This is a genomic window from Bacteroidota bacterium, assembly GCA_016715945.1.
In the GTDB taxonomy this organism is placed as follows: Bacteria; Bacteroidota; Bacteroidia; order Bacteroidales; family F082; genus JALNZU01.
In genome coordinates, this window is the sequence record JADJXJ010000001.1 from 2,537,156 (window position 1) to 2,594,826 (window position 57,671).

Genomic DNA, 57,671 nt, shown 5'->3' on the forward strand with positions numbered 1-57,671 from the left:
AGCAAAAACACCCTGCTCAGGGAATTTTGCCTGTATATGAAACCTTTAAGCCATTCAACTTTTTGAGGTATTTAACATAAATTATTGATTTTCAGAATAATTTTTTTATCAACAGCAAGATGTGGGCTATTGTTAACAATCTGTGTCGGCCTTGTTAACACATCTAAGCACACTGGCCGAAAAAGGGTGGTTTATGAACACTGTGTTCAAAAGGCGGCATTTTTTGAGTCTTTTTCCAACAGGCTGCCATGACCTTTAAGCACACTTTTTACCAACATCCGACCCATTGACAATTCACAGGCGAAAAAGTTTAGATTTGTAATTCAATCAAATAGACCCGAAGCGCTGTTAAATGACTGTTGAAAAAATCTCAAAACTCAAAAATGCAAGAAATCGGCCCGGATTTTTTCAACGAAATCAACATCACCCATCAACAACAACATATTTTTTAAAAAATCTATTGTTAAATGAGCGCTAAACAAGCCATGGATGTCCGGGGGGGCAATTGTGGTATTTTTGCACAAAACTGTTGGCAAACCTCAAAATTGCTGAAAAATGAAGCTGGTCGAAGAAATAAACCGTTTAAGGAAAGAAAAAAACGCCATAATTCTGGCACATTATTACCAGGTGCCTGAAATTCAGGATATTGCAGATTATGTGGGAGATAGTCTTGGCCTGGCACAAAAGGCGGCGCAGGCCAATGCCGACATGATTGTGTTTGCAGGTGTACATTTCATGGCCGAAACTGCGAAGATTCTCAATCCGGAAAAGCTGGTCGTGCTGCCCGACCTGGAAGCCGGGTGTTCGTTGGCCGACAGCTGCCCTCCAAACGACTTTGCCCGATTTCTGGAAAATTATCCCGGACATACCGTCATTTCCTACATCAACTGTTCGGCCGAGGTCAAAGCCATGTCCGACCTCATTGTCACTTCGGGCAATGCTGTGCAACTGGTCGAATCGTTTCCCAAAGATCATCCTATCGTTTTTGCTCCCGACAAAAACCTTGGCGGATACATCAACCGCTTTACCGGCCGGAACATGGTTTTGTGGGATGGCACCTGCCAGGTGCACGACATCCTGACGGCAGAAGCCATTGTGCAGATGAAAATGGAAAACCCTGATGCTGAAATCATTGCCCACCCCGAATGCCAGGCGCCCGTGCTGGAGCTTGCGGGCTTTGTAGGGTCAACCACAGCTTTGTTGGCCTACACAAAAATGAGCGCCTCCAAAAAGTTCATTGTGGCCACAGAAACGGGTATCCTGCATCAGATGCAACAGGCTTCGCCCGACAAGACTTTCCTTGTGGTGCCCTCCGACGAAACATGCAATTGCAACGATTGTCCCTTCATGAAACTCAACACGCTCGAAAAACTGTATCTTGCAATGAAAAATGAGCGGCCTGCCATTCATATGGAAACACAACTCATGGACAAAGCACGCCGTCCTATTGAGCGTATGTTGGAGCTTTCGCTCAGCCTCGGTCTGATAAAATAATTGATTATGAGGACGATTGTTGTAGTATCATTTGCGTTGGCACTGCTTTTGGCCAGCAGCTGTGCATCCAGAAATTCGCTTTACCTCAACCAGCAGCTGCGCGACAGACTAAATTCGTACAACATCAGTCCGGAACAGGTGCAGTATTACAACGACCGGAAATTCACCCTGCAACGCAGCATTACCCGCGACGAGGCAAGGATATTGGGCGGAAAAGTGAAGTTCATAAACGGGCAGTATGTGGAACGTGTGGTAATTAAAAAGATGACACCCGGCGTTTGCGAAAATTATGGCCCTGATTTTTTGGATGTTTCCTTCGAAAATGGCGAAAACAGAAACCTGAGGTTTGTGGTCAACTACAGAGGGCAATACCAGGTTTCGGCCATTGAATGGAGAAAAGGTTTTGGCAAGGTAGCATACGATACCACGTTTTACTACATCCTACCCGGAGGCGAGCGTACACGGTTGAAAGTAAAAAAGCAGGATGTGTTTATCCTCAAGAAAGACGAGCGTGTTGCTCCTGGACGCACGGTGACCAACTGAACAACAACGTATGAAAAAGTTGATTCTGTTACTTTTTGCTCTTTTCCCACTTCTGGTGAACGCCATGCAGCCCGATAGCGTCTATACTGTATTGCGTTTCCCCTCGGGTGCGGTTTCGAGCGAAGGTTGGCTGGTAAACGGCAAGCCGGAAGGCTATTGGAAAAACTATTACGAAAACGGGAACCTCAGATCGGAAGGTAACCGTAAAAACTTTCAACTCGACGGATTGTGGAAGTTTTACGACGAACAAGGTACGCTCACACTCGAGATCAACTATCAGGATGGCAAACGACAGGGAGACCGGGTCGTGTGGCTGGCCGATGTGGTGATCAGGGAAAATTTTGAAAACGATGTGCGCCAGGGGCTTACACGTCATTTCGACCGGTCAGGCAGGCTTTTGAAAACCATTCCCTATGTGAACGGACTCGAAGACGGAACAGCTTTCAGCTACGACACCACCGGCACCATTATTGAAATCACACAATACAGGCGGGGTTTTATCACTGCACGCGAACGCATCAACCGCCGCGACCCCGAAGGCAGGCCAAATGGTTTGTGGAAGTGGTTTTACGACGACGGCACACTGAAAGCGGAAGGTACTTTCCGAAACGGATTACGTAATGGATTCTTCAAGACCTACGACCGGCAAGGCAACTTGCTGACCATTGAAAAATATACCGACGACGTGCTCGAAGAAAGTGCGCAGGAGGTTGCCCGGCTTGAATACCGACGCGATTTCTGGCCTGATGGAAAAATAAAGACCGAGGCTACTTATCGTCAGGGGGTACCCGAAGGCATACGGCGCGAATTCGACCGCGAAGGCAACATCACCACATCCTACATCTTTAAGCAGGGCATCCTCCAGGCCGAAGGCATCCTCGATGCATCCGGCCTGCGTCAGGGATTCTGGAAAGAGTTCTACCCCAACGGGACCATCAAATCGCAGGGCAACTATACCAATAACCTGCGCACCGGACCATGGGAGTTTTACTATCCGGATGGCGCCATCGAACAAAAAGGCAGCTACAACAACGAAGGTCAGCCCGACGGACGATGGGTGTGGTTCTACAACAACGGGGAACTGTGGCGCGAAGAAAATTACAGACAAGGAAAGCGCGACGGACTGATGACAGAGTATAGTCCTGAAGGAGAGGTGATTGCACAAGGCGAATACCTCGACGACCTGCGCGAAGGATTCTGGCGAATCAAAACAGGCCGCTTTACCGAAGAAGGTAACTTCAGCGAAGGCACGCGCTCAGGCACGTGGAAATACTTTTATGACGACGGAAGCCTTGCTTTCGAAGGTGGCTTTCGTGAAGATTTGCCCCATGGCAACCACATCAGTTATCACCCCAACGGCCGCAAAGCCGAAGAAGGCAACTGGCTCATGGGTCGCCGCAACGGGGAATGGAAAATATGGAATCCCGATGGTACCCTGGTGTTAAGCATACAATACCTCAACGGAGTTGAACGTGCCTACGACGGCATCCGCCTCGCCGACGACGAAATAGTTGTTCCAGAAGACTGAAACAAACCAGTTTTGTCCTAAGCCAGCACGCACGTGCTGATTCACCTTATTGCTTCTCAGCTATTTGGTTCAATTTTATTAAACAAAGGAAGCATTTGAATATTGAAATTACTTAAATTTGCAGACGATGTATTACCAAAATCAATTGATAATGAAGAAATTATTTTTCTTAATGCTGCTGCCTTTTGTTGTTGCAGCATGTGGCGGGCAAAAATCGGACAAAGCCCAGCAAACCACCGAAGAAATTGTTGAGGTTACCGTTGGCGACTTCAAAACCATGGCACCTGAACTGGTAGGCAAAACTGTAGTTATTCGTGGCACTGCCGACCACATTTGCAAGCACGATGGTAAGAAACTTTTCCTTGTGGACGTGAACAGCGAAGGTCGTGTTAAGGTGGTTACGGGTGAGGATATGGCTGCCTTTAATGCCGAAAACGAAGGTCTCGACTTTGTTGTAACCGGTGTCGTAGCCGAGACCATTGTTGACGAAGCTTATCTGAAGGAATGGGAAGAGGAGCTCAAAAACGAAGAAGTTGAAAACAAACACCTGGATGGCGGCCAGGCAGTACAAGGTGAACAGGAAGATCACCACAGCAATGAAGAAGCTTACAATCAAATTGCCAGCTATCGTCAGCAGATGGCCGAAAAAGGTGTGGATAAGTTGTCGTTCTACCACATTGTAGCTAAGAGCTACGAAATTGTGAAAGAAGAATAACTGTAATGCATACATTTGTAAACCAGGTCGGTTTGGCCTGGTTTTTTTTTAAAACTAACTGTCGTCAAATGAGTTGGAGAAAATGGAACAGGGCCATCCATCGCGATTTCGGCTACCTGTTTTTTGGGATGACCATCGTTTACGCCTTATCAGGCATAGCACTCAACCATCGCAACGAATGGAACCCGAATTTTGTAGTTATTGAAAAAGCCATCAATGAGCCGCCTTTTGAGGTGCGACCTGACAAAGAAATAGTGCTGGAAATACTTGAAAAGTATGGTGTGGACGATGAGTATCGTAAGCATTATTTCCCCTCCGAAAACCGGCTGAAAGTGTTTCTAAAGGGTGGAACAGCTGAAATCAACCTGAAGACAGGCAGCGGACAAATATCCATAACGCGGAAACGGCTGGTGTTTCGTGAAGTCAACTATCTGCATTACAATCCTGTACGCACCTGGACCATAGTTTCCGATATTTACGCGGGTGCGCTGATCCTGCTGGCCCTCACAGGCCTGTTGATCCCGCGTGGAGGCGATGGCCTCGCAGGTCGTGGATGGTGGATGACACTGATCGGAATACTCGTACCGCTTTGGTTTATAATCTATTATCTCTATTGAGCATGGAAGCAGTTTATTTCGGCATACTTTTCCTCGTGTGGTATTTGGTATCATACTACATATCAGAGAATTACAGTAAAAAAGGTATCCTGGGAAAGCAGGTTCTGTTTGCGATTTCAATGTTGTTGAGTCCGGTTTCGGCCATTTTGGTTGTATATTTATACCGACACAAAAACCATTAGCTATGCGGACTTTTTTTGCACCCGCTGAGCGCGACAGTCAGGACAAAGTGGTTAAAGACTATGGAATGTTTCGCACATTCGAGAATCTGAGTGATATCGTTAACGGACTGCCATACATTGCCCTGATACTGAATAAGCACAGGCAATTGGTGTTCACCAACAACTACTTAGTTGAGTTGCTTGGAGCCAAAGATGTAAAAGAGTTGTTGGGTTTGCGGCCAGGCGAACTGATCAACTGTGTGCACGCTACCGAAAATGAGGGCGGATGCGGCACCTCGGAAAGCTGCAGATACTGTGGTGCGGTCAATGCAATCATGGAATGTCTGCGGACGGGTCAGCGTGCTCAGGGCGAATGCCGCATTACTGCACGTCAGCCGGATAGTACGGAGATCTCGCACGATTTTTTTGTTTCAGCATCTCCGTTCAGCTATAAGGGTGAGGATTATGTCATCCTTTCGTTCAACGACATAAGCAACGAAAAGCGCCGGAAACTGCTTGAGAAGATTTTCTTTCACGACATCCTGAACACAGCCGGGGGCCTCAGGGGATTTCTTGAATTTCTGAAAACATTTCCTGACAGCGACGACCGCGACGAGCTCCTTCAGATTGCCATGAAGCTGAGCAATCAGATGATTGATGAAATAACTGCCCAGCGTGAGCTTTTGGCTGCCGAACAGGGCGAGCTTGTTCCTCATGTCGAAACGTTGAATTGCCACGAAATCCTGAATGAGACACACAGGCAAATTGCACACCACCCGGTGGCCTCCGACAAAAATATCCGGATAGATACCACAGACCTGCAGCTCAAAATAATTACCGATCCTTTGCTGCTCAGGCGTGTGCTGCTGAATATGGTCAAGAATGCATTGGAAGCTTCAAATGAAGGTCAAACGGTCACACTCTCCTATACGCCTGATTTTGAGCAAAAAACTATCACTTTTTGCGTGCACAACGTGGGCGAAATGTCGCCTGAGGTCAAAGCGCAGATTTTTCAGCGCAGTTTTAGCACCAAAAGCAGCTCGCGGGGTGTGGGCACCTACAGCATCAAGCTGCTTGGCGAAAAATATCTGAAAGGAAAAGTCTCGTTCACTTCGACAGCTGCCGAAGGTACCACCTTCCGGATTGCACTTCCAATGGCGCCTTAGGGCTGGAGCATCACCAGCTTTTCAATATGCGATACCCCGTTGCGGTTTAGCCTGACAAAGTAAACTCCGGGACGCAGGCCTGCAATTTCATAGGTTGTGTCCGAAGGTAAGAGGCGCGTTGCGAATATCTTTTTCCCGCTGTTGTCAAAAACTGTCAACTCCGCATACTTGTTGCCCGAAACAGGCAGATAAACGCGTGTTGTACCCTGTGCAGGATTGGGTCCAAGACTAAAAAAAGCCTCATTGTAACGCTCCGGATTTCCAACGGTGATGCCCGTCACCTGCTCGAATGTCCAGTTGTCCGGATCTACGGTAATTGAGCTGACTTGCTTACTGACAGGAATACTGAACTGCATCACATTGTTTTCCTGGAAAAGCCTGATCATTTCCGAGCTGCCGTCGGTAAAATTGATCCTGTACGACATGGTCATTTTGAACAGTGGCGTGCTCGAGGAAGTAGTCTGAGTAACGTTCATCCTGAGGTTGTTACCCTCCATCCACCAGGCAATGGCATAGCGGGGATAGCCTTCACCGTAATACCATTGATCAAAAAACTGAACCAGATTCATGCCTGTCACTGCTTCGGCTACCATCCTGAAATCGTCACCGGTGGCCGTGCTGTCTTTGAACTGTGTTTGAAAAGTTTGAAGCACCGCAAAAAACAAGCTGTCGTTGTTGATTTCGTGCCTGAGCACATGAATGATGGCAGCCCCTTTGTCGTAGCTGAGCCGGCCGTTGAAAATTCGCCAGATGTTGTTGGGATTCACTTCCGACGGAGGCACATACACGCTGCCTCCCGGTTGCGACATCACATTGTTTTGGGTATTGACCATGAATGAGTTGCCCGACTGCGGGCCATTAATGTAATACTGCGCCAGATAATTGCTGTAGGTGGCAAAACCTTCGTTGATCCAGATGTCGCTCCAGGTGGCACAGGTCACATTGTCGCCAAACCACATGTGACCCAGCTCGTGGGCTACAAGGTTAAACGAAAAGCTTCCCATGGTCGACATGGTTTGGTGCTCCATGCCTCCACCAAGCTGCGTGATGGCATGGCCATATTTTTCCTGATGAAAAGGATAAAGCGTGAACAAGTCAGAATATAGCTCGATCATCGGCACAACCTTGTCGATGTTGCTTTTCTGTTGGGGTAAGTAATTTGGATGGTTGTAGATGTAGTTCTGAACCAGGATTGAATCACCGGCCAAAGCCTGGGGTTTGGCGTAGATACTGTAGTCCTGATAGTCCGATACGGCGAAAGAAATCAGATAATAGGCTATCGGGTAGCGCGATTTCCATTCGTGTCGGACCCTCCCGTCGGGCAAACTGACCACGTTGGTGAGTAAACCCTGCGATCCGGCTTTGGTTCCCGCTGGCGAGGTGATAAACACCCAAACCGAGTCGGCCTTGTCGTTCAGGTCTTGTTTCACCGGAAACCAGTCCTTGGCGGCAAATGGTTCGGATAAGGTCCACGTAACCGATTTCTGGTATTGGCTGTTGTAGGCATTCGACACGCCGGAGAAAAATCCGCCTGTGGGAGGTGTGCCCTGATAAGTGATGGAAGCCACGAAATTCTGACCCTGCATCAGCGGATTCACCGGCACAAGCACATTGTCCCCTACCCTGCTGTAATTGCTGGCGGTAACGCCATTGAAAACAATTTGCGAAATATTTTGGACGGTAATCAGTTCGAAAGCGAAAGTGTCGAGCACTGGAGCCACAACCCTGCCATGAATATGAACCGTTCCTCCCACTGCAACCGAAGTGTGCGAAACATTGATATCCAGATGATAAAACGTGACATCGTATTTGTGTACCAACGGGCTTTGCCAGTCGTTGCGCCAGGCAAATTTGGGAACAAAAACTTCCTCCGGATAGTGTCGGCAATAACGGTCATGATGCTCATGCGTTTCGGCAGGAAGCGACTGAGCTGATGCAATAGAAATCTGAAAAATGCTTAAAAGCGCCGTGAAAATCAGGCTTTGGGCTGAATGAAACAACGAAGACATTGCTTTAGTGTATTTTTGCGGGTTACGAAAGTACAAACATTTGTATACTAAGGTTGTTTTTGATTGGAGCAGATTTGACCATGATCTCAACAAGTCCGTATAACGAACTGATAACTAAGCTGGAATCATTTATCAGGCTTTACCTCCGCAATAAATTGTTGCGGGGTTTTGCACTTTCGGTGGGCCTGATAGTCAGCTATTTGCTCCTCGTGAACCTGATTGAATATTTCGCCTACTTCCCTGGCAATGTGCGACTTGTGCTACTTGCCGGTTTTATCCTGCTGCTCATCCTGACCCTGGTGTTTCAGGTAGTGCTCCCGGCATACAGGTTATTCTTTTTCCGAAAATTTCTCTCGCACACCGAAGCTGCACGTATCATAGGTGAGCGCCTGCCGGAAGTGTCCGACAAGCTCATCAACCTGCTCCAGCTTGGCGAGCAGATGCAGATAACCGATAAAGAAAATACACTGCTAAGCGAAGCCATCCGTCAGAAGTCGCTCACGCTCCATCCGGTGCAGTTTGTAAAAGCTATCGACCTGCAAACCACAAAAAAAATTGCCAAATGGACCGCCTTGCCGGTTGGTATCACGCTGCTAGTACTATTGCTCTATCCTTCATCCATTGTAAGTCCTTCGAGCCGCATCCTTAACTACCAAACAGAATTTGAACGCCCCCTGCCCTACCGGGTTAAAATTACCAACCAAAACCTCGAAGCGGTGCACAACGAAGATTTCGAGCTGAAGATAGAAGTAAGTGGAGAACAGATTCCTGAACAGTTTTTCCTGCTTAGCGACGGAATGAAGATCGAAATGAACCGCATTTCGACGGTCGAATTCAGTCACATATTCAGAAAAGTAACGCGCGACATCAACTTCCGCATCATAGGGGGCAATTACAGAAGTGCGGAACTCACCCTGCTGGTGCGCTCGCGTCCGCGATTGGTAGGATACACCGTTGATCTGAATTTTCCTGCTTATCTCAGGAGGGAAAATGTGAGCGAACAAAATGCTTCTAACCTATCGGTTCCTGCGGGCACAAAATTGAGGTGGAAATTCAACACCTGGAATACCGATGCATTGTTTGTCAAAAACGATAGTTTAGAGCTAGTGCCTGAGCGCTCCGGAAACGGATGGATATTGGAAATGCTTGCTGAGAATACTTCCAATATTGAGCTTTTCGGAACGAACAATTACCTGCAACGCGAACCTCTGCTCACGGTTAGACTTGATGTAATCCGGGATGAATATCCCACTATAGCAGCCAACGATTTACAGGAAGAGGCCTTATCGAGGAAAAGATTTTTTAACGGCTTCATCACCGACGATTACGGATTCACCGAACTTTCGGCCATCATCACCCTGAAGCTAAGCGATGATTTGGATAAAACTGACCAAAAGTTGACCAGGCTTTTTCTTTTGCCATCGCAGTTGAGGCAGAACTTTTTCTTTACCCTTGACTTCGATACCCTCGGACTGCAACCTGGTCAGCAGCTCAACGTGCAGTTCAGGGTGAGCGACAACGATATGTTCAAAGGGCCGAAATCAGCACTGACAAATGTATTTACCTACCAGGTGCCATCGGTCGAAATGCTTGATTCAATCAGAAAGAAGCAGGAGCGCGACATAGAGCAGCAGCTTCAGGAAATGCAGAAAAATGCTGCGGCCATGCGCAAAGAAGTGCAGAATGTGTACAGGAGGTTGTTGTCGAAATCGGAGCCGGACCAAAACGACAGAGCGCTTATTAATCAGCTTGCAAAACAGCAACTATCGCTTCAGCAGCAAATGGAACAACTGAAGCAGCAACGAAAAAGCCTGGATAGGTTTAACAAGGAAAACGACCTGCTTAACGAACGACTGCTCGAAAAACAGGCCATGATCGACCGCCTGATCGAGGAGGTAATTCCCGAAGACCTGCGGAAAATGATGGAAGAGCTCGAAAAGATGCTCGAAAAGATAAACAAGGAACAGTTGTCGGACCTGTTGAAAAAGATGGAAATGAACAGCGACCAGATGGAGAAAATGCTCGATCGCAACCTTACCATGCTGAAACAACTGCAGTTCGAAAAGGAGATGAACGCCCTGATTGAACGTCTTGACAAACTCTCGGAAGAACTAAAGCAGAATGCAGAAAAAACTGCAGCTGCGCAAAAGAATCAGATGGATGATTTGAAAAATAAGTTGGAAGACATTGAGAACAAATTTAACAGGGAACGCCAGACACTGGATAGCCTGAGAAAGGAAAACAGTGGACTTGAACAGCCTTTCAGGTTAGACGATACCTCCGGTGACGAAAACCAGATATCGCAGGATATTGAAAAAGCAGGGCAGATGATGGAACAGAACAAGAAAGGCGAATCATCGGCCAGGCAACAAAAGGCGTCCGAACAAATGAAAAAGCTGAAAGATCAGCTCATGACCATGATGCAACAGAGCGAGGAAGAACAGATGGCCGAAGATTCCCAACTAATACGCTATCTTCTTGAAAACGTCCTTCGCATTTCGTTTAGTCAGGAAGAACTGTTGAACCAGCTCAGCAGGATGAAACGCGACGATCCTGCTTATTCTGCCGTTTCACGCCGTCAGGCGATGCTTTCCGAATCGTTCAGGGTTGTTGAAGATTCACTTGCAGCCCTGGCACGAAGGCAGCCTATGGTCGGAAATTTTGTGCTCGATGAAGTTTCACTCATCAAAGCACGAATGACCGAGGCTCAGGACAAAATGAAAGACCGGCTGACAGGCGAAGCCACATCGGCACAGCAATTTGCCATGATGTCGCTGAACAATCTGGCGCTAATGCTTGCCGAATCGCTGAAAAACATAGAGGAAAGTATGGGAAACCCCTCGTCTGGTAAAGGAAAGGGGAAATCGAAACGCCCCATGCCAGGCAACAGCATGCAAAGGATGAGAGAGCTGCAGGAAGCGTTGGGAAAGCAGTTGCAGGAAATGATGCAGGGCAAACAAACAGGGCAGGGGAACAGGGGAATGAGTGAAGAAATAGCACGTATGGCTGCCCAGCAGGAAGCTTTGAGGCAACAACTGCGCAGCCTGATGGATCAGCTGAAATCGGAGGGCGTAGCTGGTGATCAGGGTTTGAATAAGATACTCGACGACATGGAAAAGCTCGAAGAACGCCTTGTTAATAAGTATCTCGATGAACAAACAATGCGCTTGCAGCGCAACATAGAGGTCAGAATGCTTGAATCTGAAAAAGCACTTAAAGAGCGTGAGCAGGAAGAAAGACGGGAATCATTCGAGTTCAAGGGCGAAAATATTGGTAACCAAATCGATTTATCGGAGTATAATAACCTGATAAAGATGCAACAGGATATGTTGCGCACAAGTCCGTTGAATCTGCAACCCTTTTTGAAAGACAGGGCCAGAAATTATTTTATTCGTTTCAATGAAACCAGAAACAATGAAACTTACGCTAAACCTTAATTGCACCCAATCCGACAGCTACCGTAAACTGGAGGAGTGGATCGAAAATATCGCTGATAAGTATAACCTGAGTAGTACTTACCATAGCAGTGTGCTCATTCTGCTTGATGAAATATTCAGGCTTGGGCAGGAACGACATCAAAGCCTCATCATTCATGCCTCCACTGGTGAAGAAGGGATGAGCTTCGAAGTCGTCGCTACAGATGAAACGAATGTTGAGACAACTGCTCAGTTTAGAGATGACGAATATCTGATGCAGCTTCTCAGCGACCTGTGCAGCAGACACGGATTTCAGGACAATAATCTCTTTTTCGGCCTAGCTTCCGAAGCTTTTCCCATAAACAAATCCCTGCAGCGCCAAGTGCAGCTTAAAAACTATTTTAAAGGCAATATCGAAATCGAGGTTGGACATGATACGATTTCAGAGCATTGACCTCACTTTACCTGCCTGGTTCGATACGCATAAATTGGTTTCGTGGATAGAGCATATTGTATCCGGTGAAGGTAAGAGGGTAGGGGAGCTGGTTTTTTATTTGGTAAGTAATAGCAAGATTCTGGAAATCAATAAGCAATACTTACAGCACGATTATTTTACGGATATAATCACCTTCGATTTGTCACAAAGCCCTCAAATACTTCGGGGAGAAATATTTATCAGCCTTGAAATGGTAGAGGAGAACGCCTTGCTTTATAATAAAAGTGTTGAAAATGAGCTAAATAGGGTCATTATTCATGGTGTTTTACACCTTTTGGGCTACGACGATCACACAGAGAAGGACAGGTCTGAAATGCGTGCCAAAGAAGACGTTTGCTTATCTTTGCTAGCTTAATTACGATAAATCAGATACTTACGAAAAGGTTTCACGTGAAACAAACTAAAAATGCTATTTGATACTTATGATGTAGTTGTGGTAGGTGCAGGGCATGCAGGCTCAGAGGCTGCTGCTGCCGCTGCTAATATGGGCAGCAAGGTGCTGCTCATCACCATGAACATGCAAACTATTGCGCAAATGTCGTGCAATCCTGCCATGGGCGGAATCGCAAAAGGGCAGATCGTGAGGGAAATTGATGCATTGGGTGGTTACTCCGGACTGGTTACCGACCGCACCATGATTCAATTCAGGATGCTAAATAAATCTAAAGGACCGGCCATGTGGAGTCCGCGCGCCCAAAGCGACCGCATGCTTTTTGCTGCAGAATGGAGGCGTATGCTCGAACAAACGCCAAATGTCCATTTTTGGCAGGATACTGTTTCGGGTATTCTGGTCAAGGACGGTAGGGTAGTGGGTGTGCGCACATCCATGGGCCAGGAAATACCGGCCAGAGCCGTTGTGCTCACCAACGGCACTTTTCTGAACGGTATCATACATATCGGTGAGAAATCGTTTGGCGGAGGAAGAATGGGGGAGAAGGCAAGCCGTGGAATTACGGAGCAGCTCGTAGAACTTGGTTTTCGTGCCAGCAGGATGAAAACAGGCACTCCGGTGCGAATAGACGGCAGAAGCATCGATTTCAGCCGACTGGTAGAGCAAAAGGGCGATGAGGATGTGAGAGGATTCAGTTTCCTCGAAAAGCAGGAATTACCCCGGCAGATGAGCTGCTGGATTGCCCACACCTCGAAAAAAGTGCACGATACGCTTCGGCTTGGTTTCCACCTCAGTCCGATGTTCACCGGCCGGATCGAAGGAATTGGTCCGCGTTATTGTCCAAGCATTGAAGATAAAATTGACCGTTTCTCTGGCAAGGATTCCCACCAGTTGTTTGCTGAACCCGAGGGATGGAATACCATCGAATATTACCTCAACGGATTCAGCTCGTCCTTGCCCGATTATATTCAGCTCAAAGCCCTCCGTTTGATTGAGGGATTTGAGAATGCCAGGATTTTCCGGCCAGGATATGCCATCGAATATGATTATTTCCCACCTGAACAGCTAAAACATACGCTCGAAACAAAACTTATCGAAAACCTCTTTTTTGCTGGTCAGATTAATGGGACTACCGGTTATGAAGAAGCTGCCGCGCAAGGAATCATTGCCGGAATCAATGCACATCGGAAAGTGAACGAACTCGACGAATTTAAGCTTGGGCGCGATGAAGCCTACATCGGGGTATTGATTGACGATTTGATTACAAAAGGCGTGGACGAACCATACCGGATGTTTACCAGCAGGGCAGAGCACCGCATTCTGCTGAGGCAGGACAATGCTGATGCCCGTCTCACTGAAAAAGGATATAAAATAGGCCTGGCCAGCGAGGAACGTTATCAGAAGTTTTTAGAAAAGCAAGGGCATATCAACGCACTGATCAACCTGCTTTCGGACATTTCTGTGACCCCCGAGGACATTAACGGAATTCTGGAAGCACGTGGAACGAGTCCGCTACAAACCCGCCAGAAGCTTTCTGCCTTATTGCTCCGGCCGCAACTGGGCATATTTGATTTACTTCCTTTCTTCAGGTCACACTGGCAGATTCCCGATACCCACGAACGTTTCACGGAGATGTTGGAATCGGCCGAAATCGAGGTAAAATACGCTGGCTATATTGAGAAAGAAAGGGAAATGGCAGAAAAACTGAAGCGACTCGAACACATCCGCATGAATCCCGACTTCGACTATCATGCGCTGCAATCTTTGTCATTCGAAGCTCGCGAAAAACTCTCGAAGATCCGGCCACAAACCCTCGGACAGGCTTCGAGGATTAGCGGTATTTCGCCATCTGATATTTCCGTATTGGCCATATTTTTAGGACGTTAGAAATCTGTTTCACGTGGAACATAACGCGGTAGCTGAAAACAAAGGCTCAGAAGTTTGCCCCCTTTGTGGGGATGATAAAGCAAATGTGTTTCATGAAACAAAAGATTATTTCCTTACAAAAGAGGAATTCTCTGTCCTTGAATGCCCGACTTGCCGGCATTTATATACCTATCCATGGCCCGAGCGCCACAATCTTTCGAAATATTACCAATCTGAAAATTATTTGAGCCACAAAGAGAAGCCCGAGTCTATGTTTGAAATACTGTATGACCGGGTGCGTTGGTTCAACCTCAGGGTAAAATTCAGCCAATCTGCAAAGGGTCTTCAAAAAGGAAAACTTCTCGACTATGGTTGCGGACGAGGCGATTTTGCAGGCCTGGCTTCAAAACGTGGTTGGGAGTGTTACGGCCTCGAACAGGATGATGAGGCAAGAACTTTTGCAAAACAGCGCCATAAAATAACTGTTTTCGCTCCGGGGGAAACCGATGGTATTCAAGCCGGGTCTTTCCGATTGATTACTATGTTTCATGTGTTGGAACATCTACCGGATGTCGATACCACCTTCAAAAACATACACAATTGGTTGGAACCAACTGGCAGATTGATTATAGCATTGCCAAACCCGGATTCCTATGATGCCTGCCATTATGAAAAGTATTGGGCTGCCTGGGATGTTCCCCGTCACCTGCATCATTTCCGAAGCGAAGTCATAATCCGTGTTGCTGAAAAGCACGGATTGATTTTCGAGAAAACCTATCCCATGTACTGGGATGCTTTCTTTGTTGCGGCCTTAAGCGAACAATATAAGGGAAGTCGCAACAAATGGATCAGAGCTGCATCACTTGGCCTGAAATCAAATATCCGTGCATTGTTTTCCGGACAATTCTCCAGCCTGATCTATCAGTTCAGGAAAAGTTTATGAATCTGCTTTGACAGGATATGCTTACCTTGCAAACAGATTATCCTGATATCGAGAACTTCTCATGAAACGTGCAAAGTTTTCACCTGTCGCCCTCCTGATGATGGCAATGGCTGCAGTGCTGATCTGTTTTCTGTTCACCGTTGCACAACCGGAGGAAAAGGACTTGAAATGGCATGCGGAAGAACTCCGGATGCTTATAAATCAACGGAAGGAACAACTGGCAGGTTTTACGTCGGCTGCCGCTTCAAACCTATCGAGGATAATCAAAAACGATGCGACAAGTCAGCTTTGGAAAGATGACTACTTTGTTTCTACTTTGGATGCACCGTTTTCGCTTTTGATTTTATATGGCGACAGTGCGCTGTTCTGGAACAAATCGCTTTCTTCAGATTATTCTGTTTTAAACTTACAAGATAGCATTGGCATATCTCCCAGCGATGCCGGACTTTTAATATACTCCTCAGCCTTAATCAATGGCTACAGGATCATCGCATCAGAATACGTTTACCGTTCCCATCCGATTGAGAATCCATATTTAGAGCAGGGCTTTACCGAATATTTTCATAGTTTATCGGGTAAAATTAAGATAATCAATACCTTATATTCTGAATCTGAGAGTCTGACAATTCCGCTGAACAACGTTGCAGTTCACATTTCATATGCGGACAAGGATCAACAGACGGATTCAAACAGAAATCCATTCAATGCCGACTTATTTATTTTTCTCTTTTTGTTTTTCGGGGTGCTGCTTCACCGTGAGCTAACCGTAAGAAAAGGAAAAGGGCAAATAAATTTTAATAACCGGCTGAATATTGCTTACTGGCTAGGCCAAGTGTTTATCGCCGTTTTCATGGCAATAGTTCAGATGAATTCCGACCAAAGCTTTCTGTCGGAACCCGGAGGACTGCTAACCGAACTTTTAAAAAATTGGACACTCACTTCTGGCTTTGTTTATTTGATGTTATGGTTTGGGCTCACCCAATGGTTGGCTAACGATGCAATGCCCAGCCTAAGGATACAACGGAAGTTTCTGGCCGCACTCTTAACCCTCTTGTTTGTTCCGCTGACAACGGATATTATTAGCCATAAAATCATTGAAAATATTGATATACAAATAGATGGTGTTTATATATCTGGCCTGAACAATTTCAGCTTCTCATATTTTGCGGCCTTGAGCATCGTGGCAATAGCCGGGATTCATGCCATCGCAGTTGCATCGGTGCGGATATTCATGTGGAGAGATAAGCTATTTCCTCAACTACTTTTGATTGTTTTTATCCTGCTGTTTCATCTATCAACTTGGTATTTCGAAAGTGAATTTTTCACTGGCTCGTTGCTTGCAGGACTCATGCTGATTTCTTCCTTTCTTCCCTTGAGTAAAACTCTCGCCTACCTCAGGAAATTTTCCTACCTGCTGGCCTGGTTTGCGGTATCAACCGGCCTGGCCTTTATGCTAACGCATCAGGGAGGTAAACTTGCCGACAATGAGCAGCTTTTAACTGCAAAGAAGCTAAGTGCCGATAAAGATCCGATGCTTGAATTTCTCTTTCCTGATTTAGCTGCAGCATGGGCCAACGACAGTACACTCAATCGGATGGTATTCCGGAAAGAAACAGAAGATCAGGAGATTAACAGCTATATCCGGAATACATACCTCTCGGGATATCTCTCAAAATATGAAACCGAATTAACAACTTGCCTCACCACACAAAACCTACTCATCCAGCCCGAAAACAGGATGATGAATTGCATAGAATATTTTCGGTCTCTGGCGGCACTGCGCGGCGACAGCCTGAAACCGAACGGATTATTCCTGCTCGAAAACAATCTGCTTGGCGTGCATTATGTCGGTTATCTGATATTGACGAATCGATCTGGTCAGCAAACGGACAGCCTGCACCTTTTTGTCGAGTTCTATTTCAAGTACATCCCTGAGGGAACGGGCTACCCTGACCTGCTGATCGATTCGCGTAAAGGCATCGGACCTGACCTGAATAAATACAGCTTTGCAAGTTATCGCAACGGAGTATTGTATTACAAGTTCGGGGGTTACTTCTATCCACTTCGTTTAGATCAGATAACTACTGCCGATGATGGTTTTTTCTGCCGGGAAGGTTTCAGGCATGCGATTCTCAAATATGACGATAAAACGCTGATTATCAGTAGAAAAGAGCAATCATGGGCCGAAACCCTTGCGCCCTTTTCTTTCTTTTTGCTCATCAATGGGTTGCTGCTGACATTGATGGTATGGGTAGCTAATGGTTTCCCCGATTTCAGAAAAACATTTGTCACTTTCCGGACGCGTCTGCAGCTCATTATCTCTGTTTCGCTTATCGCATCGTTCACCGTAATTGGCATCATCAGTGCAATTTACCTTGCCGACATCTACAGGAAAAAGAACGATGACTTTCTGGCCGAAAAAACCCAGTCGCTGATTGTGGAGCTCGAGCACAAGCTGAAAGATCTTCCTCTTGAGGCTGGTAGCATGCGCGACTACCTCAACCAGATCCTCCTGAAATTTTCAATGGTCTTCTTCACCGACATCAACCTGTATGGCGTGGACGGAAAACTGCTGGCCACCTCCAGGCCTGAGATTTTTGCCATGGGGCTCACTGGCGACCTCATGCATCCCGGGGCTTTTCGTGCCATGCGCCTTCAAAACCGATTGTATCTCCGCCAGTATGAGGAAATAGGCAAGGCGCGTTTCATCTCGTCCTATGCTCCTTTCAAGAATACCGATGGCGAAATTATAGCCTTTGTAAACCTGCCGTATTTTGTGCGCGAAAGCGAGATGCAGCGCGAAATCAGCTCCATCCTGCTGTCTTACCTCAATATTTTCCTGTTGCTTTCATCAGTTTCTTTGCTTTTTGCGCTTTTTGTCTCGCGCCGGCTCACGCAACCCTTGCAAATGATCCAGCAAAAGATGAGCAAGCTGCAGCTGGGGCATACCAACGAAAAGATTCAATACCAACGGTTTGACGAGATCGGCGAACTTGTCAACCAATACAATACCCTGCTCGATCAGCTTGCCGCCAGCGCCGAACTGCTTGCCCGTTCCGAACGCGAAAGCGCCTGGCGTGAAATGGCCCGTCAGGTAGCCCACGAAATTAAAAACCCCCTGACGCCCATGCGTTTAAGTGTCCAATACCTCATCAGGGCCTTGGACAACAATGATCCCGATATTGACCAAAAAATCAGAAATATCTCCCAAACACTTATCAGCCAGATAGATACGCTTTCATCTATCGCATCTTCCTTCTCCGATTTTGCAGTGATGCCGCAACCTAAGCCCGTAAAACTGGATTTGTCCGAAGTCCTGCAAAAAATCGTGAACCTCTTCGACCATCAGGAAAACATCACTTTCGGGCTGCAGATCAGTGCCAGCACCCCGGCATGGATCGAAGCTGACCCGGAAAACCTGAACCGGATCTTTATCAATTTGATTAAGAATAGCATACAGGCCATCGGCAACAAGCCGCAAGCCCGGATCACAGTGAGATTAAGCGAAAGCACTACGGCTTATCTGGTTGAGGTAGAAGATACAGGCAAAGGAATGACCGAAGAAGAGGCCAGAAAGGTTTTCTCTCCCAACTTTACTACCAAATCCAGTGGCATGGGCATGGGTTTGTCCATCGTACACAGCCTTGTGCAGCAGGCCGGCGGAAAAATTGACTTCAACACCCGGCCCGGACAGGGAACCACTTTCCAAATCGAACTGCCCCGGGCTGCCAGCCCCGCATGAAACCTTGCGTGCCAATGCGACTTTAGCCGGCAAGCAAACCGATTTCATACTTTTGCCATCCGTATGAGCCAGAACAATCCCATCAAAGCGCTTGCCGGTCAGACTCTGGTGTATGGGCTGGGTACGTTTGTGCCCCGCCTGCTCAACTATTTTCTTGTCCCCTTCTACACCCGTATCTTCGACGAACCGGCTTACGGTCAGATCACCGAACTCTATGCCTACATCGCTTTTCTGATGGTTGTGCTGACTTATGGTATGGAAACCGCATTTTTCCGCTTTGCGCAAAAGCGACCGGGTAAGGAGGTTTTCAATACCGCGTTCAGTCTGATATTGTTTACCACGGGTATTTTTTTGGCGCTCGTGTTCATCGCTTCGCCCGGACTTGCAGCGCTGATTGGATATTCCGGAATGGTGCCCATGGTCACACTCACGCTGCTCATTGTGGCCGTAGATGCCCTCAATGCCCTGCCTTTTGCTTTGTTGCGAAAACAACAGCGCCCCGCACGATTCACCCTGATCCGAATTACCAATGTGGTGGTCAATATTGGCCTCAATCTGCTTTTTCTTGTCTGGCTGCGCGAACCCATCAGCGCCCTCACAGCTGAAATTTTCGGGCCTCATGCCAACCTGGCCATCTGGGTGTTTGTGTCTAACCTCATTTCCAGCCTGTTGTCCACATTCATGCTCCTGCCGCTGCTGAAACAGTTCAGATTTCAGTTCAACAGCCTGTTGATCAGGGAGATGCTTGCCTATGCACTTCCTATCCTGATTGTAGGATTGGCTGGAATGGTGAATGAAGTGCTCGACAAAATTTTGCTGAAATATCTTGTGCCCGAAAGCGGGCAACCACTTCGTCAACTGGGTATTTATGGCGCAAACTACAAGCTGGGCATCCTCATGACCCTGTTCGTACAGATGTTTCGCTATGCTTCCGAGCCATTTTTCTTTGCCCGATCAGGCGAGAAAAAGGCCCCCGAACTCTTTGCCAGGGTGATGCACTACTTCAACCTTTCGGGCCTGGCCATTTTCCTCATCGTTGTGCTTTACATGGATCTTTTCCAGCATTTTATCGGTCCGGCTTATCGCGAAGGCTTGTTTATCGTTCCCATCATATTGATTGCCAATTTGTTTTATGGGATTTATTTCAACCTGAGCATTTGGTACAAGCTCACCGACCGCACCGGCGACGGGGCATGGCTTTCGCTCACCGGGGCTGGCATCACCCTGCTGTTCAATTTTTTGCTTGTACCTGCGATGGGATATGCCGGTGCAGCATGGGCTACCTTAATATGCTATGCCTCTATGGCCGCCATCTCTTATCTGTGGGGACAAAAGGTCTATCCTGTGCCTTATAAAACAGCTTCTTTTTTCAGCTTTCTGGCGCTCAGCCTTTCGCTTTACCTGGTTTCCCTCTGGCTTTCGCCCCGGAGTCTGTTGCTGCGGCTTGGTTTGAACACGCTGCTTTTTGCAATCTACCTGCTTTTTGCCTACAGGAGCTACAGAAAAAGCGAAGCACAGGCACGTGGCTCAGAAATTTGACAACAGATTGGCAAGCAAAAAGCCCAGATAGTTCCCCACGGCATATCCAATGATTCCAATGGTGATCCCGGGAACAATCACCTCCTTGTTTTTGATGGCTCCGGCAACCACCGGCACGAAAGGCGGACTGCATATCATGGCAGTGGAGGTGATAATGACAGTGTCGGTGTCGATTTTGAACAGTTTTGCAAACAACACATGAAGCAACAGTGACCCGAACACTGCCCAGGTGATGTAGCCAAAAAGCCCGGGAGTGATACCAGCAAAGTTGCGCACATCGGCCATGGATGCCACCACAATGCTGAAAATCAGAATCAGGTACATGCCCGACTCGAAGGTTTTCTCAATGCGGTTGATAGAAGGAATGAGCGATGCCAGCAAGCCAAGCGTGGTAATGCTGAGGATGACTACCACCATCAGCATGTTTTCGGGTACCAGCATGCTAAGTCCTCCTCCGATGGCCACAATGAGCAAAGTGAGCCCGTAAGCTTTGAGCAGGGGCAAAAAAACCGGCTTCCGGAAAATACCCCAGAATGGGTCTTTACCGTCCAGATCACGGATCTTGACGTCTTCGAGGCTAACAGGGTAGGGGGGGAGGAAGAAGCCAAATAATCTCTGAGCCAGTGTCATCAGAAATGCCAGATAAACCACCCCGATGATCAGGTCGTAGGTATGGGCCAGAATGTACACATTGGCATCCACGTCGAGCATCATTTTGAGCGCTGCCAGATTGGGTGTCCCACCGGTATAAACGCCCACCAGCATGCCCGAGAGCTTCCAGAGGTCGGGCATACCTTTGCCTTTGAAGATAAAATAACCAACCACCACAACGATGACCACCGAAGCAAACCCGGTGAGCATTGACAACAGGCTTTTGCCTGCCATATTGCGCCACTGTTTCACATTGGCCGAAAACAACACAAGGGGAATGGCCAGCAGGATGGTCAGACTCATCAGCAGGTCGCGCAGCTTGTAGATCTTAAAAGCCAGCACATCGTTGTGGCTGATCAGGCCCTGTTCGAAAAGCGCCTGCACCCCAGCGGCATCCGTTTTCGGATTCAGCAGCAGGTACTCGTTGAGGTAAGCGCCCATCGAAGGCAGGATGCCCACATTGCCTATCAGCAGCCCGATGGCATAGGCAATGATCACCGAGCCGAGTTTGTTTACGAAAGGTATGGTGTGGCACAGGTGAAGGATGATGATTGGCGTCAGAATATAGAACAACGCCAGCGCAATGATGGTGATATCCATAGCTTTAACAAAAGCAGCAAATGTAATGCAGAAATAATGGAAATCAAAACGTCTCATCCGGTGGCCACGGCTGCCGCTGCCACGCTGATGCGGATGCCCTGGATGGGTTCGAGTGCCCTGATGCAACCTTCGATGGTGCTGCCTGTGGTAATCACATCGTCGATCAGGAGCAGGTGCTGGCCTGCAAAGGCCTCGGGCTGGCGCACCGCAAAGATGTCTTTCACATTTTTCCAGCGTTCTTCCCGCGATTTTTTTGTTTGCGTCTGGGTGGCCACGCCCCTGAGCAGGTTGTTGCGCGAAATGGCAATACCGGTGATTTCGTTGATGCCGCGGGCAATCACCTCGCTTTGGTTGTAACCCCTTTTGCGCTCGCGTTTCGGATGCAGGGGCACAGGCACCAGCAGGCTCACATCGCTGTACAGCTCCGACGATCGGATGGCTTTGCCTATTTCTCTGCCCAGAAACAAACCTGCATCACGGTTCGATTTGTACTTCAGTTCATGGATCAGCGGCTGCACACGGCCGTGCTTGGCAAAAAAATAGCAGGCCATGGCTGCATGCAAACGCACCTTGCCGTAAAACAGCCTTGCCACAGGATTGTCGGCAATGCGCTCGTATCCCGTGCGCGGAAGCAGATAATGGCAGGTCAGGCACACCGTTTGTTCGGTTTTGTTGAGCAGTTCGCCACAGCACGGACACACCTCAGGATAGAACAGGGAGAGCAGATCACCGGAAATCTGTCGGATTAACATAACCAATTGGCTGTTGGTGAATAAAAATAAGCACCTTTGTTTGGTTATTGCAAAACTAAATTTTTATCCCATGCTGCATTACGGGCGGCTGACAGCCGGAGCATTATGTTTTTTCCTGATGTGCGCATGCAGCGGAAAATATGAGCCCGACAGGCCCATTGTTGCCGGCAGCCACAAAGGCATGAAAATGCAAGGAGGTCCGGTGGTCATTCATCCCGGCGGGTATTATAATTTCGAAACCATAGCCCTCGATGCCAACCGCGACGGCACGGACGATTACAAATTCTCGCTGGGTTATTGGGGCTCACCGGGCATGGGAATGAAACTACATTCCTCCTTTTCGTCATTGCACGACGGGGCGCTCCTCTTTGGCACCACTACCGAAGATACCCTCTTTGTGCGGACTACCCGGACATTTTCTTTCGATCCGGGCATGAATATGGTTGTGGCCTACACCCTAACCAAACACGACTGCATGAAGCGTAGCGTAGAATATTTTCCTGCAAGCCATGCACCGGCATTTCATCCATTGTGGCTCAACGAAGGCGACCTGATTGGCGGAACGGAAGATAATTTTCGGCCCGTAGCAGTCTCTTTTGTTTATTCGGACAGCTGGCCTCCTTCCACAACCATCATCAACGATACCTTGTGGGTGAACCGGAGCGAAACGCGCAACGATTGCCGGGCCGTGCCTTTGGGCCAGTCGGTTTTTGTGGGTCTTGCCATGATTGAAAACGGAAAGTTCAAAAGGGGATGGATCCGTTTCAGGCTGGATGGTGCCGAAAAAATTACTTTCGAGGAAATGGCTTTTCAGCGCTGATGCGCCCAGGTTCATGCTTTCCTTACATTTGCCCTGCCATGGAAATCAATCCTGCCACTTTGCCTTTGCTTGAGGTGGACAAATTGCGTGTGTCGTTTCGCACCCGGGCCGGCCTGCATCACGCGGTGCAGGATATAGGCTTCAGTGTGATGCCTGGTGAGAGTCTGGCCATAGTAGGCGAATCGGGATCGGGCAAATCGGTGACTGCCTTATCGCTCATGGGATTATTGCCGGCCCGCTCGGCCATTGTGCAGTCGGATGCCTTGCTTTTTGAGGGCCGCCATCTGAATCAGCATGACCCGGCTGCATGGAACGGCCTGCGCGGAAAGCTCATGTCGATGATTTTCCAGGAACCCATGACTTCGCTCAACCCGGTGATGCGCTGTGGCCTGCAGGTGGCCGAGGCCCTGATGGTGCATCGCGGGATAAGTTTAAATGAGGCCCGGCCCATGGTGCTCGAATTGTTTCGTCAGGTCATGCTGCCCCGCGAGGAACAGGTGTTCAAAGCCTGGCCGCACGAGCTTTCGGGCGGTCAGCGGCAGCGTGTGATGATTGCCATGGCCCTGGCCAACCAGCCCCGCTTGCTCATTGCCGACGAACCCACCACAGCCCTCGATGTCACCGTTCAGAAAGAAATCCTGCGTTTGCTGGCGCGCCTCAGGGCTCAATACGGCATGGCGCTCATATTCATTACCCACGACCTGGGCGTGGTGGCAGAAATAGCCGACCGTGTTGCCGTGATGTACAAAGGACAGCTGGTTGACCAAGGCCCTGTAAACCAGGTACTGCTTCATCCAAAACACCCCTACACCATGGGCCTTATGGCCTGCCGACCCCCACTGGATATGCGCTTCAGCCGCCTGCCTGTGGTCAGCGAATTTCTCGAAGGCAAATGGAAAGACAGCCGGCAAATGGCCCAACAACTTGCGCTCCCGGAAAGCCATCGCCACCAACTCCACAGTGCGCTTTATGCCAGGTCGCCTCTTTTGAGTGCCCGGAACCTCTCCGTTCACTTTGCGCTTAAAAAACACGAAGGAAAACGGCAAATCCTGAAAGCCGTCGACAACCTGAGCTTCGACATCTATCCCGGCGAGACCCTGGGGCTGGTAGGAGAATCGGGAAGCGGAAAAACCACCCTCGGTCGTGCAATATTGCAGCTCACCAGGCTGGCCTCTGGCAAGGTCGTTTTCAAAGGCTCGCCCGTCGATCCGGACAACAGGTCGCAGTTCCTCAGGCTGCGGCGCAGCATGCAGATTGTTTTCCAGGACCCCTATTCCTCGCTCAATCCGCGCATCATGGTGGGCGAAGCCATACGCGAACCCATGCTGGTGCATAAGCTCAATGGCAACAGGAAAAAGCAAACCGAAAGGGTGATCTACCTGCTTGAGCGCGTCGGACTGTCGGCAGACCATTACCACCGTTATCCCCACGAGTTTTCCGGAGGTCAGCGCCAGCGCATCGGCATTGCGCGGGCCTTGGCTGTTGAACCTGAGTTTGTGGTGCTCGACGAGCCGGTTTCGGCACTCGATGTATCGGTCCAGGCCCAGGTGCTCAACCTGCTGGCTGAGCTGAAAGCTGAGTTTAATCTCACCTACCTGTTCATCTCACACGACCTTGGGGTGATCCGGTACTTTTCCGACAGAATCATGGTAATGCACCACGGAAGGCTCCTCGAAACCGGCGAAGCCGATGAGCTGTTCAACAATCCCCGGCAGGATTACACCCGCCGCTTGATCGAAGCTTTGCCCGGCCGGGAACTCCGGACTTCTGTCCAATACCACTGAAAAGCAGGTGTTTTCATATTATTTCGCTTAGTGCCCGTGGTTTAGGCTTACCTTTGTGCATTATTTATGCATTTCAGCTCAATGCCAAAAAACAAATCCAAAAGCAACGGAACCAAAGCCATACTCCGGCAAAGCATACTCAGCCTTTTCGGCGCAAATCCATTTAAGCCCCTCAACCACAAACAAATAGGCAAAGCCCTGAGCATCAACGATGCTGCCGGCAAAGACCTGCTATTTCAGATCCTCGACGAACTGCAAAACGAGGGGATGATCGAAGAAAAAAACAGGTTCAAATACGTCCTCACCCAGCATGCCTTGCGCGAGCATGGCAAAAAACAATACGTCACGGGCAGGGTGGATATGAAAAGCACCGGCAAAGCCTATGTGGTGCCCGACGAGGGTGGCGAAGACATCTTTATTGCCCCCAACAACACCTACAAAGCCCTGCACGACGATAAGGTGAAGGTGCTGCTGTTTCCGCGCCGGTCGGGCCACAAACCCGAGGGCGAGATTGTGGAAGTGCTTCAGCGTGCCAAGACCGATTTTGTCGGAGTGATCTCTATCAGCAAAAAATTCGGCTTTCTGGTGCCCGACAGCCCCACCATGCCCGTGGATATCTTTGTGCCTGCCGAAGGCCTGGGTAAGGCCCAGAACGGCGATAAGGTAGTGGTGCGTCTCACCGATTGGCCCGACCACTCGAAAAACCCTTTCGGCGAGGTGATCCACGTGCTGGGCAAACCCGGCGACAACAATGTGGAAATGCTCAGCATCCTGGCCGGCCACAACTATCCCCTGGCTTTTCCGGCAGCTGTCGAAAAAGAAGTGGCGCGCATCGACCATGGCATCACCCCGGCCGAAATTGCCCGCCGCCGCGACTTCCGCCAGGTATTCACCATCACCATCGACCCGGTTGACGCCAAAGACTTCGACGATGCCATCTCGCTCCGCAAACTCGACAACGACAACTGGGAAGTGGGCGTACACATAGCCGATGTGTCGCACTACGTGCCCGAAGGTTCGGCCACCGACGCCGAAGCCCGCGAACGCGGCACCTCGGTTTACCTGGTGGACCGCACCATCCCCATGCTGCCCGAAAAACTCTCGAACCACATCTGCTCACTGCGTCCCGACGAGGATAAACTGTGCTTCGCCACCGTGTTCGAAATGAACGACCAGGCCGAAGTGCTCAGCAAATGGATCGGCCGTACCGTGATCCGGTCCAACCGACGCTATGCCTACGAGGAAGTCCAGGCCATGATCGAAGGCCAGCCAGGCGACAACAGCGAACAAATCCTTGTGCTGCATGGTCTGGCCTCCAAACTGCGCGAAAAACGCATGAAAGAAGGCTCGATCAACTTCCGCACCGAAGAAGTGAAATTTGTGCTCGACGCAAACGGCAAACCCGTGGATACTTACGTGAAAGTGCAACAGGAAAGCCATATGCTCATCGAAGACTTTATGCTGCTGGCCAACCGCACCGTGGCCGAAGAGATCGGCAGGCCTGCCGGAAAGTCGAAACCAAAAACCTTTGTTTACCGCGTTCACGACCAGCCTAACCCCGAAAAACTCAACACCTTCCTGCAGTTTGTGGGCAAGCTGGGCTACAGCATGAACATCAGTTCGCGCAAAAAACTCGTCGAGTCGTACAACCGCCTTTTCGAGGCCGTGGAAGGCAAAGGCGAGAAAAACCTCATCGAAACCATTGCCGTGCGCACCATGGCCAAAGCCGAATACAGCACGCAAAACATCGGCCACTACGGACTGGCCTTCCGCTACTACACCCACTTCACTTCGCCCATCCGCCGCTACCCCGACCTGATGGTGCACCGCCTGCTCGACCGCTACCTCTTTCAGCAGAAACCCTCGGTGAGCGCCGAAACCTACGAACCCATCTGCCAGCACGCCAGCGAAATGGAACGCCGGGCAGCCGAAATGGAACGCGACTCGGTGAAGTTTAAGCAAGCCGAATACCTCGCCGACAAAATTGGCAAAACCTTCGAAGGCCTCATCTCGGGGGTGAGCAAATGGGGCCTTTTCGTGGAACTCAAACAAAGCAAATGCGAAGGCATGGTGCGCTATACCGAAATGCCCGGCGACTATTACTACCTCGACGAAGACAACTACCGCGTGGTAGGGCAGGGGACAGGCCGCGTTTACCGGCTCGGCGATCCGGTGACCATTCGCGTCAAAAAAGTGGATATCATCCGCAAAAAAATGGACTTCGTCCTGCTGGATACCGATGTGCTCAGCTCATTCAAAACAGCTCCGGACCACAAAAGCACAAAAAAATCTAAAAACCGGCGCTGACCCAGCTTTATTTGAACCAAAGACCGCTTTGCCGTGTTTTCTTAAAAAAGTCATAAATGAAAGTAGCCGTTTACCGCAAAGCACATTTCAACGCCGCACATCGCCTCTACAACCCTGCCTGGACCGACCAGCGCAACAACGAGGTCTTCGGCCTGTGCAACAACATCAACTGGCATGGCCACAATTATGACCTGATTGTGAAAGTGGTGGGCGAGGTGGATCCCGAAACCGGTTATGTGATCGATATGAAAATCCTGAAAGACCTCATCCGCAAGGAAGTAGAAGAACGTTTCGACCACAAAAACCTCAACCTCGATTGCCCCGAATTCGATGGCATCATTCCCACGGCCGAAAACATTGCCATCGTCATATACAACCTGCTCAGAGCCAAACTCGACGACAGATACGAGCTGCAGGTGAGGCTCTACGAAACCGAACGCAATTTTGTGGAATATCCGGCATAACCCCCCATCAGGGTAATAGTGCCGGGTACACGCTCACAATTCATCATCCGGCTCAAATCCAGCGCCTGAATATTGAGTTTATTCAACCCTGTCGGGGTTCAGAAATCTGTCAACACCAACTTTTACCAACCTTGAATCTTTGGCTGCTGAGGCTGTGAATTTTCACCCTTACGCAATCAGCGAATTGCGCTGCTGAATTTGAAAAGCCCTTCCCTATATTCTGTAACCGGGTTATGCGACAGCTGTGGTGCGCCGGGAACACGGCTCCAAACCATCAGCTGGGGCGATTTGAATTTGAGCAGATAGCCCTGACATACACGACCCGATTCAAATGCCTGCATCCCGAAACTGCGCTGGTTGTGCCGGTTGAGCAGGATCAGGTCAACCTCCTGCGCCCTTGCCCTCCTGAGCAATTCCTCTCCTTTAAGGTCAGGATCTATTTTCTGCAGCTCGCTCCAGGCCATCAGGCCCTGAATGGACTCAAAGTTATCCAGCTCATCGAAAATGAACTCCATAGGCGCTGCAACCTTGAGCGAATCGCTTCGGCTTCCCGCAAATACTTCCCGCATCTGCGCATTGAGCAGCGGATCATACTTTCGTGCTACAACCTGGCTGTTATAAACCAACGAAACAATCAGCACCATACCTGCCAGTGCCTGACCCCATTTCGGCACGCGATTTTTCGCCATCCCCTCGCTCAGCGCACTGACGATGATCAGACCCCAGAAGGGCAGAACCGGAATGATGTATTTCGTGGTTTTGTGCAAGCCCAACAGCCCGAGGAAAAACATTGCCGCCAGTGTATAGACCAGCAGCAGTTGCTGATCGCGCCAGAGACGCCTGTGCTGCGTAAGCAGCGAAAAAACGATGAGCAGCGTAAAGACAATCTCTTTCGGGCTGTGGAAATAACGCATATGCTCATCCCGAAGGTTGAGAAGGAAGTGCATCCACCAACTCCCGGTACTGCGACCATTGGGAATAAAAGTGAGCTGGTGATACCACAGCGAAAAATCGTCAACGCCCCTGAAATCGGCAAAATACAACAGCGCAGCCACGCTTGCCGCAGTACCAAATGCCAGTGCTCCGGTCCAACGGCGCATGACCAGCAAACTGACAAAACCCGCAGCCACAAAAACGGAACCATTCAGGTGGGCCACCAGCGCCAGTCCGGAAAAAATGCCCGATAAAATGATTGACAGGTATTGATTTCCTTGATCTGCTGCAGCTTTGTGAAGAAATAAAAAGCTCAGCAAAACCAGGCCAGTGAGCAACATCTCGGGTCGGAAAATAAAGCCGAATTCGAAAATAAGCGGATTAGCCAGGAGCAAAATCAACAATAAAACCCTTTGCTGCGGGCTTGTGACCAGTCCTGTCCGTTTGCCCAGATGCAGGCTGAGCATCAGGCTGAGCATCAGGAAGATAAGCGATGTGCCTTTGAGCAAATGCATATTGAATCCTCCCAACCGGATGGCCACTGCCCCGATCCAGGTGTGCAGCTTGTGGTGCAAAACCAGCCTCTCCTCGCTTCCTGCGATGCCGTTCATCAGTTTCGACTTCACCACACCTTCCCTTGCAAGCCAGTAACTGTGCTCTCCGAGCCAGGCATCGTCCACATGAGGCATACGCCAGGGCAGGCTCATGGCAAACATGAGCAATGTGAGCATCAAAATGCCTGCATAAAGGTTATTTCGATTGGCCAATGGTCAGATTTTGGCGTGCAAATGTCCGTAAATAATGCATACGGGCGCAGGCCACATGATGGGTTAGGGCTTGGTTCGGTTGCACTGCCTCCGCCTTTTAGATGGATTTTTTTCGGTGATCGTCCAAAAACCAGCTTTTTGAAATAACTTTGCCCCCAGTTTGCGGTTCTTCGCAGAAGATTAAAAGGGAATCCCGTGCAAGTCGGGAACTATCCCCGTAGCTGTGAGTCCGTGCACAGGCCTCGTCCAACAGTGTCACTGTCTGCCGCTCAGGCAGATGGGAAGGCCGGACGCAGGCCGGACAAGTCAGAAGACCTGCCGCAAACCGTTGTTCGTAGCTTTCGGGCGAAAAGCGAAGGAACAGGCCATACGCCACGGTGTATTGTTTGATTCCCCCTTTCCCGCGAGTTACCATTTGATAACCAAAACATCCATGGTTTATGAATGGTTTGTCGCGTATGCCAATCAAACTCCGCGAGGCTCAAAAGCCTCAGGGATTCCCCCGTGTGCTTACCAACGCAAAGATGTTGCGGTCAACAATAACCACCTGCCGGAATGCTGACCGGCAACATGGTTTGACCTGCAAAAGGGCGATGGCGGGTTCTGCTGCACAAAGCGCGAACATCACAGCTGCTTCCGGAACCCTAAACCCTTATCCTATGTTGCATCATTACACTTCTCAAAAGCCGGTGCGACTGGCTGCCCTCGCTGCCCTCGGCTTATGGCTGACTTTCAGTTCGGCATCCTTTGCCCAGGGACCTTTTCCCCCTGCTGCCGGACAACCGGGCAGCACCGCCATTCACAAAGACGACCCGGCTTTCAAGGCATGGGCAAATGGTTATGAAATTGTCCGCGGATGGGTCAACATCGCCGACACGAGTGTGTATGCCGGTGGCTCCAACAGAGCCAGTTTTGGCCATCCCTCCCAAGCCCTAGGGCCAGCCTCAGGTGTGAGCACCGAAGTGGTGAGCCTGGGCGATGGCGGCCACATCACCCTCAGCTTCAGCCACCCCATCGTCAATGGCCCGGGTTTCGACTTTGCCGTATTCGAAAACAGCTTCAGCGACACCTTTCTCGAACTTGCCTTTGTGGAGGTGAGCTCCGACGGCCAGCGCTTTGTACGCTTCCCCGCCACCTCGCTCACGCCTACCAATGCCCAGGTGGGTAGTTTTGGCACCCTCGATCCGACCAACATCCACAACCTGGCCGGCAAATACCGCGGTGGATACGGTACGCCCTTCGACCTGAGCGACCTGGCCGACAGCACTGGCATCGACCTCAACAACATCCGTTTTGTAAGGATAGTGGACGTGGTGGGCAGCATCGATCCGGCCTTTGCCACCTACGATGCACAGGGCAACATCGTGAACGATCCATTCCCCACTCCCTTCGCCTCCGGGGGCTTCGACCTCGACGGGGTGGGACTCATCAACATCGGCCTTCCATACCGCATCAGCCATTTCGACGATCTGAACCTGGCTCCGGATAGCTACTGGAACGGCTCGGATGGCTCCGGCGGTTTCCTGAGCGGCAGCGCCTTTTTTGTGAATACCTACGACCCCAACTGGTTTTCGTGGAGCGGATGGGCCTATAGCAATATGCGCGATGACACTACCGCAGGATGGAGCAACCAACACAGCGCCATCACTGCCGGAGGAATGGGCGCCGGACCGGATGGGGGCACCAACTACGCCCTGGCCTACGTGTCGAGCGATTTCATGGGCAACAACGACCCCATTCCCGTGCAGGTCAACTTTGCCGGCGACAGCCTCTTTATAGCCAATGGCCTCTATGTGACCAACACCACCATGGCCTACCTCTCGATGCGCGACGGCGATGCCTTTGCCAAAAAATTTGGTGGCCCCGGTGGCAACGACCCCGACTTCTTTGTGCTCAATGCCTTCGGCATCCGTCAGGACGGCAGCCATACCGACACCCTGCAGTTTTATCTGGCCGACTACCGCTTCGACGACAACAGCCTCGACTACATCGTGAACGACTGGCGCTGGTTCGACCTTTCGCAGCTGGGTCCGGTCAAAGGCCTGCGCTTTTTCCTCCTCAGCTCCGATGTGGGCATCTATGGCATCAATACCCCTACCTACCTTGCTGCCGACAACCTCAGCCTGGCCCTGCCGGCCTCGCCTGTTGCCCTGCCCGAACGCCCCTCAGCCCGCTTTGCCGTGTGGCCCAATCCCTTTAGCGATTACATCAACATCTCCGGTCTCGCAGTCCGGCAAGTGCAGCTGTTCGACCTGAGCGGCCGCATGCACCTGGAACTCAACGGGCCGGTAAATGGCACAATAGGAACATCAGCCCTCAAACCCGGTGCATACGTGATGCGCATCGTGCATCAGGCAGGTATCGAAACAATCAGGCTGCTCAAAAAATAAGCCCAATGCGCCGCTCAACGCTGATCATGTTGTTTTTCCACCTCCTGCTGGCAATGGCTGTGGCCAGGGCGCAGCAGCCCGATACGCTTTCGTTGCAGGAGGTGGAGGTCAGCGGCCAACGGATACGGACAACGCAAGGCAGCATCCCTGTGCAACGCCTCGACGCCCTGCAGCTGCAACACCTCTCAGGAAACAGCGTTGCTGATGCGATCCGACATTTTGCAGGCGTCCACGTCAAAGACTATGGCGGCATCGGCGGCCTGAAAACCATACAAGTACGCAGTCTGGGCGCGCAACATACGGGAGTGTTTGTGGATGGCGTGCCCATGACCGATGCCGCCACCGGACAAATCGACCTGGGCAGGCTGCTCATCGACCTGGCCGACGACCTCAGCCTGACCACTGGTGGCAGCGTGGAGCTTTTCCAGCCTGCCCGCTGGTACAGCCAGGCTTCGGCCCTGGCGCTGCAAACCATCAGCCCCGACTTTGCGCACCAACACAGCAAAGCACGTGCTGGCCTGCGGATCGGCTCGTTCGGATTGATCCAGCCTTTTGCCATGGCCGACATCCGGGTGTCGGCACACAGCCGCGCACAGCTGGCCGGGCGATACCTCAAAGCCCATGGCACCTATCCCTTCCTGATCCGAAACGGACAGCAAAACGATGAATGGGCCACACGCAGCAATGCCGACGTTCACAACCCCGGCCTCCAGGCCAAAGTCATCCACCAGAACGGACGCCATACCCTCGACTATGGCGCTATCTTCGACCACAACAACAGAGGGCTGCCCGGCGCCGTCACCTTCTACAACCCTCAGGCCTCGCAACGCCTCGCGAACACCGACCTCAGCCAGCACATCCGCTGGAATGCCCGCACCGGCAGCTGGCGCCAACAGCTCCTGCTCCGTCATGCCCTCATGCACCTGCACTACGAAGACCCCGACTTCCTGAATGCCCAGGGTCATCTGGAACAAAACTACCGGCAGCAGGAATACTACCTCTCGCATACCATCGGAACCGAACGCGGTGCGTATCGTTTTGTGGCAGCCAACGACCTCACCCTCAATACCCTCGACGCAAAACACCTCACGCTCGATCCCCGCCGTTTCAGCTGGCACCAGCTTGTGGCGGCCGGCTGGCAAAACAGCCGCTGGGAAAGCACAGCCCACCTGCTCTGGCTCCACGCCTTCGAACTCGAAAGCGCCTCCGGCAACCCAATAAGCCACCATCCGCTCAGTCCGGGGTTCAGCCTGGCCTGGCGCACAGCCGCACATTCCACCTCGAAAATCCGCTTCGTAACTAAAGAAGCCTTCCGCCTGCCCGGCTTTAACGACCTGTACTACAACATTGTGGGCAATCCAGTGCTTAAACCCGAAAAAGCTACCATGTTCAGCCTGGGATGGGCAGCTGAGGCCCACCGGCAAGACCATCATTTTCGCTGGCAACTCGACGTGTTTCACCATCAGCTGCGAGACAAAATCATCGCCATCCCCACCAAAAACCTCTTCGTGTGGTCGATGCGAAACCTGGGCAAAGTATCGGCCTCAGGTGCCGAAATGAGCCTGAACATGAACTCAAAGCTGTCAGGCCAATGGCAACTGAACCAGCATCTTAGCTACACTTTTCAGCGCGCTGTTGACCGCAGCTCGCCCGAAAGTCCGGCCTATGGCCATCAGATCCAGTACATGCCCCTACATGCCCTCAACTGGTTCGGCCAGGCATCGCATGCCAACGGGATGTGGGTTGCCCTGAACGCCTACTTCAACAGCAAACGCTACTACCTCCCTGAAAATACGACATCGAACCAGCTGCCGGCCTGGACTACCCTCGATCTGAGCCTGGGCAGTTCGATCCACAAGCTTGGCCTGCCGGCACAGGTCAAAGCCGAGGTCAGCAACCTGCTGAATGCTCAGTATGAGGTCATCCGGAGCTTCCCCATGCCCGGGCGTGCATTCCACCTCACCCTAACGGCACATATCGAATGAGAAATTTCGCCATCCTGTGCACTGCTGCCGCACTGTGCTTTGCCGCCTGCCGGAAAGAACAGCAACCACACCATCCGCCGGCTCCTGCCGCCAAAGGCCTCTATGTGCTCAACGAAGGCCTGTTCAACATGAACAACAGCTCCCTCACCCTGTACGACCTGGAGACCGGCATCGCTCAAACCGACTTTTTCGAACTGACAAACGGCCGGAAATTGGGCGACACAGGCAACGACATGGGCACATACGGCAGCAAACTTTATATCGTAACCACAGGCTCGAGTCAGCTTGAGGTGCTCGACAAAAAAACCGGCAAATCGGTAGCGCAGGTGCCCCTGTTCGAAGGCTCGCGTGCACGCCAGCCCCGCGCACTGGCCTTCCACAACGGATACGTCTTTGTGGCTTGCTTCGATGGCAAAGTGCTTGCCCTCGATACCCTGCAATTTGAACTGAAATACCTCGGACAGGCAGGACAAAATCCGGATGGTATGGTGCTGGCAAACCACAAGCTGTATGTCTCCAATTCCGGTGGACTGAACTTTCCGGCTTACGACAGTACCGTTTCGGTATTCGACCCGCAAACCCTCACCGAGCTCCGGCGCATCACAGTGGGCACCAATCCCGGTGCCATAGCCGCCGACGCCTATGGCGATGTGTACGTGGTGAGCCGCGGCAACTACAGCAACATCCCTTCGGGAATCACCGTCATCGACAGCCAAACCGACCTTCCCAAACTACGCCTCAACACCGAAGCCCTTCAGCTCTATGTGTTTGGCGACACCGCCTGGATCACTTGGATAGATTATGCCGGAAGCATGCAATCGCGCATTGCCCTGATGGATGTGCGCAGCAAACATATTGTCAACCCGCAATTTATCACCGATGGCACACAGCCCGAAACGGTGTACGGACTGCATGTGGACCGCAGCCGGGGATGGGTGTTTGTGGCCGATGCCCGTTCGTTTATCCACACCGGTCAGGTGCATGTGTACAATTTGTCAGGAAAACGACAGCTGAGTTTCACCACCGGCATGAACCCCTCCCGCATGATCAGCTGGTAAAACCACCTGCCCCCCCTCGCCCCGTCACCCCGTCACCCGTCACCCCGTCACCCCGTCACCCTTTCGCCCCCTCGCCATGTCTCGTCCTAAAAAAAGTTGACACTTTTTTGATGACTCGCCTGACACAAATTTACATTTTGTTTTTAGTCCTAAATCCGCTTAACGATTTTAATTTTGCATTGCCGATGAAAGCGGAAGTGAGCAATGCTGAGGAGCAACTCACCAGGAAATAAGTCGGTGGCTGACGAAGTAATTCGTTTATGAAGCCGGGTAGCAATATCCGGCTTTTCGTTGAATTACTTTAGAAGCCCCAATGCCTCAAAAAACCTAAACCTCTTCCATATCCACTTGCTTTTGTTTAGGTTGATAATAGTTCTTCCACAAGCGTTTTGGCATTGTACCATTGTTGAGGGAATGAGCCTCAAAAGGCGTTAGGTTGCCTATGCTGCTGTGTGGGCGAAGATGGTTGTAGGTGCTGATGGCAATAGCTACCGCTTCTTGAGCATGTGCAAAGGATTGGGAGCTTTCTTCCAGCAATTCTGTTTTCAGTATGCCGTTTACCCTTTCGGCAATGGCGTTTTGCAGCGGGTCGCCATTCTCAGTCATGGATATTTTGATGCGGTTTTTTTTCAGTATTTCCACATACTCATGGCAGCAGTATTGCACGCCTCTATCGCTGTGGTGGATTAAACCTTTGGTGTTTGGATTGTTTTTCAGTGCCTGTTTCAGTGCCAAAGTAGTGCCTTTTGCCGATAGGGTTTTATGAAGGCAAAATCCCACAATCTTTCGACTGAAGGCATCTGTAATCAAGCTCAGATAGCCAAAGCCATCGCCAATAACAATGTAGGTGATATCACACACCCACAGTTGGTTGGCAGCAATGGGAATGAACTCTTTTATCAGGTTGGGATACTTTCGGTAAGGGTGGTCGCTATCAGTGGTTTTGGCTTTCCTTCTGCGAACGCGAACCAGCAAACCATACTCCCGCAACACATCAAAGAAGGCATCTCTGCCCATACTGATGGTGTGTTGCTGGAGGAAACTGTCCATCATACCAAAGAGTTTCCTGCCTCCAATTCGCTTTTGCAGCTTTCGGTGGCGAAGCACTTCCTGCACAATCAGTTCCGCTTGAAACGCCTCTTTTTCCTGTTGTTTTTGGTACTGATAATAGGCTTGCCTGCTGTAACCAAGCAATGAGCAACACAAACCGGTTACCCGGTCAGGCTCCTGCTGCTCCACTTTCAAGACTGCTTGGTGCCATGCTTTTTTCGCAGGTCAATGCCGTATTGCTCCTTGCCAATATCCACCAACGCCTCCAACAGCTTGTTGTAAAGCCTTGCCTGCCGCAGTTCATGCTGCAATAGCTTTACCTCCTTAGGTAAATCCTCCATAGGCTTTACATCCGCTTGTTTGGACGGCTTCAGAGATTGGTGCCCTTGCCCTTAAAATCCTGAACCCATTGATGTATGATTTGGAAACTGATGCCATACTTGGCTTGCAAATGGCGGTAAGTGCCACCGCCCGACAGGTAATCTGCTATTACCCGTTCCTTTAATTTTTGATCGTACTTTTTCATCTTTTCTTGTCCTAATTTAAGTTGATTTTTTGTCAACCTATTTCAGGACGAGACACCAAGTCTCCCCTTCGCCAAGTCTCCCCTTCGCCAAGTCGCCCCGTCACCAAGTCACCCCTCTCCCCGTCGCCCAGTCTCCCCCTCGCCCCGTCTCCCCCTCGCCACCCGCCACCCGTAACTCGCACATCCCAAATCTATCTATCCTCAACAATTGAACACAGATAACACAGATCAAGCTGATTCACGCTGTTTCTTATCTGCGTCTATCTGTTCAATCTGCGTCATCACTGTTCTATCCTCAACAATGGAACGCTATTACACAGATCAAGCTGATTCACGCTGTTTCTTATCTGCGTCTATCTGCTCAATCAGCGTCCTCAGTGTTCCATCCTAAATATTGGAACGCTGATAACACTGATCAGGCTGATTCACGCTGTTTCTTATCTGCGTCTATCTGTTCAATCAGCGTCCTCAGTGTTCCATCCTAAATATTGGAACGCTGATAACACTGATCAGGCTGATTTTCACGGATACAACCAACGATAACCAACGACAACAATGACAACTACCGTCAACTTCCCGCCACCCGCCACTCGCCACCCGTAACAAACTACCCGTAACCCGCCACTCGCCCCCCGTAACCCCTTGAATCTTTGAATCCCCCTGCCCACTGTCATTTCCTATATCAGTGTTATTTTTAGGGTTGTAGGCATAAAAACATTTCAGAAATGTGTTATATTTGTGGTTACAACCATAAAAAATGCCGATGATAAAAAGAGATTTATATCTTAACCAACTCCGCGAATTCATTGATAAACCCCTTATCAAAGTCATCACGGGCATAAGGCGCTGCGGAAAATCGGCCATGCTGCTGATGCTCAAGGATGAGTTGATGGGCCGGGGTGTGGATGACGAAAACATTATCCACATAAATTTCGAAAGCTTCAATTATGCCGACCTGCACGAAGCTGACAAATTATATGCACACATAAAATCAAAAATCACCAATAGGCGGCCTTATTATGTGTTGCTTGATGAAATACAGGAAGTAAAAGGTTGGGAAAGAGCGGTGGATGCATTACTGGTCGATTTTCATGCCGACATCTATATCACAGGATCAAACGCTCATCTGCTATCCTCTGAACTAGCTACTTACCTGGCCGGAAGATATGTTGAAATTCAAATATACACCTTGTCTTTTTCAGAATATCTCCGGTTCCGGGGCTGGCAGAAAAAGGATGACGCTGTTGCCCTGAGGGCTGAGTTTTCAAAATTTTTGCGCATGGGTGGTTTTCCGGTTATTCACATTGCCGATTATTCCACCGATTCTGCTTACAGGATAATTTACGACATCTACTCTTCGGCCATTTTGCGCGATACCGTACAAAGGCACAACATTCGTGATGTGGAACTGCTCGAAAGAGTGGTCAGGTTTGTGTTTGATAATGTGGGCAATAAGTTCTCTGCAAAGAATGTGGCCGATTATTTCAAGAGCCAGCAGCGGAAAATAGATCTTAATACGGTGTACAACTACCTGAATGCGCTCGAAAGTGCCTTTATTATCTACAAAGTGCCCCGTTACGACGTGAAAGGCCGTGAAATCCTGAAGACCTTCGAGAAGTATTTTGTGGGAGATCAGTCGTTGCTTTACGCTTTAATGGGCTACAGGGACCGATGGATTTCGGGAGTGCTCGAAAACATCGTATTGCTGGAACTTAAAAGAAGGGGATACCGGGTCTTCGTTGGCAAGGCAGACGATAAGGAAATTGACTTTGTAGCAGAAAAACAAGAAAGAAAAGTATATGTGCAGGTAACCTGGAAAATGACTGAGCAAAGTACCATCGACCGTGAGTTTGCCCCCCTGAGAAACCTGCGCGACCATCACCCCAAATATGTGGTTAGCATGGACGAAAACTGGACCGATAATATCGACGGCATACAACATATGCACATTGCCGATTTTTTGCTCCTGGATAACTTGTAAAACACTTGCTCCTGGCCAGGCCAGGGGGACATCATCAGCATAATAACATCGCCAAATAACCAAATAAGCCAATTGTGCCAGGCAATGGCGATGCACCAACATTCGATCCGGATACCACAAATAACTCATCCAGGGATGCGTAAGTTTGAGGTACTAAGTTTGAGGTACATTGTGTTGTAAAACAGATAGATATATTTACAAATTAACCACGACAACCACCGACAACTATGACAACTCCCACTACTACGACACCCCCCGTAACCCGCAACTCGCTACCAGTAACCCCTTGAATCTTTCTATCCTATAATAAATGGAACGCAGATGACACTGATTTGGCTGATTTGCACTGTTTTTAATCTGTGACCATCTGCTCAATCAGCGTCCTCAGTGTTCCATCCTAAATATTGGAACGCTGATAACACAGATCAAGCTGATTCACGCTGTTTCTTATCTGTGACCATCTGCTCAATCAGCGTCCTCAGTGTTCCATCCTAAATATTGGAACGCTGATAACACAGATCAAGCTGATTCACGCTGTTTCTTATCTGTGACCATCTGCTCAATCAGCGTCCTCAGTGTTCCATCCTAAATATTGGAACGCTGATAACACTGATCAGGCTGATTTTCACGGATACAACCAACGATAACCAACGACAAAAACGACAACTACCGTCAACTTCCCGTAACCCGTAACTCGCTTCCCGTAACTCGCTTCCCGCAACCCAGAACCCATTCTCTCCCCCTCTCCATGTCTCCCCCTCGCCAAGTCTCCCCTTCGCCCCCTCGCCCCGTCTCCCCCTCTCCAAGTCGCCCCCTCTCCAAGTCGCCCCCTCGCCCCCTCTCCAAGTCGCCCCCTCTCCAAGTCGCCCCCTCACCAAGTCGCCCCGTCTCCCCCTCTCCCCCTCGCCAAGTCACCCCGTCACCCGTCACTCCGTCACCCGTCACCCCGTCACCCAAACCCCTCCATTCATCGCGTCAAGCTCAGCTTGAGCGTACGGTTTGTCCTGTCGCCTGCAATCCGCACGTAATACATGCCGGGCCGGACATCGTCCACAGCCAACGTAAGCTGATGGCCTCCTGAATGGAAAAGTTTTTCGTAAAAGCGCTTTACCAACCGGCCGCCTGCATCATACAGGGCAATGCTGAGCTTTTGATTTTCAGCAATATTCAGTTGCAAATTTGTGGCATTTGTGGCAGGATTGGGCCACAAACGCGCTTCAACTGACGGCATAGTGTTTTCTGAAGTGCTCAGGTTCAGTGCGTTCACCTCAATATCGTCGAGCCGGAGCATATCGCGGCTGCCGTCGCTGGCGTTGATCTGCTGACCGGTGTAATAGTACTTCCATCTGAGCTGCACATAGGCTTGGTTGTCGGCCTGGGGTGGCAGGGTAACGGGTGCAAACACCTGTGTATGGCCTGCTGTAGCCGACCGCTGGTATTCCACTGGTTCGCCGCCAGCTCCGGGCACATCGACGAAAGGCTGGTCGAGGCTGGTGCGGTATTGCAGCCTGATGGCATAGACCCGCGAATTAGGGAGGACTGTACCACCTGTCCATCCTACCGTGATGCCATGCAACCCCCTGGTATCCAGGGCCAGCACCACAGCCCCAAGGTCACGCCCGCGTCCGGTATTGATCAGCGAGATGCCCTGGTCGCCCAGTCCGTTGAGGCGCGTACGCCGGGTAAGGCGGTATGGAAAACCAATGCTGCCGGCATCATCGCCATGCATTTCCGAAGGAGGCACATGGTATGGATGTGTCATCGGATCGTTGAGGCCGGGGTCGTTTTTGCTGCTTTGCTGAAACACCATATGTGGCGGATAAGTGCGCTCGGGCTGGTTGGCATCCCAGTAACCAAAACGATATGGCCCGTTGGCCAGACGATAAGCCACAGGGTTGAGCGAGTCGCCCTGAAAGTCGTTGCTGGGTTCGAACAAGGCTTCCACCTGCGCATGACCAGTCAAACTGAGGGTGGTGTGCTCGGCTATGCCCGAAGCAGCGCCTGCCCAGCCCACAAAGCGGTAACCCGGCGCAGCCTGCGCGCGCAGGCAGAGCGGAATGCCAGGAAAATACCAGCCTGACCAGCCATCAGAAGACGTGGCAGTGTTTACCAGCACTTTTCCGGCCTCCGGCGGATTTATCCTGATCGTCAGCTTTACCGGTTCCTGCAGTTGAAACTGACTTTTCAGGTGCTGCCTCACATAAGCGGGCCGCTGGCGGGCAAAGTTGCGCATCACCTGGATGTTGTTGTTCCACTCGTTCAGGCTGCCTGGTCTGCGCCAGCGGTTGACGTGCTCCTGCATATAAGGCGAAAGCAGGGCCTGCAGCGAATCGAGCTGCCGCTCCACACTGGCTTCGCTCAGATCGGTGTTGAGCAGGTCGCAGAAACGGTGAATAAACTGATTTTTAAACTCCTCATTCTGAACAAGCCTGCGAAAAATCATCGTGGACCAGGGCGGATTGGGCCAGGCCGGACCATTGGAGGCAAGTGCAAAAGCCAGCGTATTATGCGCCGGCCCCATGCCCACCCCGGGCACATAGTTGAAAGGCAGGCCAAACCCGAAGTCCATGTCGAGCAGCATCCATCGCCATAGCCCGTCGCGACCGTTCAGGGCATTGGGGTCGTAGCTGCCCCGGTTGTAACGCCAGTATAAGGTGTTGTTTCCCGGCCAGTCGGTATTCATTGCAAAGATGTGGGCAATCTGAAAATCAATGAAACTCTCCACATCCATCATGCCTTTCACCGGCTGATAATACACATTCTGCGCCATGTTGTTCTGGCTGATGTAGCCGCGCATATAGTTGTAGGGCACCACCCCCGCCGTGCTGCCGTATTTGTGCTCCGAGTTGTTTTCCATCATGGTCATCTCGTGCTCCTGGATGCCGTATTTCGTGTAGATGTAATGCTCGTCGTAACGGTCGCGCAGGTTGTGAATACCCCAGTATTCGCCATTAATAAACAGGATGGCCGGGCGATAGTCCTGACGATCCACCTTCATATTGCGCATCAGCCCCTGCAGAAAACCATCGCGAAAGGTGGCAAAATCCCAGTCGTTGCCCCCGTTGCGAAGCAAAAAACGCTTGTATTGGTTGATGTTTTTCCACGGAAACAGCCGATGCGTGATCCAGCTGCTGCCGTATTCGCTTTTGGCAATGATGCGCAGGCTCTTACGCGGCCGGCTGCGGGTGGTGTTGCCGTGAATGCGGATGCCGATGTTTTCCGAAAACACCGGCTGACCGTCCTGCTCAAACATGCTCAGGTTGGCCGGACGTTCCCATTCCGGACCATCCTGAAAGTAATTGTTATGGTTGCCGTACACATAGATGCCGGTCTCGGCATCGAACAGGTTTTCAAAATCGGTAGCCAGCGAAAACACCGGCAGACGGTAGCGCTGGGCACCCGCCGGATCGACGATGTATGTAAATGTGCGTTCCGGACCGGGAGGGGCATCGGGATGCAAGGCCCTGGCACGTATCACATTGATCTTGAACACCTGACCTGCCGGTGGCTGCCAGCCTTCATAATAAGGTGGCCCGGGATCGGGATTGTTGTTGGTCGGAATCATCGAAATGCCATTGGGCAAAGAGGTGCGGTTGAATACCGGGATAGGTGCGGAATATGTTGGGCTGCCGGCACGGGGTATGGCCCCGTCAGTGGTGTAAACAATCTGTGCTCCGGCCTGGGTATGACTAAGCTGCAAATCGAAAGCCGTGGTGTAATAGCCCGGTGTGTGCGAGGCCTCCACCTGACCAAGCAGCAGGGTGTAGGCAGGCGTGGTGTTGGCTGCACCCGGACTGGCTGGCTGAAAGTAGCGCAACTGCAGCGGTTCATCCACAAGGCGGCCCCACGAAACATCGCGTTGCAATGCCACCGGCCCCAGGCTATCAACGGTTTGACCCAGCTGGTTTTTCAGGATGATGGGCTCGCCCTCAGCGCTGATGCTGAAATTCGTATGCAGAGGCTGCCCCGCTGTTGGACGGTCTTTCCCCGAGGCATACACCACCAGATATTCCCCAGGCCCAAGGATCACTGCCGGAAAACGCCAGCGAAAAGGCTGCTGCGGATCGTCGCTCAATCCGTAATTGAACAGATTAACTGCCTCATTGCCATGATTGTATAGCTCAATCCAATCGGGGTAATCCCCATCCTCGTCGGCCAATGCAACGGCATTCGACGACATGATTTCGTTCAGTCGGACCTGCTGGGCATGCAGCATTGGGCCAACAAACCAGCAGGTCATCAGCAAAAAGGCGGTGTAATATCTCATAATAGGCGTGATGACAAGTGTAAAGATACGGCAATGCCGGTAGATGGCAGGAAAATGTATAAGCTAAAGGCGGATAGGGGAGGGGCAAAGGTTTGCAGGGCGCTATCAGGCCGGTTTTCCGAAAAGCTCGTCGATCACTGCTGGCAAAAACGGCCTGCCCTGGGCATTGATGGAAGTGCCTATAACTTTGGCTTCAACCACAGGTTTGCGGTCGGGCAGCCTGACAATGCGCTGATGAAAAGCAAACCGCAGGGGTGAGATGCGGCTGATGCTGCATTGCACCTCGAACACCTCTCCGCTGCGCAGAGGATGCTGATAGTCAATTTCTATCCGTTTCACTACCAACAGGATACCCTCGGCCGTGAGCCTGGCAAAGCTCAGCCCCTGCGACAGCAGAAACTCATGCCGCGCATGCTCCAGATAGTGCTGATATACAGCGTTGTTCACTATCCCCTGCATATCGCATTCGTAATCCCGCACCTTGAGCTCAATGGCAAACATCGTCAACACTTTAACCCCGCAAAGGTAAAGCTTTCACTCCCACACCCTCCCCACAGCTCCCACTTTCACCCACACAACACCCCCCTCTCCCCGTCTCCCCCTCTCCCCGTCTCCCCGTCTACCCCTCTCCAAGTCGCCCCGTCTACCCCTCTCCAAGTCGCCCCTTCGCCCCCTCGCCCCGTCCCCCCCTCTCCCTATCTCCCCGTCTCCCCGTCGCCAAGTCTCCCCGTCGCCAAGTCTCCCCGTCGCCAAGTCTCCCCGTCTCCCCCTCGCCAAGTCCCCCCCTCGCCCCATCTCCCCGTCTCCCGTAACCCGCAACTCGTAACCCCTTGAATCTTTGAATCCTTGAATCATGAATCTTTGAATCCCTCCTTCCCGCTACCCGCCACCCGCAACTCAAAAAAAAAATCCGGCCGCTTCTCAGCGCCGGATTTTTTTCTTGACACAAGTCATTCTCAGTATGCCTCCACACGCACTGGCTTTGGTTCCGATTTGCGGATGTCGAGCTCATCAATCAGGTTGGTGGCTCCGGCATAGCGGTCAATCACAAACAACACATAGCGGATATCAACGCTGATGGTGCGCTGCAAGTCGGTCTCGAATGCAATGTCGCCGCTCATGGCTTCCCAGTTGCCGTCGAAAGCAATGCCGATGAGTTCGCCCTTGCCGTTGATCACCGGACTTCCCGAATTGCCTCCTGTGATGTCGTTGGTGCTGATAAAGCAGGTCACCAGGGTGCCGTTGTCGCCATACGGACCAAAGTCGAGGGTCTGGATCAGCGATTTCAGCTTTTCGGGCACGATAAACTCATCGTTCGAGGGGTCTTCTTTTTCGAGTATGCCTTTGTGGGTGGTGATGTAGTTGTAGTGCACTGCATCGGCAGGGTAGTAGTCTTTCACGCTGCCGTAGGTAAACCTCAGGGTGCTGTTGGCATCGGGGTAAAAGGCACGCTGGGGCTGCATTTCGCGCAATCCGGCCATCCACAGCCGGCGGGCATTGCCAATGGATGCCTGTGCCTGACGGAATGGGCCGGCCACTTCCATCATCTTGCTGCTAAAACCATCGGCCAGCTGGAGGGCCGGATCGTTTTGCAAGGTCTTCAGGCTGGGTTTGTTCAGCAAGGCTTCCACCTTTTCGGGTGAACTGAGCATCGATCGGGCAAACACATCGGCTGCAGCCGCTGCATAATTGCCGTTGTGCCTTTTCATCAGGTTGCGGAAGGCTTCGGGTTGTGCACCGGGTTCTACGTTATTGCTGTAGGCCTCGAGCATATATTGCAGCACAAGCTGGTCGGCCGGAGCATGATAATTTTTGAAATGGCCCTCGATGGCGCCGCGCAGGCTTTCGATGGTTTTCTTCACCTGTTCTTCGCGTTCTTTGCGCATTTTGTCGGCCATGGCTTTGTCTTTGGGCAGATCGGCTTTGGCAATGGGCTTAAGCAGTTCGCGCAGCTGGACAAAGGATGAAGCGAAGCCGATGATTTCGGCCCCACCGGCTCCGGCAAAGTTGTTGTACAACATGGGTTGGATGGTTTGGCCCATGGCCAGGTAGCCGGCCTCGAGTTCTGCCAGCACCTTGCCATATTTTTCGGTCAATGCCTCATCCGAGCTCACCCATTCGCTGAATTGCAGCTCTTCGGCCTGTTTGCGGCCCATGATGTTAAGCTTTTTCAGCCCGCGGGTCTGGCCGATGAGGTATTTCCAGGTGTTGGCCACCTGGGCATATTTGCTGGCATATTTGATGCGCACGGCCGGATCGGCATCCATGTATTGTTTCCAGGCTTCGAGGCGCTTGCCAAACAGGTCGATAATCACCGGGTATTGTTTCCCGAGGTTGAAGTTCACCCCAAAGCTTGTCAGGTAGCGGTCGGTGCTCCCCGGAAAACCCCAGATCATCGAAAAGTCGCCGTTTTGCACTCCGTCGAGGCTGATGGGCAGGTGGTGTTTGGGCTTGAGCGGTACATTGTCCTTGCTGTAGTCGGCGGGCGAGCCGTCGGGGGCGGTGTAAATACGCAATACGGCAAAGTCGCCGGTGTGGCGGGGCCACATCCAGTTGTCGGTATCGCCGCCGAATTTACCAATGGCCGATGGGGGAGCACCTACCAGACGCACATCGCGATACACCTGATAGATAAACAGATAGAACTCGTTGCCTTCGAAAAAGCTCTTTACCACCACATGGTATTTTCCTTCGGGATTAAAGCTTTTGCGCAGCTCGGAGGTCTTTTTACGGATGGCTGCTCCACGCTCATCCGGGCTCATTTTATCATTAAGCACCGCCATCACCGAGTCGGTAACGTCGGCCATGCTGATCAGGATTGAAGCCGTCAGGCCTTCGTTGGGAAGTTCTTCGGCAAAGCTCTTTGCCCAAAAACCATTGGTCAGGTAGTCGTTTTCAACCGAGCTGTGCTTTTGGATAAGGTCGTAGGCGCAGTGATGGTTGGTGAACACAAGGCCTTGCGACGAAACAATTTCGCCGGTGCAGAAATATCCGTTGGGTGTTGGGCTGTTCGAAAGGCCCACGATGGCATCCTTCAGGCTGGCGTTATTTACGCTGTAGATCTCTTCGGGGGTGAGCCTGAGACCCATTTTTTGCATCTCGGCATGGTTGAGGCGCTTCACAAACATGGGCAGCCACATGCCTTCGTCGGCCCTGACGCCCTGCATCAGCCCTGCAAACAGCAGGAAAAACAATACTATTCTTTTCATTATTGGGTGTTTGAGGTAATCTGTAATAAAAGTTTATTTCAGGCCGAGCATATGGGGTCCCATCTCGAAATAGATGTCCACCGGAATGCCTTTGGCGGTAATGCGTCCCAGGTCGGCTTTCAGCTGGTCTTTGATTACGCCGTCGGTGGTCACCCAGTTTTTCACCATTTCGTAGTCGCCGTCGCCCTGGGCCTTCAGGATCATGCCCGTTAGCTTCTTGCTGGCTTCCATCATCTTGTCGAGGTTAATGGCATAGGTGCCGTCGTCCTTGCGTGTGAAAGCGCCTTCGTTGAGGAAGAAGCTGAAGGTCATCATATTGGCCTTGCCATGGGCGCTTGCAGCACCAAAGCGCACCGAGCGGAAGATGCCGGCCATGAAGGTGACGTAGTTGTCCATGATTTCGGTGTCGGTGTATTCGCCCATTTCGTGGAGCTTGGTCACCAGATAAAGACCGAGGATATCGGCTTTGGCTTCTTCCAGGGGCGAATACATCTCTTTCAGGGCTTTGCGTACGGTGCCTTGTCCGTTGATGGTGTTCTTGATGCCCATGCCATGGGCTACTTCATGAAACATCACATTGCTGAAGAAGGCGTCGAAGGCGATGTGTTCGCGCTGTTCGGGAGCGATGAGCTCTTCGGCAATAGGCACAAGAATCTTGTCGAACTTGGCCTTCATGGTATTTTTCAGCTGCAGCTTGCGGGTGCCTTTGCTCAGGTGTACGCGCTCGTCATTGGGCAGGTTGATGGCAATAGTCTTGCTGGCCATATTGCAGTCGCCGGCATAAAAAACGGCGTCGTAGGCGTTGAGGTCGGCATCCGAGCCCGGCACTTCCTGTTTATACACTTCATCCACTGGCAGTTGTTTCTGAAGTTCCGGCAGGAATTGTGCATAACGCGAGAGGCGATCGCTCCATTTGTGGTCTTTGATCAGGATGAAGGCTTCGTGAGCCGCTTTGTAACCAAACAAGCCGTCGAGGTAATTTTCGATAGGGCCGATCACCATATCCACATTGTTGTTGCGCATATCCATCCAGGCCATATCGCTTTCCAGATAGTCGTCGGTGCGCAGGGCTTTGGCGCGCAGACGCAGGTAGTTGGCAAAACCTTCGTCGGCAGCCAGGGCAGCAGCCTGCTCGAGCAAGGCAGCGGCTTTTTCGGTCTGCTCAGCGTAGGCTTCGTGATACCATACTGCTTTCAGTGCACCGTTTTCGTCGCGGCGGATCAGGGTATAGAGGCTGGTTTTGTTGGGGTCGCTGAAGGCTTCAAACTCCTCCTTGGTCATATCGGCCGGGTAATATTGTGCTCCGGCGGGCTTTGGTCCATAGCCTTCGATGAAGGGCTTCTGGTTGTCGAGCTGATCCCATGGGCCGTAATTGATTTCGGCAAAGAGGCGCAGGCGCGGTTCGGTGATGGTGGACAAAAATTCTTCTTTCGGGCCGATGTTTTGTGTCCAGAAAATATCGTCCATAATTTTTGCGGCTTCGAAAAGCAGCACCAGCATCTGTTTTTCATTGTCGCTCAGATGACTGATGTCGGAGGTGAGCTCCACCTTGGCGTACTTGTTCACCAATTGGTCCATCGGATCGGGGGTTTGTTGCTTTTGCGGAGCACCGCACGAAACGGCCATCAAGGCCAGTGCACCGGCAAAGAATGTGGTTTTCAATGCTTTCATATTACTTAGTTTCTGAGGCAAAAATAAACCTAAGTTTTCATTTGTTGTTAATTGCCAAACAATAGGTAGGGGAGAGGTTATTTACGGCTTATGGGTTTTTTGTTGCGGGAAACGCCGCGTCTGTCAGGCAGCTTGATTTCATTGTTAGTTACGTTGTTATTGTTGTAGGTTTTCTGAGAAGGATCAGTAGGGTTAGTTCGCGCGATGGAATCGCGCCTTAGCCCGAGATGACCAACCCCTCAACATCCGCAAAATCAATCAATTTTGAATCTTGAATCTTTGAATTTTGAATTCCCAGCCCCCGTAACCCGCCTCCCGTAACCCGTAACAAGACTCTTTCCCAATCTTTGAATCTTGAATCTTTGAATTTTGAATTCTTTAATCCCGTCCATCATCCAAAAATTTCAGACAACAAACAAAAGATTGTGTAACACCTCTTGCGCAGCACCAGAATACTTTTGTCCAGACCTTAAAATTGTCAAGTCATGAAAACAAAATCCATCCTGTTGCTTTTCACCATGATCGTGATGCTTGCCTCATGCAACAAAAAAGCCGAATCGTCCGACGAAGGCCTCAATGGCGTAAACCTCAAGTCGGCCAGCTACGTTCAGGGTATCGAACCTGGTGAATCGCCTGCCACCCAAGGCGTGATCAACAATTGCATCGACGCCTGCATCAGCTCCCTTCCCAACGAGCCGCTCAGCCAGGCCGAGATCGACGCCATCACCTTCGTACGCGAAGAAGAATACCTTGCCCGCGATGTGTACAATGTACTGTATCAGCGTTGGCACATCCCCATTTTCCGCAACATCGCCAAAAGCGAAGATGTCCATACTTATGCCATTAAGGCGCTGATTACCAAATATAACCTGCCCGATCCTGGTGCCGATCATCAACCCGGCGTATTTGTCAACACCCAGATTCAGCAGTTGTATGACCAGCTCACTGAACTTGGCCTAAGCAGCCTCAACAACGCCTTCATCGTTGGCGCTACCATCGAAGACGTGGACATTGCCGACCTGATGAACCACCTGGCCAACGACCTCGACAACCAGGACGCTACCTATGTCTTCAACCAGCTCAATAAAGGCTCGCGCAACCACCTGCGCGCTTTTGCCGCCCAGATGCGTTTCCGCAACATCAGCTACACCCCGCAATACATTAGCCAGGAGCTGTACAACCAGATCACCAACAGCAACTGGGAAACCGGCAACGGATTCTGCCTCTGCCAGACCAATGTCAGCCAGTCCAAGGCCGACCCCCTCAACTGAAAACTTTTTCGTTAATAGGTTTATTGGTTATTGCTTGTTCGAAACCGGCCAATGCGGCCGGTTTTTCTTTTTAGCTGCATGCGATAACCCACCGTGAATCCTTCAAAAAACGTATGTTTGCGACTTACGATGCATTGTAACCGAATGAAAAAGCCAGTTGTCGCACTCATAATCGTTTTGCTTGCCAGCGTCTCGATGTTTTTCCTGCTTCGCGATAAAGCCGGTACAACACTTCAGGGCCCGCTGTTTCCTGAAAAGCTCGAAGCCAAAGAACCAAAAAAAGAACCCAACGACTGGCTCGGAAAGCAAAAGGTTTTCCCGCACGGACGCTTCAGCCAGGAGTATTACCTCGAAGGCTTGCGTCAGGCGCAGGCTCTGCACCAAAGCTCGCCTTTGCGTCAGGTGGCATGGGAGCCTGCCGGCCCTTACAACATCGGCGGCCGAATCACCGACATAGAAATCCATGCCTCACAACCCGAAACCATATACGTTGGCGCAGCTTCGGGCGGTATCTTCAAAAGCACCGACAACGGCCAGAGCTGGCAACACCTTTTTCAGCAGCAACCGGTCATCTCCATTGGCGATCTGGCCATCGACCCGGCTAATCCTCAAATCGTCTGGGCCGGCACGGGCGAAGCCAATTCGTCGAGCTTCAGCTTTGTGGGCAATGGCATCTATAAATCCATCGACGGCGGCGAAACCTGGCAGCACAAAGGCCTTGAGCAATCGGCCTATATCGGCCGCATCGTCGTTGACCACAGCAACAGCCAGCGCATTTTCGTGGCAGCTTTAGGCAACCTTTTCAGCCCCAATCAGATGCGTGGCATCTACCGTAGCATTGATGGAGGCGACAACTGGCAGCGCGTGCTCTTTGTAAGCGACTCCACCTCGGGCGTGGACATCGTGCAACACCCCACCAACCCCGACATCCTCTACGCCTCCATGTGGGAACGCATGCGCGGACTCACCTACCGGCGGTCCCATGGTCCCACCTCAGGTATCTATAAGAGCACCGACGGTGGCCAAAACTGGGTGAGACTGACCAACGGCCTGCCCACAGGCGACACCCCCGGACGCATCGGCCTGGCCATCGGACGCAACAACCCCGAAATCGTCTATGCCTTTATCGATCAGCTTATTAACGGTCAGTATGTGGCAAGCGTTTACCGCAGCATCAACGGCGGAGAAAGCTGGTCGCGCACCAACGACGCAGTTGTAGCCGGAATGAACAGCAACTTTGGCTGGTATTTCGGGCAAATACGCACCGACCCGCGCAACGACAACCGGTTCTGGATACTCGGCGTCGACCTCTACCGTAGCGACAACGGCGGCCAAACCTTCACCCAACTGGCCGGATATTACAACATCAACGACATTTACGTTGACCATCACGCACTGTGGATTCATCCCGTTTCAGGACTGATGTGGCATGGCAACGACGGTGGCCTCTACCGCTCAGCCGATCTCGGGGCGTCGTGGACTAAAATAAACAAGCTGCCACTCACCCAGTTCTATACCATCGAGGTGGATTACCTCAACCCCCAACGCCTTTACGGCGGCACTCAGGACAACAATACCGTGCGCACCTGGACCGGCGCCAACGACAACTGGGACCGCATCCTTGGCGGCGACGGCTTTTACACGCTTGTGGACTACACCAATTCCAACACCATTTACGCCGAATCGCAATGGGGTAACCTTTACCGCAGCGACAACGGCGGCCTGAGCTTCAGCTGGATAGGCTCCAACTGGTCGGGCGAACGCACCAACTGGTCATCGCCCCTTATCATGCATCCCACTGATCCTCAAACACTTTATTTCGGCACACACCGCGTCTGGAAAACAACCAACAAAGGCCAGTCGTGGCAGGCCGTGAGCGCCGACCTCACCCGTCAACTGGCCTCCAGTGGCTTCAGTACCATCAGCACCTTAGCCATCTCGCGCCTTAACCCCAACCTGGTGCTGGCCGGCACCGACGACGGCCGCGTGCACCTGAGCACCAGCGGCGGACTGTTCTGGACCGAAATCACGGCCGGCCTGCCCCTGCGCTGGATCACCCGCCTGGCTTTCGACCCCTTCGAAGTGAACACCATCTACGCCACCGTCTCAGGCTTCCGATGGGATGAGCCTCATCCTTACGTATTTAAGTCAACAAACCTAGGCCAGACCTGGACGCCCATTCAGGGCAACCTGCCCCTGTTGCCCGTCAACGTCATCGTCCCCGATCCGCAACGCGAAGGCTGGCTGTATGTGGGCACTGATGCAGGCATCTTCTACACCGAAAACGTCGGCCAGCAATGGCAAAGCCTCATGGAAGGCATGCCCATGGTGCCTGTAACCGACCTCAAAATTCATATGCCCACCTATACCCTGGTGGCCGGCACCTACGGCAACTCGGCTTACAGGCTTAACCTCAGCCAGATTACCTCGCTTAATGATATTGCTCATAAAGCCTCAAACCAATTCGATATCAAGCTCTTCCCAAATCCTGCCAGCAGGAACACCACACCCAGCCTGAGCCTCGAAGTGCAAGCAGCACATCCGGTGCATCTGCATCTCATCAACAATCAGGGACAACTTGTTTACCAGACCCGGATAATCCCCACGGCCACCGGCAGCCAGGTTTTCAGGCTCGAAGATCTGACCACCGCCAATCTCCCAGCCGGCACTTACCTTCTTCAGACAAGGCAAGCCAGCCATACCGCCACCACCAGGCTCATCCTCACCCCCTGACAAGCCCTTGCAACCTTATGCAATTAAAACATACTTGCCAGTCCCGGATAATCCCCACGGCCACCGGCAGCCAGGTTTTCAGGCTCGAAGATCTGACCACCGCCAATCTCCCATCCGGCACTTACCTTCTTCAGGCAAGGCAAGCCAGCCATACCGCCACCACCAGGCTCATCCTCACCCCCTGACAAGCCCTTGCATCCCGGTGCAGTTAACAAACACTTGCCAGTCCATCCAATCCCTCGCCTCATCGCCCATTCTCCCCGTCACCCGTCACCCCTTCACCCGTCGCCCCGTCACCCCGTCACCCCCTCTCCAAGTCGCCCCCCTCTCCCCGTCGCCCCCTCTCCCCCTCGCCAAGTCTCCCCCTCTCCCCGTCGCCCTTTCGCCCCCTCGCCAAGTCGCCCCCTCTCCCCCTCGCCAAGTCTCCCCCTCGCCAAGTCGCCCCCTCGCCCCCTCGCCAAGTCTCCCCCGCCAAGTCCCCCCCTCTCCCCGTCGCCCCCTCTCCCCCTCGCCAAGTCTCCCCCTCTCCCCGTCGCCCTTTCGCCCCTTCGCCAAGTCTCCCCCTCTCCCCCTCTCCAAGTCTCCCCCTCACCCTTCGAATCCTTCCATCCACAACAATAGAACGCTGATCCCGTCTAAGGCCGGGACACGGTGACACTGATCAGACTGATTCACGCTGTTTCTTATCCGTGACCATCAGTTCAATCTGCGTCATCAGTGTTCCATCCTCAAAAACAGAATACACTTTACACTGATCAAGCTGATTTTAGCGGATACAACCATGACAACCACCAAAAACAATGACAACCCTCTCCTGACTTATTTGTATCCCAAAACCAGCGCCTTTTTTTCATGTTCTTTTGCTGGCCCAAAAGAACCAAAAGGCCTTGGGCGAACGAAGCTAGCTCCCCGCTCTGCATCAAGGGCGCAAATCTAAGTGAGGAGTGCATTACAGCATGCCATTGTTCATCCTTCAACTTTCATTGAGCAGGAGCATAATGCTTTACTAAAACTTTTTCCTCGCATGCTGTAACGCAAACAGCCCGCGCTGGGGCGCGTGCTGCCTCACAAGATTTGCTGCCCTTGCTGCATTCACTCCGGGCGCTTCCCGCCGTTCGCCCTTCCTCCCCGCCCAACCCGGATAAAGTGTCAAGTGTTTCTTTTTGAGTGCTTTAAATACATCCCATCTTCGACAAAAAATTATATTACACAAATTCGGAAACCATCAAGCAAATCCGAACTAAGATAACTACAACAACTAATACCACCTCCCATAACTCGTAACTCGTAACCCGATACCCGTCACCCCGTCTCCCCCTCACCCGTCACCCAGTCTCCAAGTCTCCCCCTCGCCCCCTCGCCAAGTCACCCCGTCTCCCCGTCGCCAAGTCACCCCCTCGCCAAGTCGCCCATTCCCCATACAGCCTCCGCAATTCCCGCTGCATCCAGCCCGCAATGCCTCAGCTGCTGTTCCACTTTTCCATGATGCACAAAGCTGTCCGGCATACCCAACCGTACCACCTTGTTGTTGCATCCATTGGCCGAGGCCCATTCCAGCACGGCGCTGCCCAGCCCGCCAGCCAGTACCCCGTCTTCAACCGTCAGGATGGACGCGTGATTAGCAAAAGCCTCCTTCAGCAGCGCTTCATCCAGAGGCTTGGCAAAGATGAGGTCGTAATGCGAAGGATATAGGCCTTTTTCGCCGAGCAGCTCCAGCGCCTGTTGCACCCTTTGTCCGGCAGCGCCCAGGCTCAGGATGGCTATCCTGTCCCCCTGGGTCAGCCTCCGGCCTTTGCCAATTTCGAGGCCTGTAGGCGGACTGTCCCATTCAGGACGTTCCACCGGACCGCGGGGATAACGTATGGTTATGGGACCGTCGCTATGGTGTTGCGCGCTGAACAGCAGGTTGCGCAGGCTTCCGGCATCCATGGGTGCAGCCAGGGTGAGGTTGGGGATGCTGCGCAAAAAGGCAAGGTCGAAAGCCCCCTGATGTGTTGCCCCATCTTCGCCCACCAGGCCTGCCCGGTCGATGCACAGCACCACAGGCAGTTTTTGCAGCGCAATGTCGTGAATCAGCTGATCCATAGCCCGTTGCAGAAAGGTGGAATACACCACACAATAGGGCAGCATGCCCCCTGCTGCCAGTCCGGCCGAAAAAGTCAGCGCATGTTGCTCGGCGATATCTACGTCGAACACCCTGTCGGGAAATTTTTCGGCGACCATGTTCACCGAGCTTCCGGTGGGCATGGCCGGGGTGATCACTGCGATGCGGGGGTTCATTGCGGCCAGCTCGGCCATGGTTTGCCCGAACACATGTTGCCAGAGCATGCGGTTGCCCATATGGGCCTGGTAGAGCTTGCCTGTGAGCCTGTCGAAGCGGCCCGGCGAATGAAACAACACCTGTTCCAGCTCAGCCTGCCCGAAGCCTTTGCCTTTGGTGGTTACCACATGCAGCAATTTTACTCCGGCCATCGCTTTGGCTTCCTGAAGTTTGCTGACCAACATTCCGGCATCATGTCCGTCGGCCAGCCCCAGGTGCGGTATCCCGAAGGCTTCGAACAGAGGGTGCTGTTCTCCGTAATCGCCCCGGCGCACCCTGCTCAGGTATTCGCGCAAAGCGCCTGAAGTTTTGTCGATGGAGATGTCGTTGTCGTTGAGCACGATGAGCAGGTTCACATCCTGCTTGCCTGCCTGGTTGAGCGCCTCGAAAAACATCCCTCCCGTCATGGCGCCATCGCCCACCACGGCAATGTGATGCCGCTGCATCTGACCCTGCATCCTTGCCGCATGGGCCAGACCCAGCGCAGCCGAAAGGGCAGTGGAGGCATGACCAGTGCCAAAGCAGTCATAGATACTCTCATCGCGCGAGGGGAAACCACTCAGACCTTCCCAGCGTCGCAGGCTGGCAAAGGCTTCCCTGCGCCCAGTGAGGATCTTGTGGGCATAAGCCTGATGGCCCACATCCCATACGATCTTGTCTTCCGGGGTGTCGAACACGTAGTGAAGCGCCACAGCAAGCTCCACTGCACCCAGCGAAGCCCCCAGATGACCGGCATTCACTGCCACCACATCCAGGATCAGGCTGCGTATCTCCTCCGCCAGCTTTGCCAGCTGCCCCACCTGCAATCCCTTCAGATCCGCCGGGGAATCTATCTTGTCCAGTAAACCATGCTTGCCGCTCATCTGAAAAATTTCGGCAAAATTATCTATTTAGCCGCGATAACCCCCGGCCTGTAAGTGGAATACGGATGTGTTACAGGTTATGTGTAACGGGTTATTCGGAAAACCGTAACCTCATCAGCGGCATCATCATTCCCGATCAACGACCCAAATCAACCGGTTCCTCTCTTCACACCAACAAAAACAATGACAAGCACGACACGCGCTGCAATCATAAACCGGCACTTTTGTGCCTGGCGAATTGCCCTCAGCCCTTTTAATCAACTTCCACCAGACTTCTCGCCTCAAAAACACGTCCGTGTTGATAAGCTCTTACATATAAGGTATGCACACCTTTGCCGGGAAGCTTTCCGGGCCGGGCCTTCCATAAATGACGGCACTCCAGGGGCTGCGAAGGCCGGCTTCCCTCGGGCAGCGGATTGCTGTTATCCCAGTGTGTAACCACCGCATAGCTGAATGGGTCAGGTTCAACCACATACCTCATCTTATTCCAGCTGGCGCCATCGAAACTGAAGAACACGCTGTCGGTAATACTGCCCTGATAAAAATTCACATAGATATCTGCGCGTTGGTTTTTTCCTGCCGCATACACCTTTGGATGATACACCCGCATACGCTCATCTTCAGAAGCCCCAACCACTTTATAATCCCACTGGTAGTTTACCCCCTCAAACCTGATGAGGTTGTATCCTTTGGGCGTACCGTCGTACATTGTGGCCTCCGGAACTCCCATGGCATCCGGACTTCCCGACCACCAGTCCCCCCCGATGGTACCAACCGTATAATGGTGGTGAAGGGTTGTGCCAAACCAGTCATCTTCAGCACCAAAGTAATCATGGCGTTGCAGATGCATGTGACCAGCCATGGAAAAAGTGTGCGGAAAATCTTTCAGCAAATCGAATAAGCGCCTTCTTGATTCAGGTAAAAACGACACCCCCCATCCGGGTGGATTGTAAAGAGGAATATGCATCATCAATACGACCAGTCTGTCAGAAGGCACATGTTGAAGATCGTTGTAAAGGAACTGTAGCTGATCATCGGTCAGGCCGCCAACATACCTGCCTGAACTGTGTGTGTTGGGAAAGATCACATTGTTGAGCACCACAAAATGTACTTTGCCGTGGTTGAACGCATAGGTCGAAGGGCCGTATATCTTTTCGAAGCTTTCGTCAGAGTGCGCAATATCTTCAGCATCATAGTTAAGGTCGTGATTGCCAATCGCATGAAACCACGGGATGCCTGCCCTGGCGGTGTGCTCGTTGAGCGACTGGAAAAAATCCGGCCTGTCGCCGGTCAGGTCGCCCAAAGTGACACCAAAGCTGTGACCTCTCAAATGGCTTAATTCCTGTTCAACCACCTTGCCGTACCACTCAAGCTGTTGTTCGTTGTAGGGCTGGGGATCCGAAAAAACAACAATGCTGAAAGTATCTGTTTCGTTCGTTCTTTTCAAGGGAAAATCTATGAAGGGCGGAAGCTTCCCGCTGGGTTCAGATCCGGGAAATTTTAATGCCGGCGAACCCTTTGGTTTGTGGATATAATAAAACTGGGGCAGTTGGTAATTATCCACTGGATATTGATATCCTGATGGTTTGATGACAAAAAGGATATCGCCCTCCCTGATCGGAATCTGATAAGAACCATCAGAAGCTGTAACCACCACATCGCGGCCATTGGACACAGCGGTTCCTGAGATGCCCTTCTCATTCCTATCGCGCCGGCCATTTCCGTTGGCATCATCAAAAACCCTTCCTTTGGCAGTTTCCTGCCCGTAATGCCCTATCGCCAGGAGCAGAAAAAACACTAAAAGTTGAACTCTCATGGATTAGATGTTAAAATTTTGCTAAAATGTAACTTTCAGACGATTCGCGATTTAATTCAGCATGATTTTTTTGTCAAACCTTAAGTATCAATGTAACATTGCTCCCGGTTTTCAGGCACGTACATAAATGTAAATATATGAATATCAGAATAATAAGCAGCGTGCCCACGCCTTAACGAAAATTTATGATCAAAAACCTACATCTTTTTTCCTGTTGAGTAATTTCGCTACTCAAACCCAACCCGCCACCCGCAACCAATTAACCATGACTACCACCGACAACTACGACAACTCCCACAACTACGACAACCTCCCGTAACCCGCAACGCTTGACCCGTAACAAACTACCCACCACCCCTCGAATCTTTCTATTCCCAACAATCGAACGCAGATAACACTGATCTGGCTGATTTCCACTGTTTTAATTTGTGACCATCTGCTCAATCAGCGTCCTCAGTGTTCCATCCTCAAAACAGAACGCTGATCACACAGATCAGGCTGATTTTCCCGGATACAACCAATGACAACCAACGACAACAACGACAACCTCCCGTAACCCGCAACTCCTAACCCGTAACAAACTCCCCGCAACCCGCCACCCGTCACCCGCACCCCGTCACCCGTCACCCGTCACCCGTCACCAATTAACCATGACTACCACCGACAACTACGACAACTCCCACAACTACGACAACCTCCCGTAACCCGCAACTCTTGACCCGTAACAAACTCCCCGCCACCCGTCACCCGCACCCCGTCACCCGTCACCCGTCACCAATTAACCATGACTACCAACGACAACAACGACAACCTCCCGTAACCCGCAA

Annotated in this window: 37 protein-coding genes and 1 riboswitch; of the genes, 24 read left to right on the plus strand and 13 right to left on the minus strand. The window is 51.3% G+C overall.

The annotated features are described in order from the left end of the window. Window positions 1-555 precede the first annotated feature (555 nt). The 6 genes from nadA (at window position 556) to IPM52_10025 (ending at window position 6,224) form a co-directional block, all read left to right on the plus strand. A complete protein-coding gene (gene nadA, locus IPM52_10000; protein ID MBK9291943.1) occupies window positions 556-1,494 on the plus strand; it encodes a quinolinate synthase NadA in 939 nt (312 codons plus the stop codon). A gap of 6 nt (window positions 1,495-1,500) precedes the next feature. Further along, window positions 1,501-2,037: a hypothetical protein gene (locus tag IPM52_10005; GenBank protein ID MBK9291944.1), complete on the plus strand. Its 537-nt coding sequence runs from the start codon at window positions 1,501-1,503 to the stop codon at window positions 2,035-2,037. 10 nt (window positions 2,038-2,047) lie between these two features. Next, a complete protein-coding gene (locus IPM52_10010) occupies window positions 2,048-3,565 on the plus strand; it encodes a toxin-antitoxin system YwqK family antitoxin (protein MBK9291945.1) in 1,518 nt (505 codons plus the stop codon). Window positions 3,566-3,716: 151 nt separating this feature from the next. After that, complete coding sequence (locus IPM52_10015) at window positions 3,717-4,280, plus strand: hypothetical protein (protein MBK9291946.1); 564 nt, start codon at window positions 3,717-3,719, stop codon at window positions 4,278-4,280. 5 nt (window positions 4,281-4,285) lie between these two features. Continuing rightward, a complete protein-coding gene (locus tag IPM52_10020; protein MBK9291947.1) occupies window positions 4,286-4,897 on the plus strand; it encodes a PepSY-associated TM helix domain-containing protein in 612 nt (203 codons plus the stop codon). 184 nt (window positions 4,898-5,081) lie between these two features. Continuing rightward, entirely contained in the window at window positions 5,082-6,224 is a 1,143-nt protein-coding gene (locus IPM52_10025) for a HAMP domain-containing histidine kinase (GenBank protein MBK9291948.1), read from the plus strand. On the opposite strand, the gene IPM52_10030 is transcribed toward IPM52_10025, so the two are convergent. Further along, window positions 6,221-8,233 carry a T9SS type A sorting domain-containing protein gene (locus IPM52_10030; GenBank protein MBK9291949.1) on the minus strand — a complete coding sequence of 671 codons (2,013 nt, stop codon included), beginning with the start codon at window positions 8,231-8,233 and terminating at the stop codon, window positions 6,221-6,223. The two genes, IPM52_10025 and IPM52_10030, sit on opposite strands and share 4 nt — an antisense overlap. 80 nt (window positions 8,234-8,313) lie before the next feature. Here IPM52_10030 and IPM52_10035 point away from each other — a divergent pair, with 80 nt between their 5' ends. The 7 genes from IPM52_10035 to IPM52_10065 all read left to right on the plus strand — a co-directional run bounded on the left by IPM52_10035 (window position 8,314) and on the right by IPM52_10065 (window position 20,626). Further along, entirely contained in the window at window positions 8,314-11,670 is a 3,357-nt protein-coding gene (locus IPM52_10035) for a hypothetical protein (protein ID MBK9291950.1), read from the plus strand. Next, a complete protein-coding gene (locus IPM52_10040) occupies window positions 11,648-12,103 on the plus strand; it encodes a hypothetical protein (protein ID MBK9291951.1) in 456 nt (151 codons plus the stop codon). The genes IPM52_10035 and IPM52_10040 overlap by 23 nt, the downstream gene beginning before the upstream one ends. Beyond that, window positions 12,081-12,500: an rRNA maturation RNase YbeY gene (gene ybeY / locus IPM52_10045; protein ID MBK9291952.1), complete on the plus strand. Its 420-nt coding sequence runs from the start codon at window positions 12,081-12,083 to the stop codon at window positions 12,498-12,500. Before IPM52_10040 ends, ybeY begins: the two co-directional genes overlap by 23 nt. A gap of 51 nt (window positions 12,501-12,551) precedes the next feature. After that, window positions 12,552-14,423 (plus strand): tRNA uridine-5-carboxymethylaminomethyl(34) synthesis enzyme MnmG, encoded by a 1,872-nt coding sequence (mnmG, locus tag IPM52_10050; protein MBK9291953.1) that lies wholly within the window; start codon window positions 12,552-12,554, stop codon window positions 14,421-14,423. A gap of 13 nt (window positions 14,424-14,436) precedes the next feature. Then, on the plus strand, window positions 14,437-15,345 hold the full coding sequence (locus tag IPM52_10055) for a class I SAM-dependent methyltransferase (GenBank protein ID MBK9291954.1): 909 nt from the start codon (window positions 14,437-14,439) through the stop codon (window positions 15,343-15,345). 1,372 nt (window positions 15,346-16,717) lie between these two features. Next, on the plus strand, window positions 16,718-19,087 hold the full coding sequence (locus IPM52_10060; GenBank protein ID MBK9291955.1) for a HAMP domain-containing histidine kinase: 2,370 nt from the start codon (window positions 16,718-16,720) through the stop codon (window positions 19,085-19,087). 63 nt (window positions 19,088-19,150) lie between these two features. Continuing rightward, window positions 19,151-20,626 carry an oligosaccharide flippase family protein gene (locus IPM52_10065; protein MBK9291956.1) on the plus strand — a complete coding sequence of 492 codons (1,476 nt, stop codon included), beginning with the start codon at window positions 19,151-19,153 and terminating at the stop codon, window positions 20,624-20,626. Here the strand turns inward: IPM52_10065 and IPM52_10070 are convergent. Both IPM52_10070 and IPM52_10075 read right to left on the minus strand, forming a co-directional pair. Next, window positions 20,615-21,877: a DUF819 family protein gene (locus IPM52_10070; GenBank protein MBK9291957.1), complete on the minus strand. Its 1,263-nt coding sequence runs from the start codon at window positions 21,875-21,877 to the stop codon at window positions 20,615-20,617. The genes IPM52_10065 and IPM52_10070 overlap by 12 nt on opposite strands. Before the next feature lie 53 nt (window positions 21,878-21,930). Further along, entirely contained in the window at window positions 21,931-22,629 is a 699-nt protein-coding gene (locus IPM52_10075) for a ComF family protein (GenBank protein ID MBK9291958.1), read from the minus strand. A 70-nt stretch (window positions 22,630-22,699) separates the two neighbouring features. On the opposite strand from IPM52_10075, the gene IPM52_10080 reads away from it, so the two are divergent. The 4 genes from IPM52_10080 to IPM52_10095 all read left to right on the plus strand — a co-directional run bounded on the left by IPM52_10080 (window position 22,700) and on the right by IPM52_10095 (window position 28,004). Beyond that, window positions 22,700-23,449: a hypothetical protein gene (locus IPM52_10080; GenBank protein ID MBK9291959.1), complete on the plus strand. Its 750-nt coding sequence runs from the start codon at window positions 22,700-22,702 to the stop codon at window positions 23,447-23,449. Window positions 23,450-23,487: 38 nt separating this feature from the next. After that, window positions 23,488-25,233, plus strand: a complete 1,746-nt coding sequence (locus IPM52_10085; GenBank protein MBK9291960.1) for an ABC transporter ATP-binding protein — start codon at window positions 23,488-23,490, stop codon at window positions 25,231-25,233. 81 nt (window positions 25,234-25,314) lie between these two features. Continuing rightward, on the plus strand, window positions 25,315-27,540 hold the full coding sequence (gene rnr / locus IPM52_10090) for a ribonuclease R (GenBank protein MBK9291961.1): 2,226 nt from the start codon (window positions 25,315-25,317) through the stop codon (window positions 27,538-27,540). A 56-nt stretch (window positions 27,541-27,596) separates the two neighbouring features. Beyond that, window positions 27,597-28,004 (plus strand): 6-carboxytetrahydropterin synthase, encoded by a 408-nt coding sequence (locus IPM52_10095; GenBank protein MBK9291962.1) that lies wholly within the window; start codon window positions 27,597-27,599, stop codon window positions 28,002-28,004. 176 nt (window positions 28,005-28,180) lie between these two features. Here IPM52_10095 and IPM52_10100 read toward each other — a convergent pair whose 3' ends face one another. After that, window positions 28,181-29,704 carry a hypothetical protein gene (locus IPM52_10100; protein ID MBK9291963.1) on the minus strand — a complete coding sequence of 508 codons (1,524 nt, stop codon included), beginning with the start codon at window positions 29,702-29,704 and terminating at the stop codon, window positions 28,181-28,183. 146 nt (window positions 29,705-29,850) lie between these two features. Further along, a riboswitch (cobalamin riboswitch) is annotated at window positions 29,851-30,042 on the plus strand. Window positions 30,043-30,363: 321 nt separating this feature from the next. Here IPM52_10100 and IPM52_10105 point away from each other — a divergent pair. Genes IPM52_10105 through IPM52_10115 form a run of 3 tightly spaced genes read left to right on the plus strand, consistent with a single transcriptional unit; the run spans window position 30,364 to window position 35,137 of the window. Beyond that, window positions 30,364-32,094 (plus strand): DUF4465 domain-containing protein, encoded by a 1,731-nt coding sequence (locus IPM52_10105; protein ID MBK9291964.1) that lies wholly within the window; start codon window positions 30,364-30,366, stop codon window positions 32,092-32,094. A gap of 5 nt (window positions 32,095-32,099) precedes the next feature. Further along, a complete protein-coding gene (locus IPM52_10110) occupies window positions 32,100-34,079 on the plus strand; it encodes a TonB-dependent receptor (GenBank protein ID MBK9291965.1) in 1,980 nt (659 codons plus the stop codon). Beyond that, complete coding sequence (locus IPM52_10115; GenBank protein ID MBK9291966.1) at window positions 34,076-35,137, plus strand: YncE family protein; 1,062 nt, start codon at window positions 34,076-34,078, stop codon at window positions 35,135-35,137. The genes IPM52_10110 and IPM52_10115 overlap by 4 nt, the downstream gene beginning before the upstream one ends. Before the next feature lie 327 nt (window positions 35,138-35,464). On the opposite strand, the gene IPM52_10120 is transcribed toward IPM52_10115, so the two are convergent. Genes IPM52_10120 through IPM52_10130 form a run of 3 tightly spaced genes read right to left on the minus strand, consistent with a single transcriptional unit; the run spans window position 35,465 to window position 36,713 of the window. Then, on the minus strand, window positions 35,465-36,376 hold the full coding sequence (locus tag IPM52_10120) for an IS3 family transposase (protein MBK9291967.1): 912 nt from the start codon (window positions 36,374-36,376) through the stop codon (window positions 35,465-35,467). Between the two features lie 2 nt (window positions 36,377-36,378). Beyond that, a complete protein-coding gene (locus tag IPM52_10125) occupies window positions 36,379-36,528 on the minus strand; it encodes a hypothetical protein (GenBank protein ID MBK9291968.1) in 150 nt (49 codons plus the stop codon). A 29-nt stretch (window positions 36,529-36,557) separates the two neighbouring features. Continuing rightward, the gene (locus tag IPM52_10130; GenBank protein MBK9291969.1) at window positions 36,558-36,713 is read right to left on the minus strand and encodes a transposase; all 156 of its coding nucleotides are present in this window, start codon (window positions 36,711-36,713) and stop codon (window positions 36,558-36,560) included. A gap of 763 nt (window positions 36,714-37,476) precedes the next feature. On the opposite strand from IPM52_10130, the gene IPM52_10135 reads away from it, so the two are divergent. Then, entirely contained in the window at window positions 37,477-38,694 is a 1,218-nt protein-coding gene (locus tag IPM52_10135; GenBank protein ID MBK9291970.1) for an ATP-binding protein, read from the plus strand. 967 nt (window positions 38,695-39,661) lie between these two features. On the opposite strand, the gene IPM52_10140 is transcribed toward IPM52_10135, so the two are convergent. The 4 genes from IPM52_10140 to IPM52_10155 form a co-directional block, all read right to left on the minus strand. After that, window positions 39,662-42,961: a CotH kinase family protein gene (locus tag IPM52_10140; protein ID MBK9291971.1), complete on the minus strand. Its 3,300-nt coding sequence runs from the start codon at window positions 42,959-42,961 to the stop codon at window positions 39,662-39,664. 105 nt (window positions 42,962-43,066) lie between these two features. Further along, complete coding sequence (locus tag IPM52_10145) at window positions 43,067-43,462, minus strand: acyl-CoA thioesterase (protein MBK9291972.1); 396 nt, start codon at window positions 43,460-43,462, stop codon at window positions 43,067-43,069. A gap of 455 nt (window positions 43,463-43,917) precedes the next feature. Next, window positions 43,918-46,173: a S46 family peptidase gene (locus tag IPM52_10150; protein MBK9291973.1), complete on the minus strand. Its 2,256-nt coding sequence runs from the start codon at window positions 46,171-46,173 to the stop codon at window positions 43,918-43,920. A 30-nt stretch (window positions 46,174-46,203) separates the two neighbouring features. Next, a complete protein-coding gene (locus tag IPM52_10155; protein MBK9291974.1) occupies window positions 46,204-47,841 on the minus strand; it encodes a Zn-dependent hydrolase in 1,638 nt (545 codons plus the stop codon). Between the two features lie 485 nt (window positions 47,842-48,326). On the opposite strand from IPM52_10155, the gene IPM52_10160 reads away from it, so the two are divergent. From IPM52_10160 to IPM52_10170, 3 genes are all read left to right on the plus strand, one after another. After that, a complete protein-coding gene (locus IPM52_10160) occupies window positions 48,327-49,112 on the plus strand; it encodes a DUF2202 domain-containing protein (GenBank protein ID MBK9291975.1) in 786 nt (261 codons plus the stop codon). A gap of 144 nt (window positions 49,113-49,256) precedes the next feature. Then, the gene (locus IPM52_10165) at window positions 49,257-51,845 is read left to right on the plus strand and encodes a T9SS type A sorting domain-containing protein (protein MBK9291976.1); all 2,589 of its coding nucleotides are present in this window, start codon (window positions 49,257-49,259) and stop codon (window positions 51,843-51,845) included. Window positions 51,846-51,862: 17 nt separating this feature from the next. After that, complete coding sequence (locus IPM52_10170) at window positions 51,863-52,030, plus strand: hypothetical protein (protein ID MBK9291977.1); 168 nt, start codon at window positions 51,863-51,865, stop codon at window positions 52,028-52,030. 1,204 nt (window positions 52,031-53,234) lie between these two features. Here the strand turns inward: IPM52_10170 and IPM52_10175 are convergent. Together IPM52_10175 and IPM52_10180 are read right to left on the minus strand one after the other, a co-directional pair. Next, window positions 53,235-55,028: a 1-deoxy-D-xylulose-5-phosphate synthase gene (locus tag IPM52_10175; protein ID MBK9291978.1), complete on the minus strand. Its 1,794-nt coding sequence runs from the start codon at window positions 55,026-55,028 to the stop codon at window positions 53,235-53,237. 253 nt (window positions 55,029-55,281) lie between these two features. Then, the gene (locus IPM52_10180) at window positions 55,282-56,844 is read right to left on the minus strand and encodes a calcineurin-like phosphoesterase family protein (protein MBK9291979.1); all 1,563 of its coding nucleotides are present in this window, start codon (window positions 56,842-56,844) and stop codon (window positions 55,282-55,284) included. Between the last annotated feature and the right edge of the window lie 827 nt (window positions 56,845-57,671).

Coding starts and splice junctions, on each gene's coding strand:
- nadA (MBK9291943.1), top strand. CDS start 556: ATGAAGCTGGTCGAAGAAATAAACCGTTTAAGGAAAGAAAAAAACGCC.
- IPM52_10005 (MBK9291944.1), top strand. CDS start 1,501: ATGAGGACGATTGTTGTAGTATCATTTGCGTTGGCACTGCTTTTGGCC.
- IPM52_10010 (MBK9291945.1), top strand. CDS start 2,048: ATGAAAAAGTTGATTCTGTTACTTTTTGCTCTTTTCCCACTTCTGGTG.
- IPM52_10015 (MBK9291946.1), top strand. CDS start 3,717: ATGAAGAAATTATTTTTCTTAATGCTGCTGCCTTTTGTTGTTGCAGCA.
- IPM52_10020 (MBK9291947.1), top strand. CDS start 4,286: ATGCATACATTTGTAAACCAGGTCGGTTTGGCCTGGTTTTTTTTTAAA.
- IPM52_10025 (MBK9291948.1), top strand. CDS start 5,082: ATGCGGACTTTTTTTGCACCCGCTGAGCGCGACAGTCAGGACAAAGTG.
- IPM52_10030 (MBK9291949.1), bottom strand. CDS start 8,233: ATGTCTTCGTTGTTTCATTCAGCCCAAAGCCTGATTTTCACGGCGCTT.
- IPM52_10035 (MBK9291950.1), top strand. CDS start 8,314: ATGATCTCAACAAGTCCGTATAACGAACTGATAACTAAGCTGGAATCA.
- IPM52_10040 (MBK9291951.1), top strand. CDS start 11,648: ATGAAACTTACGCTAAACCTTAATTGCACCCAATCCGACAGCTACCGT.
- ybeY (MBK9291952.1), top strand. CDS start 12,081: ATGATACGATTTCAGAGCATTGACCTCACTTTACCTGCCTGGTTCGAT.
- mnmG (MBK9291953.1), top strand. CDS start 12,552: ATGCTATTTGATACTTATGATGTAGTTGTGGTAGGTGCAGGGCATGCA.
- IPM52_10065 (MBK9291956.1), top strand. CDS start 19,151: ATGAGCCAGAACAATCCCATCAAAGCGCTTGCCGGTCAGACTCTGGTG.
- IPM52_10070 (MBK9291957.1), bottom strand. CDS start 21,877: ATGGATATCACCATCATTGCGCTGGCGTTGTTCTATATTCTGACGCCA.
- IPM52_10075 (MBK9291958.1), bottom strand. CDS start 22,629: ATGTTAATCCGACAGATTTCCGGTGATCTGCTCTCCCTGTTCTATCCT.
- IPM52_10080 (MBK9291959.1), top strand. CDS start 22,700: ATGCTGCATTACGGGCGGCTGACAGCCGGAGCATTATGTTTTTTCCTG.
- IPM52_10085 (MBK9291960.1), top strand. CDS start 23,488: ATGGAAATCAATCCTGCCACTTTGCCTTTGCTTGAGGTGGACAAATTG.
- rnr (MBK9291961.1), top strand. CDS start 25,315: ATGCCAAAAAACAAATCCAAAAGCAACGGAACCAAAGCCATACTCCGG.
- IPM52_10095 (MBK9291962.1), top strand. CDS start 27,597: ATGAAAGTAGCCGTTTACCGCAAAGCACATTTCAACGCCGCACATCGC.
- IPM52_10105 (MBK9291964.1), top strand. CDS start 30,364: ATGTTGCATCATTACACTTCTCAAAAGCCGGTGCGACTGGCTGCCCTC.
- IPM52_10110 (MBK9291965.1), top strand. CDS start 32,100: ATGCGCCGCTCAACGCTGATCATGTTGTTTTTCCACCTCCTGCTGGCA.
- IPM52_10115 (MBK9291966.1), top strand. CDS start 34,076: ATGAGAAATTTCGCCATCCTGTGCACTGCTGCCGCACTGTGCTTTGCC.
- IPM52_10125 (MBK9291968.1), bottom strand. CDS start 36,528: ATGGAGGATTTACCTAAGGAGGTAAAGCTATTGCAGCATGAACTGCGG.
- IPM52_10130 (MBK9291969.1), bottom strand. CDS start 36,713: ATGAAAAAGTACGATCAAAAATTAAAGGAACGGGTAATAGCAGATTAC.
- IPM52_10135 (MBK9291970.1), top strand. CDS start 37,477: ATGATAAAAAGAGATTTATATCTTAACCAACTCCGCGAATTCATTGAT.
- IPM52_10140 (MBK9291971.1), bottom strand. CDS start 42,961: ATGAGATATTACACCGCCTTTTTGCTGATGACCTGCTGGTTTGTTGGC.
- IPM52_10145 (MBK9291972.1), bottom strand. CDS start 43,462: ATGTTTGCCATTGAGCTCAAGGTGCGGGATTACGAATGCGATATGCAG.
- IPM52_10155 (MBK9291974.1), bottom strand. CDS start 47,841: ATGAAAGCATTGAAAACCACATTCTTTGCCGGTGCACTGGCCTTGATG.
- IPM52_10160 (MBK9291975.1), top strand. CDS start 48,327: ATGAAAACAAAATCCATCCTGTTGCTTTTCACCATGATCGTGATGCTT.
- IPM52_10165 (MBK9291976.1), top strand. CDS start 49,257: ATGAAAAAGCCAGTTGTCGCACTCATAATCGTTTTGCTTGCCAGCGTC.
- IPM52_10170 (MBK9291977.1), top strand. CDS start 51,863: ATGCAATTAAAACATACTTGCCAGTCCCGGATAATCCCCACGGCCACC.
- IPM52_10175 (MBK9291978.1), bottom strand. CDS start 55,028: ATGAGCGGCAAGCATGGTTTACTGGACAAGATAGATTCCCCGGCGGAT.
- IPM52_10180 (MBK9291979.1), bottom strand. CDS start 56,844: ATGAGAGTTCAACTTTTAGTGTTTTTTCTGCTCCTGGCGATAGGGCAT.